We start from the raw sequence: 56,522 nt of genomic DNA, 5'->3' as shown, positions 1-56,522 counted from the left end.
TCGCGCCCAGCCGGGCCAGCATCTTGCCGTCCATGTCGCGCCCCTCTTGTCCGGTCAGTTGTTGCCGTTGCCGAACATCCGGGCATTGCCGGGCTGATAGCCCGATCCCGGCGTCAGAAAGCGCTCGCGCTGGATGCGGCCTTGTTCGGCGGCGGTGGCACGCTCGGCTTCGATCAGGGCTTCGGAGCGACCATTGGCGGACATCAGCGCGATCAGGTCGGAAAGCTGCTGCGACTGGAGCGCGAGAAGCTGATTGCCCGCCTGTGTCGCCTGTAACGCGCCGGTGGCGTTCTGGCTCTGCCCGACAAGGGCGGACATTTCAGCGCGGTTGGTGTCGATATTTCCGACGACACCAGCCTGCACGCGCATGGCGTCCTGCAAACCGCCGACCGTATTCTGCCAGCGGGACCGCGCATCGGCGACGAGCTGGGCGTCGGTCGCGGACAGCGAAACCTTGCCGTATTTCTGTTGGAACATTTGATCGACGTTCTGCACGTCGAAGGCAATGTTCTGCGCCTGGGCCAGAAGCTGCTGCGTGCGCTGGACATTCTGCTGCAAAGTCTGGAGCGAGGAATATGGCAGACTGGCGAGATTCTTCGCCTGATTGATGAGCATCTGCGCTTCATTCTGAAGCGAGGTGATCTGGTGGTTGATCTGCTCCAGCGTACGTGCGGCAGTCAGAAGGTTCTGCGCATAGTTGGTCGGATCATAGACGATGCGGCCGAAGCCAAAAGCGTGAGCGGGGCTTGCCAGCATGGGCGACAGTGCAACAGGCATGGCGAGCGTCAGCGCCAGCACGGATGCACTGACATATCGGGAAACGGGGATACGGATCATGGCAGGGTCTCCTTTTCTTGGCTGTCATCTGGATGGATTTGGTCTGGCGCGACCGGCCGAGCGGGCTCTGTCCGTTCGACAAGATTTGTGAGGTTCGGGATCAGATCGACGGCCCATTCGACGCCGCGATGGCGCAGCCAGGCCGCGAGAAAACCGTCCTGCCCATGCTCGGCGACGAGTTCGGCGATACGGGTCTGATCGGATTTGGATGATGCGGCGCAGAGCGCGAGGCCGACTTCGCTGAGGCCAAGCTCGAACAGGCGATTGCCGCGCCGCGATTGGCAGTAATAGTCCCGCTTTGGCGTGGCCCGCGCGAGTATCTCGATTTGCCGGTCATTGAGGCCGAAGCGGCGGTAGATTGCCGTGATCTGCGGCTCGATGGCGCGTTCATTCGGGAGAAGCAGCCGCGTCGGGCAGCTTTCGATGATGGCGGGCGCGATATTGCTGCCGTCAATGTCCGAGAGCGATTGCGTGGCGAAGATGACGGAAGCGTTCTTCTTCCTGAGTGTCTTCAGCCATTCGCGCAGCTGGTTGGCGAACCCCTCGTCATCGAGCGCCAGCCAGCCTTCGTCGATGATGAGCAGGGTTGGCCGACCGTCGAGCCGGTCGCCGATCCGATGAAACAGATAGGACAGGACGGCAGGCGCAGCCCCAGTGCCGACCAGCCCCTCGATCTCGAAGGCCTGTACATCGGCTGATCCGAGATGTTCGGCCTCGGCGTCGAGCAACCGGCCATAGGCGCCGCCAATGCAGTAAGGGCGCAACGCCTGTTTCAGATCGTTGGATTGCAGCAGCACGGCAAGGCCGGTGATGGTCCGTTCCCCCGCCGGGGCGGATGCCAGCGATGTCAGCGCCGTCCAGATGTGCTCCTTCACCTCCGGCGTGATGATCATGCCTTCACGCATCAGGATCGCGGCGATCCAGTCAGCGGCCCATGACCGTTCATAGGCATCATCGATCCGCGCCAGCGGTTGCAGGGAAACGGAAACCTCCGATCCCTCGGTCAATCCACCGCCGAGATCATGCCAGTCGCCACCCATGGCGAGCGCGGATGCCCGGATCGATCCCCCGAAATCGAAAGCGAAAATCTGGCTGCGATCATAGCGGCGAAATTGCAGCGCCATCAGCGCCAGCAGCACGGACTTGCCCGCGCCGGTCGGGCCGACGACGAGGGTATGGCCCACGTCGCCGACATGAAGGGAAAGCCGGAACGGAGTCGAACCTTCGGTCTTGCCGTACAGCAAGGGGGGCGCTCCGAGATGTTCGTTCCGTTCCGGCCCCGCCCACACGGCCGATAGAGGGATCATGTGGGCGAGGTTGAGCGTCGAGATCGGCGGCTGCCGGACATTGGCGTAGGCATGTCCGGGGATCGAGCCTAGCCAGGCATCGACGGCATTGACAGTTTCCGGCATGGCCGTGAAGTCACGGCCCTGAATGATCTTCTCGACCAGACGCAGCTTCTCGTCGGCGATACGGGGGTCGGCGTCCCAGACGGTGACGGTTGCTGTGACATAGGCCATGCCGGCGACGTCAGCGCCCAGTTCCTGCAAGGCCATGTCGGCATCGAGCGCCTTGTTGGACGCATCGGTGTCCACCAGCGCCGATTGCTCGTTGGTCATCACCTCCTTGAGGATCGCGGCGATGGATTTTCTCTTGGCGAACCATTGACGGCGGATTTTGGTGAGGAGTTTCGTCGCGTCCGTCTTGTCCATCAGGATGGCGCGGGTGGACCAGCGATACGGGAACGCGAGCCGGTTCATCTCGTCGAGCAGGCCGGGCGTGGTCGCTGTCGGAAAGCCGATAATGGTCAGGACGCGCAGATGCTTGTCACCAAGGCGCGGTTCCAACCCGCCAGTCAGCGGCTGATCGGCCAGCAGCGCATCGAGGTGCATGGGCACTTCGGGCACGCGAACACGATGGCGGTTCGTGGAAATCGTGGAATGGAGATAGGTCAGCGTGCCCGCGTCATCGATCCAGTGGCATTCGGGCATGAAGCCGTCGAGCAGCGCCAGCACGCGGTCGGTGCGGTCGATGAAGCCGCGCATCAGCTCCCATGGATTGACGCCGGATTGCTCACGGCCCTCGTAGAGCCAGGTCTCGGCGCGAGCCGCATCTTCGGCGGGTGGCAGCCAGAGGAAGGTCAGGAAGTAGCCTGACACGAAATGCGTGCCCGCTTCCTCGAAGGCAGCTTTGCGCTCGGCATCGAGAAGAGCGGAGGCCGGATCAGGAAATTGGCTGCCGGGATAGGTCGCGGCTTCGCTTCGTTGTGCCTCAACAAAGATCGACCAGCCGGAGCCGAGGCGGCGCACGGCGTTGTTGATACGCCCGGCGACCGCGACCAGTTCGGCGGCAACAGCGGAATCCAGATCCGGCCCGCGAAACTTCGCAGTCCTCTGGAAACTGCCGTCCTTGTTCAGCACGACGCCCGAGCCAACCAGCGCGGCCCAGGGCAGGAAATCCGCGAGGCGGGTAGCGGTACGGCGATATTCGGTGAGGTTCATCATGGCCGCGCCCTCACACTGACAGATGACCGGGTATGCGCAGGTGCCTGCGGCCCACCTCGACAAAAAGCGGATCGCGTTTGGCAGCCCATACCGCGAGGAAATGACCGACCGCCCAGATGGCGATGCCAACCAGCCAGAGACGAAGGCCGAGGCCGACGGCGCCGGCCAGCGTGCCGTTGACGATGGCAATCGAACGCGGTGCGCCGCCGAGCAGGATATGCTCGGTCAGCGCCCGGTGAACCGGGATGGAGAAGCCCGGCACCGCGTCGAGCTGTTCGAGGCCACCCGCCATCAGATGAGCGCCCCGCCGCCGAACGAGAAGAACGACAGGAAGAAGCTCGACGCGGCGAAGGCGATGGACAGGCCGAAGACGATCTGGATCAGGCGGCGGAAGCCGCCGGAGGTATCACCGAAGGCCAGCGCCAGGCCGGTGGCGATGATGACGATGACGGCGATGATCTTGGCGACAGGACCCTCGATCGACTGGAGGATCGACTGAAGCGGGGCCTCCCAGGGCATGGAGGAGCCGGAGGCGTGTGCGGCAGGCGCCAGCATCAGACTGATGGAAACAGTGGCAGCGGCGGTTGCCATGATGCGGCAGCCGCGTGAAATCGTGCGGATCATGAAGGGTTTCCTTTCGGGGTGGTTGCCAAAGTGATGGGATGCGTGATGGCGTAATCGCCGTCCGGCCCCAGCCCATCGACGCGGGCGAGTTCGACCAGCCGGCGGGAAGAGCCGCGTCCGGCAAGAACGGCGACGAGGTCGATTGTCTCGGCAATCAGGGCGCGCGGGACGGTGATGACGGCTTCCTGGATGAGCTGTTCGAGGCGTCGCAGCGCGCCAATGCCGGAACCGGCATGGATGGTGCCGATCCCGCCCGGATGGCCGGTGCCCCAGGCTTTAAGGAGGTCGAGAGCTTCGGACCCGCGCACCTCGCCGACCGGGATGCGATCCGGGCGCAGGCGTAGCGACGAACGCACCAGATCGGAGAGCGTCGCCACGCCATCTTTGGTGCGCATCGCGACCAGATTGGGCGCGGCGCATTGCAGTTCGCGCGTGTCTTCAATGATCACGACGCGGTCCGAAGTCTTGGCGACTTCTGCCAGCAGCGCGTTGGTCAGCGTGGTTTTTCCGGTCGAGGTGCCGCCCGCGACAAGGATATTGGCGCGCGTGGCGACGTTCAGGCGCAGCACCTCGGCCTGAGCACTGGTCATGATCCCGGCGTTTACATAGTCGTCGAGCGTGAACACCGCGACGGCAGGCTTGCGGATGGCAAAGGTCGGCGCCGTGACGACAGGCGGCAGCAACCCTTCGAAGCGCTCTCCGGTCTCGGGCAGTTCAGCCGACACACGCGGATTGCGGGCATGAACCTCGGCGCCGACATGATGGGCGACCAGCCTGACGATCCGCTCGCCATCGGCAGCCGACAGCCTCTCCCCCGTATCGGCCAGCCCTTCGGAGAGCCGATCCACCCAGATGCGGCCATCGGGATTCAGCATCACCTCGACCACAGCTGGATCTTCCAGAAACCGGGCAATCGATGTACCGAGCGCGGTGCGCAGCATCCGCGCACCACGCGCAATCGTCTCGGGTTTCTGATGTGATGCGGTCATGGCGGCCCCGTTCATGGCGGGACGCGCAAAAGACGGACCCCGGATTGGGGTCGATTAAAAGAACCTGATTTAGGGCCGTTTCAACAGATGTTTACGCGTGTGCGGGCATCGGCGGCGCAGGGCGGTAAATAGGATGGATCGAAAGTTCAGAGCTGGTTTCCATCCGCTTCGGACTGGCCTTGTGACGAAAGATCGTGAAGCGAATCGATATCCCGCGACAACTCTTTCAGGAATCTGTCGCCGGAAGCCAGGCGCTTGCCCAGCGTCTGCATGAAGCCTTCGAAGCGCTCGTTGCCCTTGATGCGTGCCGACTGTTTCGCGCTATCTGACAGCGGCGGCGTCATGGTGAGCCAGAATTGTACGAACAGCGAAAGCGTCTCGCCGAGGATGGCGACATCTTCGTCCAGCATATCGAACTGGCGGCCAAGCTTATCCAGGCGTCGCGACATTGCGGCTTCCAGCCGTTGGGTCGTGTCACCGGACAGGAAGGATGCTACCGCAGCCTCGATCACTGCGGATTTTGAAACATTGCGACGCAGCGCCAGACCCTCGACCTGCTTCAGCAGATCCGGGGAGAAGTAGACATTCATGCGGGTGCGACTCGTCATGCCTGTCTTCCTTCTCAAAGCTCGATGCCGTCATTTGGGTCGAGTGACGCCTGCCGCGCGACCATGCGCATCCGCTGACGCATGGCACGGGCTTTGGCGGCATCGACGTCGGGCTCATCATCGAGAAAATCGAACTCCTGCGATGGCGGCGGTGGTGGCGGGATGATTTCCTCATGTTCGGGAAGCTCCGGCTCAAGACGGATACCGGCATTGGCAGGATCGTCGTCGGACCTGTTCGACGCGGGTCCGTGGCCGGCCGCGGCCGCAACAACACGGCTCGTCCAGTCGTCTGGTGCCGATGTTTCCATCTTCACCGACTGCTTGTGCAGATCGGGCGGCGGCAGCACCCGTTCCTGAAGCCGCGCATCGGCATAGTAGCGCGCCTTGGCGGCGCGGATGGGCGGCACACCCGCTACCATGACGATCTCGTCGGTTGGCGGAAGCTGCATGATCTCGCCCGGTGTCAGGAGCGGCCGCGCTGTTTCCTGCCGCGAAACCATGAGATGCCCGAGCCAGGGCGCGAGGCGATGGCCCGCATAGTTGGTGGAATCGCGCATTTCCGTGGCCGTGCCGAGCGCATCACTGATCCGCTTGGCGGTGCGTTCATCGTTTGCGGCAAAGGCGACACGCACATGGCAGTTGTCGAGAATGGCGTTGTTCTGTCCATAGGCCCGCTCGATCTGGTTGAGCGACTGCGCGATCAGGAACGCTTTGAGGCCGTAGCCGGCCATGAAGGCGAGCGCCGATTCAAAGAAATCAAGCCGCCCGAGCGCGGGGAACTCGTCCAGCATCAACAGGAGACGATGGCGTTTTCCGGTGGTTTCCAGTTCCTCGGTCAGCCGCCGCCCGACCTGATTGAGGATCAGACGGATCAGCGGCTTGGTCCGGTTGATGTCCGAGGGCGGTACGACGAGGTAGAGGTTGACCGGTTCTTTTGCTCCGACCAGATCAGCAATGCGCCAGTCGCAGCGGGCCGTCACGCGGGCCACGACCGGATCTCGGTAGAGACCGAGAAAGGACATCGCCGTGGACAGCACGCCGGAGCGTTCGTTCTCGGATTTGTTCAACAGCTCGCGTGCCGATGAGGCGATGACGGGATGCACACCGGCTTCGCCCAGATGCGGCGTGTCCATCATGGCGCGCAAGGTCGCCTCGACCGGACGGCGCGGATCGGACAGAAAGCTCGCGACCCCCGCCAGCGTCTTGTCCTTCTCGGCATAGAGAACATGCAGGATGGCGCCGACCAGTAGCGAATGGCTGGTCTTTTCCCAATGGTTGCGCTTGTCGAGACTGCCCTCGGGATCGACCAGAATATCCGCGATGTTCTGGACATCGCGGACTTCCCACTCCCCCTGACGGACTTCCAGCAGCGGGTTGTAAGCTGCGGAATGCACATTGGTCGGATCGAACAGCAGGACGCGGCCGTGATGGGACCGGAAGCCGGCCGTCAGATTCCAGTTCTCACCCTTGATGTCGTGCACGATGCAACTTCCCGGCCAGGTCAGCAGCGTCGGCACAACGAGACCGACGCCTTTGCCTGATCGGGTGGGCGCGAAACAAAGGACATGCTCGGGGCCGTCGTGCCGGAGATAGTCCTTGCTGTGCCTGCCAAGGACCACGCCATCGGGACCGAGCAGTCCGGCAGCATGGATTTCCTTGTCCTCGGCCCATCTGGCCGATCCGTAGGTGGCGACGTTGCGCGCCTCGCGCGCCCGGATGATCGACATGAAAAAAGCGGCGGCGATAGCGAACAACGCCCCGGACGTGGCGATGAACGCGCCTTCGGTGAAAATACCGGGCGCATAGGCGTCATAGGAAAACCACCACCAGAAGAAGGCCGGAGGATAATAGACCGGCCATCCCGCAACATCGAACCACGGATTGCCGAGCTGGGGCTGAAAGCCAAGGCGGAAGGCCACCCATTGCGTCGAAGTCCAGACCATCACCAGGACAATGGTGAATACAACAATGATCTGGCCCCAGAGTATTCGGCCACCACGCATACAGGCTCCAATCGGCAAGAGAGTCGGAGCCGATCAAAGAATAGACGTTTTCGAAAGCGGCAACAGGAAAAGCAGGGGTGCCGTGTTGCCGGATACTATCGGCGGCACATCGGACAGGCCCTTTCAGATGCCGATGTCGACAGAACAATTTGCGAGGTGCCAGATCGGCAAAGGCTCAAATCCCGAGCCCTCGTGTTCGCCCCATTTGCCACGATACCGATCCACCCTGCACGATGCCCGCAACCTCGCGGCCGAGCTGGCGGTCGATCACTGGCCGCCATGGGACAAGAGTGAACTCGTGGCTCTTTTCGACAATGGCGAACTTGCCGCTCGATAGATGTGCGATCCCGGTGAACTTGCCGCTGATATTTTCGCCATCGGCAGCCGCCCGGAACGGCAAGCCTTTGCTGCTGGCCATTTCCGCACCGACGCGGGCCACTTCCCTTTCTCGCAGATTGGCGAGCAGGTTGCGCCGATAGAGGATGCGTCCATTCTGCTGCCGCGTGGCATCGCCCTGTGCGATATGGTGTTCACGCCGCTGGTCCATAGCCTCGCGCACCTGCTGGCCGAACCCTGCCGGGGTAAGGTCCGAGGCGTCCGGTGTGACCAATCGCCGGTCCAGCCAGGTCGCGCCATCGGCGCCGATCTGTTTTTCCAGATCGAAGGTCGAGACGACACGGATGCTGGCCTGCCGGTTGCGACCGGCATCATAGGCGGTGGCGCGGCTCTCGAAGTCTTCGGGGATGCGCCACTGGTCGGCGTCGATCCGCTCGGCAATCCCGGCCCGGCGTAGCGACTCCAATCGCCGGACATGGGCATCGACATAGCCCTCATAATCGCCACCCGGCACACGTCCCTCGAACTTCGCCTGTTCGAGGTGGCGGCTCGGTCGGTAGATACCATTTTCCGAGATCGCAGCGATGGTGCGATCAGAGGGACGTTGCGCTGTATCGGCGGGACCGACTTCCACGATGCTGCCGATCCGGGCATCTTCAACGCGGGCCGGATCAATGCCGGGAAGATGGTGTGTTCGCCCGTCGATGCCGTCCACCACGAGCGTCAGGTTCTCGCCCATCTCGTCGGTGAGATATTTGTCCACGACGCGGCCGGTGATGGGCGCCGCGGGTGCGGCATCGTGAAGCTGGAAGGTCATCGGATCACGTTCCTGCCCATCGGCCTTCAGCGCCTTGTGCATGTTGCGGATGATGTCACCGCGCTCACCGAGTTCACGCAGCGCCGGTTCCATCTTCGCGCCAAGCTCCCAGACGCCGGGTGCATGTTCCCTAGCCAGCCCCATCTTTTCCAGCTTGGCGAGACGGCGCAGGCGAAGTGTGCGGTTGAACTGGCGGCGTGCATCTGCCGGTTCGTGGCGCAGATCGAGGAACCTTTCGTCGGCTTCCTCGGTCATGGCGCGGTCGATGCGCGTGAAGCGGTCCTGATCGATTTCGGCAGACAGCTTGCGGCTCTGCTCGATCTCGGTCACGGGGCCGAGTTCCAGCGTGGTCAGTTCGCTCGCCCGCTCACGAATACCATTGGCGAGATAGTCACCATTGATAACCAGGTTCTCGCCCAGATCGTCCTTCCCCCGAACAATGACATGGACATGGGGATGGCCGGTATTGTGGTGATTGACAGCCACCCAATCGAGTTTCGTGCCAAGGTCGGCCTCGATGCGGCTCATCAGATCGCGGGTGTGGTCGGTGAGATCGGAAAGATCGGCGGCATCCTCGGGCGAGACGATGAAGCGGAACTGGTGGCGATCATCCTTGCCGCGATCAAGGAAGGCATCTCCATCAGCGCGGTCCTCGGTCGCCGAATAGAGCTGGCCACGTTGGCCATCACGCGATGTTCCGTCGCGCTGGATGTAGCGCAGATGGGCAGCACCTTTGCCATTCCTCCCCGCGCTCTGAACGTATCGGGTTTTGACGACGACGCGACGCACTCCGGCTGCGCTGTGACGCCACCCGCCCGACAGGGTTCGGGCGCGGACATAGGCCGCGCCACGGCCACGCTTGACGCCCGGACCTTTGCCAGCGCGCGATGCCTTCCCGCTCTTTCCGGCCGAACCCGATGAGGACGACGAGGACGTCCGTGATGCGAATGACGATGATCTACTAGGGCTGTTGCTAAGCTGACGCGCCAGCTTCTTCGCCTGCGTCAGAAAGCTCTTGGCTTTGCCCGCTTTCGGCACGTCGAATTTGATCCGGCCCGGCCTGGGGCGAAAGCGATTCTCGTCGTCGGCGCTCATGAGCCCATTCCCTGCCGTTTAGACACGGAAACGGCAGATATTAGGCTATAGTGCCGGTCAAAACCCAACAAAGCCAAGGCTTTGCGCCATATCGCGGCACGCGAGACCCAAAAGCAGGGTGCCGTGCGCCGCGCCCCAAAACAGTGTGCAGACAAGGGCTTGCCCAGAAACTGCCCCGACAGGGTGCCGGTTTCCTTTATCTTGCCCTCCGCCTTTCCTTCCCTTTTTGCCCTTCCTGCCGGGAATGCTGCCAGGCGCACCCAAGCCTGACTGCACACCGGAAATGGACCGAACGAGCGCGTAAACGCCATGCTCATGGCTTGTCGCCATCGCTCGCAAGGGCCACGAATATGCCGCTGTCCTGCGGCTCCTGAACGGCGGGATCGCGCAGAGAAGCGGTTGCGTGGATGTCGCTCGATGGCTGATTAACCGCCGCTGAAATGCCGCCGGATTGCGCAACGAAGAGCGGGGCTTCGCGCCAATCCGGTGGCGGCGGCGGCACGATCGTCGGCACATCAGGCGCAGTCGCCCTGCCGAGAACAGGTGCGAGCGTGGCGACATAGGCGCGTGTTTCTGCGGGCAAAGTGCGACCTGTCGCCAGATGCTCGTCATAGCGACCGGGACCGGCATTGTAGGCGGCAAGCATGGCCGCGACATTGCCATAGCGGTCCCACATCTCCCGCAGATACGCCGTACCTGCGAGGATGTTGTCACGCGGATCGTAAGGATCGCGCCCGAGGCCATGGCGGCTGCGCAGGCCCGCCCAGGTATCGGGCATGACCTGCATCAGTCCCATCGCGCCCGCCGATGAAATGGCGCGCACATCGCCCGCGCTTTCCACACCCAGCACGGCCCGAATCCAGTGCTCTGGAATGCTGAAACGCTGTGACGCCTCTGCAATGAAAGCAGCATGGGGATGCGCGGTAACAGGCGCGGGTTGCGGCGTGACCTGCGCCATGGCCGGCATCGAGCCGCTGCCAGCCGACAGAAGGGCCGTGAAGATAAGAAGGGCGCGGGATCGCATGATCTCAGTCCCGATCTTCGCGGGGCCGCGGGCGGCTCCAGTGCAGCGACCATGACGAGCCTGCATCGTCGTCGCGAAACAGATTGGCGCGGATCGGCTGCGGTAAGGCGGGATCGTCGAGCAGCACCGAGAGATATTCGCCAGCCTTTTCGCCGGTGCGTTTCCATGCAGCACCGACCTCCGGCCCGTCATGTTCAATGAAATGGACGCGATAGTCCGGCGCATTCTCCGCATCGGAATGTTCGGCGGGCACGATAACGAGATCGCGCTTCATGGTGAGCGTGACGAGCTGACCGGCGAAGCCGGATGCGTCACGCGCAAATTGACCGATCTGTGGCATGGTATGTCTCCTGTGTTTGTGGATTTGGCGTGGGTTCAATGCGTGGCCGCCCGCCATTCGTAGCGGCCATCGCCTTCCTCATCGGTCCAGAGCGGGAGCGCCCGGCCGATGACGGAACTGGCGGGAACAGGTCCGAAGTAACGGCCGTCGAGGCTGTCCCGGACGTCCCAATTCATGAGGAAGAGTTCACCGTCGCCGATGATGCGGCAGCTCTGCCAGACCGGCAGATCGCGGCCCATGCGGTCGCGCTCCAGCGCGTCCCCCATTTCGACATGATCGACGGTAATGGTCGCACCGTTGCGGCAGACGCGCTGTCCCGGCAGGCCGAGGACACGCTTCAGCAGCGGCACGCCGCGTCCGATATAGCCGCGCTCGACCATGAACCGCTCCAGCGGTTCGGGCGGCATGATGACGACGAGTTCTGGAATTTCGAGCGTATCGGCGGGAGCAACCGTGTAGAAGCCGATGGGCGCGCTGGCAGTCGCGTTCCAGATCAGCCGGGTTGGCAGATCGGCAACCGCCGTGGCGACAAGCGTGCCGACGGCCAGCATGGACACGGCGAGGATATGACGGCGGCTCATGTCCAGATCCTCCGGCGGTTGAGCCACGCGGCATGGCGTTCCGGGGTGTAGGGGTTGGGTTCCTGACCGGCACTCAAGCGGTTGTGGACGTGCCGCCAATGGTCCGGCGCAACATCCGCCGGATCGATGCCAAGCGCGTCCACGGCATCAATCAGGGCCAGCACCCGCTGGACTTGTCGCCAGCCATCAATACGCAGCAGGATCTCGCAGCCAGGACGAACGAAGGGCACGGTCTGGTACGGTTCGCCGCGACCAACGGCGCGCAGGATGTCGAGCCGCGAGACGATGGTGCCGTAATCGTTGGAGGCCCAGCGGACGAAGGCAAAGATGCTTTCGGGCGCAAAACCGATCAGACTGCAGCGGCGGTCGATGATCTGCTCAAAGCTCTTGTGACCGAACCTGATCCAGCGCTCGACCTTCTTCTTCTGGAAGGTCAGTTCGACCAATGTGGTGAACGGAGCTGGTCCGCCCGGCCGCGGATGTTCATGCACTGCACACGCGGTCTTGCCGGTCATGGCTGATCTCCTTCGGTGGGTGGAAACTCGCGGACCAGCAGCTCGCGCAACATCACGGCGACCGTGACGCCGCGCCGGAAGGCAGCGACCTTGATGCGCCCGCGTAGCTCGGGCGTGATGTCGATGGTCAGGCGGGCGGTAAACGCCTCGGCAGCCATCTTTCCTGTTACCGGCGCATCGGCGGCCCTGACCCAGCTATCGGGATTGCCCGGACGCGATGCGAAGCCGGATTTGGCGGGTGGACGTGTCATCGCACAATCCTCCCGAGCCCGAGGCTATCGATCTCGGCCACCAGCGCTGTGACCTCCAGTGCAGCCCGTTCGCCGCCATCGGTCTCTGAGACCAGTCGCCCGGTTTGTGCGGCTTCAGCGAAGGCGACGCGCTGGCCAATGGTCGTGGCCAGCAAGGGTGGATCGTGGTCCGCTAGTGTTTGGGCCGTTTCGCGGGCGATGATGGTGCGCGCACCGCATCGGTTCAGCAGAAAACGGGCGGCAAGCTCGGGACGATAGATGCGTGCTTCGCTCAGAAGCGCCAGCATCTCGGCCGAGGCCCAGCCGTCGAAGGGCGATGGCTGCACCGGGATCAGCGCCAGATCGGCTGCAAGCAACGCAGAGCGCATCAGACCAGCGACACGGGGCGGACCATCAATGACGACATGATCCGCGTCACGCGCCAGTTCCGGCGCCTCCCTGTGCAGGGTATCGCGGGTAAGTCCGATGACGGTGAACAGCCTTGGCAGCCCTTCATCGCTGCGCCGCTCCGACCAGTCGAGTGCGGAGCCTTGCGGGTCGGCATCGATCAGGATGACGCGCTTGCCTTCCGCGGCCCAGGCTCCGGCGAGATGCAGCGCCAGCGTCGTCTTGCCCACGCCGCCTTTCTGATTGAGGAGCGCGACAATCATCGCCGTCCTCCCGGTTTGCCGAGAGGAAGTTCAGGCGTGCTTGTTGACGCGGGCGCTCCTTGCTTTGGGGGCGTCAGCTTGCCTTTATGGGCACCCGATCTGAGGGCCGCACCAGCCTTCGCGATGAGCTTTTCCACATCGCGCTGCCGCTCTTCAAAGTTAGATTCTGTGTTAGACTCTAAGTTAAGGGCGCGATTTTCGCTTTTGTTACCGAAGGATAGGAGGTGTTTGGGTTCCCGATAGCACGAGCCTCCGGTTCCTGATGGCACGATAGTCCGGGTTCCCGATAGCACGAGACTATCCACAGGTTTTCCACAGGCCGGGACAGGCTCGAAAGCGAGCAGCATCCGGCCGCCGGTTTCGACCTCGGCGAACAGGGTGTAGCCGGGCAGTGGCTGGCGGCGGATAATGTCGCGCAGCTCGAAGGCGAAGCGCTTGAACGGCGACAGACTGCCCGATTTCTGGTGCAGGTGACGGAAGTCGAACCGCCAACCGTTTTTCTGTCGCCCACCATGCTTGCGCACCAGGCGATAGAGCCAGCGATCCAACCCGCCGGTCAGATTGAAATAGGCCCGGTCGATGGTGAGGATCAGGGCGTCATCCAGAACCGCACTGTAGAACCAGTCGGGCACGATCATCTCGATGCCGTCCGGACGGCCATTGGCATCGGTCCGCTCGTGCCATTCGTTGATCCACGAAAAGCGATGTCGCCGTCCATTCGCGCGCTGGCGGATCGAGGTTGCAACCGTGGTCGATTGCAGCCGGTCCAGCGCCGCCTTCAGGCGCTGATAGTCCCTCAGGGAGGTTCCGCGCCCTGTGAATGTCAGGATTTCATAGGGCGTTGCCGCCATCAGGCGCGACGTGCGCAGACCGGCGTCCCGCGCTTCCACGATCTGGCTGGCCGCCCAGATCAGTATATCGGCGTCCCAGATCGTCGCCATACCGTGATCGGGAACAGCTTCGACACGGATCGAGACGTTGCCCAAGGCAAAGTCAATCGGGCGGATACGGTGCGATTTGGAAAGGGAAAAGAAAGGATAGGCCATGAGATCCTGCGCGTCTCGTGGTGCGAATTCCCCGGGAAGCGCCCGAAACAGATCGAGTTGCCCGCGTTCCGAGGCGGATGGGTGCTGCGCTGCCATCAGGGGCTGACCGCCGTGTTCAGCGCGTGATGCGCTTGGGCGAGGTGAATGCGGTCGGCGGCATAGGTTTCGCCGGGAGAACTTGTCCGCGTGGGTCCGACGTGGAGGTAACCGATCCGCGCGCAACCCAGGCTGCGAGATCCTCGACCGAATAGACAACGCGGCCGCCGAGCTTGTGATAGGCAGGTCCCGTTCCGTAGGTTCTGTGCTTTTCCAGCGTGCGCGCGGACAGACTGAGGAAATCGGCGGCTTCCTTGGTGCGCAGATAGCGTGGCGGCAAGGCGGCGAGATCAGGTCGCATGGGGTGGCCTCCGTGGTTGTGCAGGATGCCGCTGACGATCAACGGCATGACATGCGCACGGTGGCGAAGGCGCGGCGGCATGGGGGATGAGGAAGATCGAAGGGGTAGAATCCTCACCCTCGATCAGACGTCAGTGTCAGGGTTTGCGACGATGGCGCAAAAGGTCCTGATAACCGCCGTCGATCAGCGCGGCGGCAGATCGGACAAGGGCGATGACAGAGGCGCGCAAAGCCGATGTCTTCCACGGCTCAGCGCGAACGCGCGCCTCTCCGTAGATGGCGATGGCAATCTCACGATAGGTCGCGTGGTTGGCGTTTCCGTCGGCAGCTTGCATCATCAGGCGAAACCGCCGGCGCTGATACGGCGTCATCCTGGGGTCGCGGCGCGCGGGTTTCCCGGCCAGCATGTGCCAGAGCCTGAGAATGGCTTCGAGCCGATCCGGCAGATTTTCGTCAAGTGGCAGAATGATCGCCGGCTGCGAATTGGCATCGGTGTCGGCGAGGATCAGATATTGAACGCCGTCTCTGGCGTCGCAGACACCATATGTCCCCTCTGGTCCGCAGATGGCATCAGCAAGATCTACCGATAAGGCGGACGGAGAAGGCGGAAGAAAATCGGGCGCTGCCCCGAGCATCAGCATGTCCGGATTGGCAACAGGCGACCAGATGACCGGTTGGTCGAGCGCGGAAAAGCCGGGGTCTGCCGGGAAATCGCAACCCCCAGCGATGTTGGACATCATCCGCAAAGGGAAGATGCCCGGCGCCTTGCGCTACAAGATCATCGAAACTGGCCTGGTAGGAGGCGTTACGCCGCAGGCATTCCCAGGCGACACCCTCAACGGGCAGCGCATCGTAGAATTCATACTGGTTCTGGTCTCGCCAGCGGGATGTATCCGGCTTCATTGCTCCGCTCCTGGTTGAAACTGCACAGGTGGAGCGTGAAAGAATTGCGGCGCCTCTACCGAGATGGAAGCCGGGACAAAGACATGGGGTGATGCTCTGAAGGCATCACTGGTGCGACGGCGGCGAGGTCAGGTCCGATCTATCGGATTACGCAGCAGCTGACGATAGCCGCTCTGTGTCATCCAGCGCGCCCGTGCCAGATGGCTGTCATGGACCTGCCGGGCGCGTTCAGGTTCCCGAACAGGGTCAATTCCGAACAGCACATTGACGGCTTCGGTCCATTCCGCCCCATTACCGGCGGCATCGAGCAGCCGCATATAGAGCTTGATATGCGCGCGATCATATTTGGTCAGCTCGTCGCTAACAGGTGCAATATCGTCGAAGGGAGGAACCGGAGATGTCATGTCGCGGGTCGCCACAGAGCATAGGCCGCCGCAGCGGATTGATGATGTCGCCGGCGCCGGTCAGGCGTCACGGATCTGTCGGTATCTCTTCTCGTCTTGGTCATGAACCAGCAATACTCCTTGCCCGCGATCCGTGGACAGGAGAACAATCCCTGCTGCTTCAAGCGCCCGGCGCACCTGATCCCGCGTTGTCTCATACACCTCGAGCCGGTTCTCGGACTCAAGGCGTTTCAGGGCAGTCAGCGATATTCGGGCCTTGTCAGCGAGCGTCTCCTGCGTCCAACCCAGCAACGCGCGTGCGGCCCGCGACTGTCGAGCGGTGATCATGCATGATCACCTCCCATCGCGACCGGCGCGCATTCCAGAACTACGGCTATTTTAGTCGCCTTCGCCCGATACGCCATACGAAATCGTCGAATCTGGCCAGGGCGTTATCTGCACGGCTGAGCATGCAGCCCGACTGATTCGCCTGTATGCCGCAATTGCAGCACTTGTGCTGGCCGTAGCGCCGACCAGCACAAGATGATCCCCAAACGCTCCAAGAGGAATGATCGTGATATGTTTGGAGATCATTTTCTTTGCGTTCTGCGCTGGATATGATACCCATCCAGATCAGTGCAGCAAAAATGATCTGTAAAGGCGTCACATGAAGGCGGAAGAAGAAACACTGAGGCTGATCGGCGACCATTTTCGCCGCGCGCGTCTTGCAGCGGGGTTGACCCAGGAGCAAGTCGCTGATCTCGCCGGTATATCGCGGCCGCGCTACCGCGACATCGAGACGGGGGCGGCGGCTGCGCGCACCACGACATTGATCAACATTGCCAGGGCGCTTGGGCTGGAAATGATGCTGGTCCCGCAGGCGATGGTGCCCGCCATCGAGGCGCTTCTGCGCCCCGAGGCCGAGGATGATCATCCGGCCTTCAGCCCGCAACCGGAGAGCGACGATGACAGCCGTCCGTACCGCTGAGACCATCACCGCGCTGGACGTGTTCCTGAACAGTGCGAAGGTTGGCACGATCGTCAGGACGCCGGGTGATTTCAACGCCTTCAGCCTTGATCCAGCCTATCGCGCGACCGGCGGCATTCCGGTTCTGAGCCTGTCGCTGCGCGCGGCATCAGGGGGCCTGCGCAAGGATCCGCGACCTGTCGCAGGCAGCCTGCCGCCCTTCTTTGCCAACCTGCTGCCCGAAGACCGGCTGCGCGAGGCGATGGAAAAACACCATGCGGGCAATGTGCGGCCGGGGAATGATTTCGATCTCCTGGCCACCCTTGGTGCGGATTTGCCGGGGGCCGTTCGGGTGCTGCCCAGTGACGGCCAACCCGGCATCGGGGTGGCGCCACCCCAAGGACGGCCCAAGGCTCGCTTCTCGCTGGCAGGCGTGCAGATGAAGCTCTCGGTGATGAAGAACACCGGCAAAGGCGGCGGGCTGACCTTGCCGCTCGGGGATGACGAGGGCCAATATATTGCGAAATTCCCCTCGACCGCCTTTCCGGGCGTGTCCGAGAACGAGTTCGCGAACCTCGCGCTTGCCGAAGCCATCGGTATGAATGTGCCTGAGCGGGAACTGGTCAGCCGAGACCAGTTCGAGGGCATTCCCGAAGAGTTTGAAACACTTGCCGAGGGGCTGGTCCTGCTCGTGCGGCGTTTTGATCGCGGGGCAGACGGGGAGCGCATCCATATCGAGGATTTCGCGCAGGTTTTCGGCCTGTACCCGGCGCGCAAATATGATGGCGCCGCCTCCCACGACATCGCCTCTGTGCTGAATGTGGCAATCTCGCCGTTCGCCGCGCTGGAGTTTGTCCGGCGGCTGACCTTCTCGGTGGTCATGGGCAATGGCGACATGCACCTCAAGAACTGGTCACTGATCTATTCGGGCGACGGCGACACGCCCGCTCTTGCACCGATCTACGACATGCTTTCGACCATTCCCTATATTCCGGCAGATGGGCTGGCGCTGTCTCTGGGCGGCGAGCGGGCCTTCAAGGGCCTGGCCCCGGCCCGCTGGAAGACGTTTGCCAATCGGGCAAGGCTTCCCGAGCCTGCCGTGCTCAAGGCCGTTGTCGAGACGGTGAAACGCATCGATGCGAAATGGTGGACACTGCCGGAACGCGAGGTGGTCCCCCCGCCCGTGCTGGAACGGATCGACGCCCATGTGAAAACCATGATCCCGATCCTGACCGGCTGAGCAGTTCCAGCCCGGTCAGGTCACCGGGCCTGGCGGCTTTCCCGCGGGCACGGGAAAGGCCCCGACCTTGCGGTCGGAGCCTTTGTTCCGCGCCTCAGTCGCCGCGGCGACCGTTGGGGCGGGACCAGATGAGGGAGAAGGTTTCGCCGTCTTCTTCGTCGAAGAGGTTGGCGTAGATCGGAGCGTTGAAGCTTGGATCGTCCAGCTTGAGGCCCAGATAGTCGCGGCCCTCGTTGGAGCGCTTGGACCAGGCGGCGCCGATTTCAGCGCGACCGACCAGAACGCGGTGGCTGGGGGCATTCTCGCCGGTGGCGCGCAGGTCGGGGATGATGCGCACGCCCTTGGCCTGGACGCTGAGGGTGACGATTTCGCCGGTGAATTCGTTCGAGCCGGTCTTCTTGAAGGTGCCGATGGTTGCCATTTTAAGTCTCCGCTTTCCGTTTCCGAGCCCGCACCATTGCGGCCTCTATGGCGATCGACCGGCCGGAGACGAACGCTGGCGCACCCCAAAGGGGCTGGACAGCACAGGAGGAACTTTCTTGTTCCGCGCGGAATGGCGGCTTTGCCGGCAGGGGAAGAAAGTTGTGACGACGCTGTTGCGCTAAAGCGGTCGAAGCGCATCGCGCTGTTCTTCGGCCAGATCAGGCCATTGAAGAGGCCGTTTGGAGCGGTCGAGACACGGGGGTGAACGGGGACGGTGGCAACCTCGAGGCTCCATCAGGATGACCAGACCGGCGCACCGGCTTGTCTGGTCCCCCGCGTTTCAGGTCGTGCACATCCTTTTCTCCGGCCTGTGCTATCGGCATTGCCCCAACCGGTTTTCGGTCAGTCCTCGAATGCTGGCACTGACCGTCCTGCGCTCCTATGGACCGTGCCTGTGCCTCACGCTGCCCTGGGATCCACACGCTATCTACCCACCCGCCTCCTGACGAAGACGGCAGATGATCCGTATCCGCTTCTGGTCCTGCCTCTACGGGTCACTCCAGTTCAGGTGCGTGCAAGGTTCCCGTCCGCAGGGCCGGTTGCCGCCATGCCTGCAACGCGCAGGAACGCCGTCACGCCCACCGCGACCGCACCGACTACCGAAAAGATGATCTGCCACGTCTCGGACGGCATCATGTGTTTGACGATCCCGAGCGTAGCGTAAAACCCTGCCACGCCCGCCGGGGCAACGAAGGTCAAAGCGATCAGCAGCCGTGCCCAGATCGGACGAACCAGCATGAGCAGGCCCTGACCGACCGCCACTGTCAGACCCGCAGCGATAAGACCGATGAGGATGCCGCCAAGCCAGTCAGCGCCCGTGCCATAGGCCCATATGCCTGCGTTCAGGCCGATAAAGAACGGCAGGGCAAAAACGGCGAGATTGAACAGCAGCCAGCACATGGTCCCGATGGCTGCAATGGAAACAATAATTCCGAGAACGATCATGGTGGTGACTCCGTGCAAAAGGTCGGACGGCTGCGCCTTCCACCACCACCACCACCATGGCGCAATCACAGCATAGCAGCATTCCTCTCACCGCGCGAGAAGCGATGGCTTTCGAGGCCAGGCCTGTCCGAAAACTAGCAGGTTGAATGAGAAACCTTATGCGTCTGGTAGACCAGTATCGGCTCTACCTCTACGGTGGTTATATTGTTGGGTGGAAGGCTGCGGGTTAAAGTCTATGGCAGAAATCGATTGGTCAGATCGAGCATTTTACGACGATGGCGAATGGGTAAGCTGGTCAGACATCGATGAGCAGCTTCGTCACAAGGAGTGGGGAGCGAAGTATCCAAACGCCATCCGATCAATGATCCCGTATTTTGAGGACCTGATCTCACTCGCTGAGAGCTACCATCTGGAGACTGGCCTGCATTTGTCCGTGTATGGCGATATCGGCGAATTGTTCGGGGCCATCACCTACGGCATTAAGTTGAACAAGACCTACGCGCAGGGTTCGGACGGCAGGCTCGAAAACGATCATGTCGAAATCAAAACCATCACACCTTTCAAGACCAAGGACGTAGTGATGGTGGATACATCGAGGCATTTCAACAAGTTGCTCGTGGTCAAAATAAATGCAGAGTTCCAGGTCTCCGGGCGAATGGTCAGCCGCAAGCAATTGCCAAAGCGCTCAGGCCGTTACCTCCGGATTCGCTGGGAGGACCTGGCGCTCTTGCAGTAGTGCGCAATGGCGTTATGCCGAACCGGCAGCGCTCACGCGCTGCCGGTTCCGAAGCGATAGACCGGGATGCCCATCTTCCGAGCCTTATCGGCCAGGTTGTCCTGAATGCCAGTGCCGGGGAAGATGATGACCCCGATCGGCATCGTGGAGAGCATCTGGTCGTTGCGCTTGAACGGTGCTGCCTTGGCATGTTTCGCCCAGTCGGGTTTGAACGCGACCTGTGCGACCTTGCGGCTATTGGCCCAGGTTGCCGCGATACGTTCCGCGCCCTTGGGCGATCCACCGTGCATCAGCACCATGTCCGGGTGCTTGGCGTGAATCTGATCGAGCTTGGCCCAGATCGTCCGGTGATCGGTGGTGTCACCGCCCGAGAAGGCGATCTTCGGTCCGGCGGGCAGCAGCACCTCGTTGTCGGCCCGGCGTTTTGCGGCGATGAAGTCGCGGCTGTCGATCATGGCCGAGGTCATCTGGCGATGGTTGACCCGTGAGCCGGAGCGTTGCGACCAGGGCGTACCGGTGGTGCGCAGATAGATGTCGGCGGCGGCATCGCGGAAGGTTTCCATGCTGTCGCGGCGCTCGATCAGACTTTGGCCCGCGCCGATCAGGGTTTCGAGCTGGACGGATTTGACCTCGCTGCCATCCTGTTCGCGCTGAAGGCGCTTCTGTGCCTGCTCGTTATCGTCGAGTTTGGTCTCGATCCGCTCGACGGCGCGGTGGAAGGTGTTGACGGTGGACCAGAGGATCTCGTCGAGGTCGAAATCGAGGCTGGTGTCGGCCATGGTGGAAATTAGGGCGTCGAAGATCTCGGAGACTGCGCCTTGGATAACGTGATCTTCGGGTGTGATCCGGGGATCGGCCTCATCTTCGGAGGGACGGTAGCCGTAGAGTTCGAGTTCTTCGATGGCATGGCCGGTCGGGGACGTGCTGTGATCGGGTTCGAAATCGTCGTGCGCGTACATGGGATGCTTCCGTCAGTTGGACCGCGGCCGTCGCGGCCTTCATGGCGACGAAAGCCCACGGGCGCTCCGGCCTGGCAGTCCGAGCCTCTGGCGAGGGCCTTGATGGCAAAGCCCGGCTGATTTGTTTCGCGCTGTAAAGGCGGGGGAGACGGGGTCCCCACGCGACCTGTCGCGTGGGGTGGCGGGCCGCCGACGGAAATCAGTCGGGCGCCGCCATTGCCTGACCGGAGCGTTTGTGGGCCGATCGCCCTCTCGGAAGGCCAAGGCGCGGTCCTCTGCTGATGACAGGATGCAGCCTATGCGCATGACAGGATCGGTACGCCCCGATCACGGTCTCGTGCCGGCTATTCTATTGAAGCCATGAAGCGGCTGACGTCCTCGGGAGCGATTTGCACCCGGATCTCTGCCCGAACGGCATCCAGCCCGTGAGTTGTGAGATCTTCGTTGAAGTCCCCCATCATGGGCGAGAGCGTGATGGTCTCGATCCCGACCTCGTGCGCCCGGTCCACCAGGCTATCGCGGGCGCTGTCACCTGCCGGATCGTTGTCGCGGACGATATAGAGCCTGCGCAGTTGCTGCGGGAACAGGATGGCAGCGAGATGCCCGGCCGAGAGTGCGGAAACCATTGGCATGGTGGGCAGAGCCTGACGCAACGACAGGATGGTTTCGATACCTTCCCCCGCTGCCATGACATCCTGCGCATCCCCGTAACGAACTGCATGTCCGAGCAGGTCGCCCATTGCCTTCCTCGGTGGATCGACGGGTGCCTTGCCGGAACCGTCAGGGGCCAGCCATGTGCGGTGTGCGCCGGTAATCCTGCCATCGAGGTCGGTGACGGCGGCGATCATGGCGGGCCAGGCTTGCGTCGGGCCATCGTCCTCGGGCCGCCAGTAGCAGTTGGGATGAAAGCGCAGATTTGCGGTCTGGCGTAAATCCGTAATGCCGCGTCCGCGTAAATACGCTTCTGCGGTGCTGCCGATCAGCGGCTGTGTCATGCGCCAGAGTCGGCGTGCGGCCTCCGATGATCCCGATGGTGCTGGCGGACGGGACTGACGGGGTGGCGGCTGTGGTTCAGGATGCGGCAGGCTGAGGAAGCGCCGGGCCTCTTCGGCAACGTCGGCGAAGTCGATCAGACCGAGCGAATCCCGGATGACATCGAGCAGATCGCCATATTCACCCGTGGCCGAGTCCTGCCATTTACCGGCAATGCCTTTCACGCTGTCGTGCAGCCGGACGAACATGGAGCGGCCAGCCGTGTTTCGGACATCGCCAACCTGCCAGTAATTGCCCTGTTTGCGACCATTCGACAGATAGTGACGGCACACCGCCTCGGCCTGTCGGCCGAGGCGGTGTGCCAGTTCGGAAGCGTTGAGACGCGCCATTATGCGGCCTCCCGCTCACCGATGCGCTCAACCGGGAAGCGGTCAAGCAGTTTACCGGTGATCTCCGGTCCCGTTGCATCGACAGGCACGAAGAAGCGCAGTTTCCACGAGATGATCTCGCTGAAGAGGCCATAGGCCCGCAACCGGTCGCGCATCGCGTCAGTAAAGCCGGTCAGTTCGATCCGGTTGGCGCCCATGACCCGGACGCGGCGCAGTTGCAGCCCCTCGGCGAGATCAAGGATCGTGCGACCTTCGATCAGCGCGGCATAGGCGGCATCGGGTGTCAGGCTGCTGGTAACGCCACTGGTCGAGGCATTGGCAGCCCATGCCGGCGATACCCGGCGACCGATGATGCGTTCGCCCTCGTCGGTCTGCAGCCGATAGACGCGGGAGGAGTCCTGCGGCAGCCGTTTCCAGATCGGCAGAAGCAGCCCAGTCACCATATGCAGAATGCTGTCGGTAAACTCCGGCACCTCGGCCAGTTCTGCCTTCCAGGCCACGGTGAAGTCGGCACGGTCGGCCTCGATCCAGTGGGTCTCGCCCATCGCCCGAACCGGAATGTTCATCGCCTCCATGGGCCGGATCAGCCGCACGCGCCGTTCGATCTCGCCATCATCCAGCATGACGCTGGTGGTCGGGATCTGCACGGCGGCACGACCGGATCGCTCGTTGATGAGCAGTTTGGCACGCGGATCATCCAGTTCAGCGACGGCCGCATCGAGCGTGACCGGCTGATTGCGTTTGCGCTCGGTGAGCGTCAGGAGCCGGGTTTCCGCGCCGGTGCCCGGATGGGTGTGGATCACTTGCCGGTCGGTGACGATGAAACTTTCGGCCTTCAGCGTTTCCAGCCCCATATCATAGGTGCCGGATGCAATCGCCCCGTCGATACGCGCCTGCAGAAGCTGCTCGAAGGCGGCGAACAGGATGCCCTGCAATTCGATGGTCAATGCTAGCAGGCGGTTGAGGAAGGTGGTGATCGGCGGCAGTTCGTCCTTCACACCATTGCTGTCCATCAGCTTCAGGCCGGTTGCGGATTCAAACCGTTCGAGCGAGCATCCCTCGACCTTGCCGCGCACAATCAGCAGATAGAGCTGGCGCAACGCATCGCGAGCATAGGCGGATTCCAGATTATCTTCGGGACGGAACAGCCCCTGACCGCCGGTCTGGCGCTGGCCGCGTGTGATCGCGCCCAGCGTGTCGAGGCGGCGGGCGATGGTCGAGAGAAAGCGCTTCTCGGCTTTGACATCCGTGGCGATGGGTCTGAACAGCGGCGGCTGCGCCTGATTGGTGCGATTGGTGCGGCCCAGCCCCTGAATGGCGGCATCGGCCTTCCAGCCAGGTTCCAGCAGGTAATGCACGCGCAGCCGCTGGTTTTTCGCAGAGAGTTCGGCGTGATAGCTGCGCCCCGTGCCACCGGCATCAGAGAAGACCAGAACGCGCTTCTGGTCATCCATGAAGGCCGAGGTCTCGGCAAGGTTGGCAGAAGGCGCACGGTTCTCGACCGCAAGACGTGCCGATACCCCGTCACCCTTGCGCACGATCCGGCGTGAGCGGCCTGTGACCTCGGCCACCATATCCGTGCCGAAGCGCTGCACGATCTGGTCGAGCGCTCCGGGGACAGGCGGAAGCGAACCCAGCTGCTCCAGCATCTCGTCGCGCCGCGCCACGGCTTCGCGGCATTCCACCGGCTGACCATCGCGGAAGACGGGGCGTGACGACAGGTTGCCCTCGCCATCGGTGAAGGGTTCATAGAGCTGCACCGGGAAGGAATGCTGCAAATACGAGCCGACATACTCCCTCGGCGTGACATCGACGGAAATATCGTTCCATTCCTCGGTCGGGATCTCGGACAGCCGCCGTTCCATCAGGGCTTCGCCAGTCGAGACGATCTGGATGACGGCGGCATGGCCCGCTTCCAGATCGGCCTCGATGGACCGGATCAGGGTCGGGGTTTTCATGGAGGTCAGCAGATGGCCAAAGAAGCGCTGCTTGGTGCTTTCAAAGGCCGAACGGGCGGCGGATTTGGCCTGCCGGTTCAGCGTCCCATCGCTGCCGGTGATGTTGGCGGCTTCCATCGCCGCGTCCAGGTTTCCATGAATGACAGCTTATCGCGAGGTCGCGATAATGCGCAGGAGCGCGGCGCGGCCCCGCAAAGCGGCGGCACACTTCGCCACGTCCTTCGCATTATTTCACAGGGTGTCGAGCCATTCCATCAGGCTGGCATCGCGTTTCCACGATGGTGGGACGTTGCTCGCCGCCGGCGCGCCTACCTGTTCAAGCGCCTTTCGTTTGGTCTCCAGATTGGCCTGTGCGTAGTGGTTGGTCGTATCGAGGCTGACGTGTCCAAGCCAACTGCGGATGACGGTGATGTCGACCCCGGCAGCGACAAGGTGAACGGCGGTGGCATGCCGGAAGCTGTGCGGCGTCACATGTTTGGACCGAAGCGTCGGCATGGATTTGGCGGCTTCCTCAACATAGGCGGCCAACTTGAACCGCACCCCGGAGGCGCCCAGGGGCTCACCGTATCGATTCACGAAGATTCGCTCTTCTGCCCCACGTGGTTGGCGTTCCAACAACTTCCGGAGCAACGTCACTGTTTCTGGCCAGAGCGGACAGATGCGTTCCTTGCGCCCCTTGCCGTAAAGACGCACGAAGTTCGGTGCGTCGAACCGGATCGCGTCGGTACAGAGGTCGAGAGCTTCCTGGATGCGCGCGCCGCTGTTGTAGAGGAACGAGAGCAACACATGGTCGCGCATCCCCTCGATTGTCGATCGGTCGGGCTGAGCAAGGATCGCCTCGACCTCCCCCGTCTCGAGATAGCAGGGTGCAGCGGTGGGCTCCCGCTTCAGCGGGACGGTCAGGACCTCGGCGCATTGCGCAATGTATTCGGGATCCTTGTCCGCCACGTAGCTGAAGAAGCTGCGGATCGCTGCGAGCCGGCAGTTTCGCGTGCCGATTGTGCTTTTGCGCCCATGCTCGGTATGATGGAGGAACGCGCGCACCTCGCCGGCCGAGACATCGGCCAGCGTGATCCGCGCAACCCCGCCGCCTTTTCGCTCCGCGATAAACCGAAGCAACAATCGCCAGGTGTCGCGGTAAGACCGGATCGTATGAACCGAAGCACTGCGTTGCTCGGCCAACCATTCCTGGAAGAACGCCCGCAACAACGCGGGGAACGGATTGCTCTTCGTCATGGCCGCGCCTCCATTGTGAGGCATCGGACGCCAACGGTACGGAACCGCTCGCTTGCCTCATGCAGCAGGTCCTGCGTGACAGTGATGTAGACCAGCGTGGAGTTGATGTCCCGGTGCCCCATATAGGTGGAGAGAAAGCGCAGTTTGTCCTGCGGATTGACGCCGGATCGATACCATTGAAGGATTCGGTTCACGACCATCGAGTGGCGCAGGTCATGAACGCGTGGTCCCGCCCGCCCCGTCGGGGGCTTGAACCCGGCGCGGCGCATGACGTTGGTAATCATCGTTGAGACCGTCACGGGGGTATAGCGATCATTGAAGTGCTCGTGCCAGAAGAGCCCGGACCGCGGATCCTGCGGGGCGCCGGCGCGCCGCCTTGCATCGATATAGGCCCGTAATTCGGCCATGACGCTGCCGGTTAGCGGCAAGATCCTGGTCTTGTAGAACTTCGTTTCCCGGATCGTGATCGTGTCCGATTGAAGGTCCACGTCACCCAGATCAAGCCCGGCGAGTTCACTACGGCGCAGTCCGGCACAATAGGCCAGAACCACCATCGTGTAGAGGACCATAGGCCGCAGCGGAGCATCCGGCGACGGATACGAGCGGGCAACATCGAGCAACCGCCGGACGTCGGCCGGACTGAAGATATGCGGCCGTCGATGCTCGCGCGCCACTTCCCGCTCTGGCCGGGCGTTGAAGCGTTTTGGCGGGATTCTGGGATCAAGGCGATACCGCGCCTTGGTCAGGATGCGCCCCAGCTTCTGACATTCAGCCGCGTGATTGCGGGTCGGCTTGGCAGTTGCCCAGCGCGCCAGCATTGTCTCAAGCGATGCCCCGGCAAGTTCGGGGTTCGCCTGGAGGAACCGATCGAACCGCAATAGCCAGTGAGCCTGGGTCTCATACTGATAGCCCCGGCTGCGCATCAACGCGACATGCTCGCGCATGAAGTCCCCCAGCACGCTGCCGTAGGGCGCGGGCCGTCGCAATGCGGCCAGGGCTTCGTCGGGATTGGGGGAAGCGAGAGCCCGCCAGATCGGCTTGTTTTGTTTGGCGTTGTACTGACGACGAAGCACAGCAACGGGATTCTCGGCGATCAGCCCGATTTCGACGAGGTGTTCGAGGAAGCGATCGACAATGCAGACCTGGTTGAGCAGCGTCGGCATTCGCCAACGTTTTTCCATTTCCTTCAGCCAGACGTCGAGCATCTGCCGGTCAACCGCGGGATGACGTCGGGCTACATCCTCGAAGCTGCGAAGGAACCAGCGATAAGTCGGTCTGCTTCCCGGCCGGAACTGCGATTTTTCCAGGAAGGCGTCAACAACGGTGCAATCGGGATCGTGCCAGGCGCTCATGACAGCATCTCCGAGCCGGGTACCTCGAGCGCCACGGCTCGGAGATCATCTGTCGCCAGCTTGAGATAGGCATTGGTGGATTCGATTGATCGATGCCCGAGCACGTCGCCGATGATCTTTTGCGGGACCGACGCCCGCAGTAGTTCGACCGCTCGCGCGTGGCGGAAGACATGCGCTCCTCGCTTTCCCGGCGGCTCGACGCCTGCGGCTGCTAACCGCCCGCGGATCATGCCGTACAGGTTTGTCATTGCGATGTAGGGCGCGCAGGATCGGATGAAGATTTCCCGCCCCTCGACCTGGGGGCGCCCATGACGCAGATAGTCGAGCAGCGCCTCACCAACCGGCGCCAATAGCGGCATGTAGGAGTACGCATTGGTCTTGGTGTGACGGATACGCAGGGATTCTCCGCGCCAGTTCACGTCTTCAAGCCGAAGGCGGCATATCTCACCTTCGCGCAACCCATATGTGGCAAGCAGTTGAAGTACCGCAAAATCGCGCATTCCTCGCGGCGATCCGTCCTTCTTCGTCGTCGCCAACACCGCGGCGATTTGGCTCTTGTCCAACGTCGAGGGCACATCTTCATAGGCGTAAAGCATGGGGCCGATGATGTGCGGCGTGAGATCAGTCGGGATGCGTCCCGTCCGATGCAGATAGCGCACCACCGACCGGAGCCGCTCAGCGACATCGGCCAATGATTTGCGCCTTAATCCAGGCGCGCGCATGTCCATGTAGAGATCGACTTCCACGATGCTCAACGTGTCGAGGCTGGCAGCACCGCTCCGTTCGAACTGCCATCGCAGGAAGTTCCGTGCCTCCCACATAAGCGCCGCGATGGTAGCGCTTGCCAGACCGCGCTCGTCGCGCAGCCATGCCTCGTATTCGCAGCAGATCGCCTGCCGGTACACAGTTTCCGGTTCGATTATCTCCGGCTCGGGCGGCCATTTGCCTTGAGCAAGCCGGAGGAGCTTGTTGATTGACGTGCGGGGCAACATGTGCCACCGCGGACAGGGAACTCGGCCATACTGGGCCTGAAAATCCTGGATTGCATAGCAAAAATACTGGTCGACCTGCTGAGGCGTCACAGTCTCGACCTGCATGTCGCACTCGGCCAGATAATCGAGAAATGCGCGCGCGTAGAGTCGATGGTTCGCCACAACCACCGGGTTATAATTCTGCGCCGTGAGCAAATTCGAGAGTTCGGCGATCAATTCGTCGTGCGTCTGCAACATGATTGTTTCCTCAGCTGGTCCAGAGACCACCGAGGTTCGCAATCAAAATAATGTGCAGCAAGATCGCACGACAGTGCAGGAATTCAGCGACTATGCCGCGCTCCTGCGCATTATCGCTACCTCGCGATAAGCGATCTTATGCGCAGCTGCGCATAAGATCGCGAAGGCGGCAGCATATGAGTCGTAAATGTGCCGCTGTTCGTCCGTGAGCTGATGCTCGATCAGTTCATATTCGACGCCATCATAGGAGAGTGAGCGGGCGGTATAGAGGCCGAGAGATCGCAGGTCGCGGGCCAGGACCTCCATGGCCGCAACGCCACCGGATTCGATCGCCTCGACGAACTCGGCGCGGGTCTGGAACGGAAAGTCCTCACCGCCCCAGAGGCCGAGGCGCTGAGCATAGGCGAGATTATGGACGGTGGTGGCGCCAGTCGCCGAGACATAGACGACGCGGGCGTCGGGCAGCGCGTGCTGAAGCCGCAGGCCCGCACGTCCCTGCTGCGAGGCGGCGACATCACCGCGTTCACCTTTTCCGCCACCGGCATTCTGCATGGAATGGCTCTCGTCGAAGATAATGGCTCCATCGAAATCGGACCCCAACCATTCGACGATCTGCTTGACGCGGGAAACCTTCTCGCCCCGGTCGTCGGAGCGTAGCGTGGCATAGGTGGTAAAAAGGATGCCTTCCGACAGCGTGATCGGCTTGCCCTGCGGGAAGCGTGACAGAGGCGTGACCAGCAGCCGTTCCATGCCGAGCGCCGACCAGTCGCGTTGCGCGTCCTCGATCAGCTTGTCGGATTTGGAGATCCAGATCGCCTTGCGCCGACCGCGAAGCCAGTTGTCGAGAATGATGGCGGCGGACTGGCGACCCTTGCCAGCGCCGGTTCCATCCCCGAGCATGAAGCCCCGGCGAAAGCGGATCGATCCGGCAGCATCCTCGGGCGCGGCACTCACATTGTCGAAATGCTCGTCCACGGTCCAGGCGCCGGCGAGATGATCGGCGTGGGCTTCACCTGCATAGATCACCGTTTCAAGCTGGGCGTCCGACAGACGCGCGCAGATGTCGGGCGGCAGCATGGGCCGGTAGGACGGCTTGGGCGGTGCGACCGAGGCCATGGCGGCGGATTGCACCAGCTTGGTCGGATGCGGCTGTGCACCAGCGATACGCAGCGATTGCAGCGCATATTCCTCATAGATCGCGTCGGACAGGCGAGCGCCTTCCGGTGGCGTCCAGTCCACGGTCTCATAGGCGAGTTCGACGCCATCAGGATCATTGGCCGAAGCAGCGACAGATCGCGTAACCGCCGAGCGTGCGAGATAGCCCCGCACGGTCTTCGGCGCGGTGGCCGAAGCGGAAACCACGATCTTCGGCAATGACACTGGCAGGCGCGGCGGAACCTGTTCCTCGATCCATCTGATCAGCGTGGCAACATCAGGCGCGATCCCCGGCGAAGCCGGCAAACTGGCGGGATCGTCGGCGGGCAGTTTGTCGATCACGGTCAGCCGCGTGTCGATCGTGGTGCCGTGCTTTGCATAGACCGCGCCATCGACGGCAGCGCTGAACACCACGCGGCCACGGGCCTGCAAGCGGATGAAGGCGTCCCGCCATGCCGGAGCTTCGGGGCCAAAGCCAGCGCCGGTGATCGTCACCAACCGCCCGCCGGGAGCAAGACGGGCCAGTGCCGCGGCAACATGGCGATAGGCCGCATCCGCGACACGCCCGCTGACATTGGCCATGACCGAGAATGGCGGGTTCATCAGCACCACGGACGGGACAGCATCCGGAGCCAGATGATCATCGATCTGGGCGGCGTCGAAGCGGGTGACGGCAAAAGCCGGAAAGATCTGGGCAAGCAGATCGGCGCGGGTCTCGGCCAGTTCGTTGAGGATCAGCGAGCCACCGATGGTCTGCGCCAGGATCGCCAGAAGGCCGGTGCCCGCCGATGGTTCCAGCACCCTGTCATCGGGCGTAATCGCGGCAGCCGTCAGAGCGGTAAGGCCGAGCGGGATCGGCGTCGAAAATTGCTGGAGGTTTTGGCTTTCCTCGGAACGCCGGGTCTGCGTGGGCAACAGCGCCGCGATCTTTGCCAGCACGGAAATGCGTGCCGCCGGAGACGCGGCTTTACGGAAAAGCGCCTTTCCGTATTTGCGTAAGAAAAGGACGGTAGCGACTTCGCACGCCTCATAGGCCAGCTTCCAGTCCCAGACGCCAGTAGCGTCGGACGCGCCGAAGGCCGTTTCCATAGCACGGCGCAAGGTGGCGGCATCGATGCGTTCACCGCGTTCGAGAGACGGAAGCAAAAGATTAGCCGCAGCCAGAATCGCGGGCGCAGCCGCCAGTGGTGTGACCGGATCGGCCACGGGAAACACCATGTTCATGTCGGAAACCTCAGGAGAGCAGAAATGGAAGAGTCCGAACAGCGCTCTCTCTCGACCGCCCGGACTTAACCCCTTCCGGCCCGCCTCTGACTCTCAAAGCGCAGCATAAAAAAAGCGCCCCGACCGGACGGTGGGGCGCTTGTCAGTGTCTTCTCGGGATCATCCGAAGCGGCGACCAGCTGCGGTGAAGGTGTATTCATTGGCGGCAATGGTTTCATCGACAGCCTCGTCCGAGGACAGATAATCATACTCGCGCTCAAGCTGGCGGTAGAGCCAGCGGGCCAGATCGCGCAGCGCCTCGATGACCGCCTCCTCGGCATCAGCGGTCATGTCCTGCCAGGTCGGGCTGTCGCGCTCGACCGTGATCGACATGCAGTATTCGTGATAATAATGGCCGCGATGGCTGGCATCGGCGCGAAGCTGATAGAAGTTGCGGCGCTGGACCGCCTGAAGGGCATCGGCGATACGATGCAATTCGGTGTCCTGCGGTGCGTGCTCCCGGATAAGGCGCGGAGCATGTTTCCGGTAGGAATACCACGATTCAAAGCACGCACCGTCACCTTGTGAACAGAAGCCGCGGAACCAGATGCAGGGTTCCTGCCGGGTGCCGCCGCCCATCAATCGGACGGTGCGGGTCTTGAGGTTCAACCCGAGGATTTCCGCGATGCGCTGGAAATCCTCATAGACGGCATCGTACCAGTCATAGTCGAAGCCGCCCTCACGATACCAAGCACGGGCCTTGTCCTTTGCCGCATCAGACAATTCGTTGAGGCGATAGACGGTGGTTTCGATGACCTCAGGCATAGGGGGCTCTCCCTTCCAGAACCGAGGAAAGCCAGCCATCGGTATAGATCCAGTCCACTGTCTCGCCGGTGGCGAGATCAAGGACATGCGCCCCACCACCAAATCCGTCGATGCGCGGTTTCGAGCAGCTATTTGCGTACTGGAAACCCCACAATCCGCTCAGGCCAAATTCGGCAGCGCAGCGTTTGACGAATTGGATGACATGCTCAGGGTCACCCGTGACATCATCGCGCATCCAGAGTTGCGTACCGCCATGCTCTGGCTGGATGGAGAGCAGGAAGCCATCCGAGGGCGGATCCTCAGCGGCATTGTCATCTGCCAGAGCGTTGTAGAGATCGAGCGCGCGGGCGGCGTTTGCGGGGGTGCCTACGTCGAGCAGGCAGGAAAAGTGCATGTAATAGTCGGCCATGACGGTCTCCGGACATGACATGGCTCGGCGTATGGCCGAGCCGAATGGGATGAAATGGGTGAAGCTCAGGCGGCCTGTGGCAGGCGGAGTAGATCGGCCGAGGTTTCGCGCCAGAAGGGATCGACCAATCGGGCCTCCAGCGCAGCGGCGCGGTAACGCAGCCGTCTCGCATCACCGGGGTCCGAGGCCCGGAATGCCATACTGCGCAGGCGGCTGGCCTCGGTCACGATCCTGCGTGCCTCGGCATCGGATGCGACTGGCTGTTGCCAGAGGATAATGCCGGCGCGGATTTCACCGGCGAGGACCAGGCGCTGATCTCGGTCCTGAATGAGCATGATGCGCGGCTGAAAATACGGAAAGCTGTCCGGCCCCGTGCGAATATCACCGCGCGACAGGCGCAAGGCTGCGGCCTGGATGGCCTCTTCCGGTGACGGGCATTCGCCAAGCGGGATCACGCGGTCAAAACCGTTCGCCGCGTCACTGGCGTCATAACTGGCCACGCCAAGGCATGAGATACGCAGCGGCAGCTTTTGCGACCGATAAAGCGCGGGCAGAACATCGGCAGCCAGAATCTGGCCGATGGAACGGAAGGTTTCGGAACGGGCAAAGGTCATCGGGATCACTCCATGACGGGCGCCGGTGAGCCTCTCTCTCCGACCCTCAACCCGTCACGGCCGAACGGCCCGCACTCTTCCTCTCTGACCGGGCTCGTTCCCGGTTCCGCTGCCGGCGATGGGAACCATCGCGAGGCGCTGAAGGCCCGAAGCGCGGGCTGCCGCGCTCGGGCCGTCGGGGATGAGGCGCTTTCGCGCCTTATTCCCACGGGTCCAGCTCCAGCTTCACCATGTCGTCGTCGCCGTCGAACTCGGCGGCAGGGCACGCGGCGTGGGTGCCGTCTCCGGCCTGGAACACAACGATCGAAACCATCAGCGTGGCGGCAAGGCTGGCGGCGAAGGCGGTGGCATCTGCATAGGACATGGGTTCCGGCTCCTGTCTTTGGGAGGCGGGGGACCATCCCCCGCGCGACAGGCGCCCGAAGTGTCTGACCGGATCTGCAATCACCCGAGGGCGTTCGGACTTTTCCCGAATCCCCGAGGGCGGCACGCGCGCGTAAGCCGACCCCTTTGGGGTTGAATGTCAAAGAGACGGATCGGACCAAGGTTTGCGAATGGAAGCGGGGGTGGTTTTTCGCATCTGACAGGATGCCGGATACCCGTCGCAGATGCTCTGCCGCGTCAGCCTTGCCACCATGCTGGCATCAGGATCGTGTTCCTTCAGGCCAGAGATGGCTGCCGCTTGTCCTGATCGGGATGGCGGATTGCATGGTGAAGCCGGATTGGGCCCGTCCGGTGCAGACATCCCATCCTCACGGCCAGAGACCCTGCGATCGGGTCTTCAGCTCCAAAGCCCATCGGCAATTTCGCGGGCAACCATCGCGCGGGCTTTCATCATCAGATCGTCGCCCGATGTATCGATGTGACCATAGAAGCGCGCACGGCCGCCATGGGCAGTCCATTCGGCATAGCGGCAGTATTCACGGGCATCGAGCCGGAAAACGCGCATATCTTCGGCCCAATGGGGCTTTGGCTCCACAACAACGGTCATGCCGTCGCGGCTTTCCTCCCAGGGCAGTGTACGCTCCAGCGGACGGTTTTCCCGATCCTGAGCAAATATTTCATCAACGTCGATGCTGGCAGCCATGGCGGCTCTCCAAAGAAAAAGCCCGATCACGAGGATCGGGCGAGTTACGGAAACGGAGCGGTTAGAACGGGGCGACCGAAGCCGCCCCGCATGAGTGCTATTCAGCAGCGACCATATGCTGTTCTTCCTCATCGTCAGCGGGGTCGTCCTCGCCATCGCCGGAGAGGAAATCGGGCAGATTGTCGGCTTCCGCCGCAATGCCCGATGCCGGGTCGACTTCGATACCCTCGTCCGCCATGCGCAGCGGCTCAGGCAGCCAGCCGGTTTCCGCCAGCAGGCGTTCGGCTTCCTTGGCCATGTCGCCCTTCTTGAGATGTCCGATCAACTCGGCGGCCCGGTCTCCGGCCCCTTCACGTACAGCTTCAAGGATACGCGGCTTGGTCACGCGGCCGAGATAATTGCCGACCGTCGGCCGCCAGCCCACGGCCACCATGTCGAGGCCGGTCGAACGGGCCAGCCGGTCAGCCTGCGACAGGCGGATGTCCAGCCCGTGCTGGCTGACGCCCGTGCCACTGTAAGGGTTCGGCTTCTCATAGAGCGCATTGACACCGAAGCTGACGCAATGGGCGAGTAACTCCATGCGCGACCCATCGTCCAGATCGGTCAGCCAATCCCAGAGGGCGGCATCGTCTGCCGGGACATGATCGCACCAGCGTTCGTGGCGGTCAGCGATAGCCTTGGCCGACGCGCTGTCGCGCAGATCCTCGGCCTGTGCGGGCAGATGAACCTCCCGGACCTGGGCTTCGAGGCATCCCTTGCTGGAATGCGGCATGAAGCAATCCATGGCCAGCCTGTGCAGCAGTGCCGTCATAGCGACATGCGGGTTTACTGCCACCGCATCCCGCAGCGCCAGCGTGCGATGCGCGGTCAGCTCGCTGACCAGGCGATCGGGCAGCGGCTTGATGATGTCGGCCTCGTCTTCCTCCTCAGTTTCGACCGCCTGGCCGCCCAGCGTGATAACTGCACCCATGCGGCTTACCTCCGGTTCTGACCGCTGGATCACCTCGCCGGTTTCCGGGTCAACGATTTCAGCTTCCGGTTCCGCAGGCGTTTCATCTTCGGCGCGAACATAGCCGCGCTCGATCAGCAATGCGCCATCGGCGTCGATGCTGATGAAGACACCCGCCATGCTGATCTGGTCCGGCTCGAAGGTCATCGGACGGCGCTCGAAGGTTTCCAGAGCCAGTTCGATCTCACCCAAGCGGGCGTCGATCTCGTCAGGCAGCTCGTCCGCCTCGCCATATTCGACTTCAAGCCGGTCATACTCGTCGCGCAATGCTTCGCGGGTGGCGCGTTCCTCTTCGCTCAGATCGACCGTGGTGCCGACAATCTGGCGTAGGCCATGGTCGTGACCATAGGGGAAGGTGATGGCGACCTCGATCCATTTCCAGCCCTCGGCGGCGATGGCTTCGCCCTCGGCCTTCAGTTTTTCGCCCACCAACCGGTCGAGCAGCACCGGATCTTGCAGCCAGCCACCATCGTCCTGCTGAAAGAGATCACGCAGCACGCAGCCGCCAGCCTCTTCATAGGCATCGATACCAACGAACACCGCCCGTTTGTCGGCGGCGCGGACTGTGGTTTCGGTCAGCAGGCGTCGGATGTGGTAGGGTTCCTTCTGCCAGCCATCCCTGATCGCTTCCCAGACCTGCTCCTGACGGGCATGGTCAGAACTGACGCTGAAGGCCATGAGTTGTTCCAGCGTCATGCCGTCCTCGGCATAGACGTCGAGCAATGCCGGTGAGACGGAAACCAGACGCAGGCGCTGCTTCACCACCTTGGCATCCACAAAGAAGGCGGCGGCGATGGCTTCCTCGGTCATGCCCTTTTCGCGCATGGCCTGGAAAGCGCGGAACTGATCGAGCGGATGCAGCGGAGCGCGCTCGATATTCTCGGCGAGCGATACCTCGTCGATCAGCACATCGGCGCTGGCCTCCGACACCACGCACGGGACCGGCGCACTTTTGGCGAGGCGCTTCTGCTTGACCAGCAGTTCCAGCGCCCGGAACCGGCGACCGCCGGCGGGCACCTCGAACATGCCGGTTTCCTTGCCCCCGGCATCCACCACCGGACGGACATGCAGGGACTGGATCAGGCCGCGGCGGGCGATGGACTCGGCCAGTTCCTCGACCGAGATGCCGGCCTTGACGCGCCGGACGTTGGACTGGCTGAGCACCAGCTTGTTGAAGGGAATGTCGCGCGAGGACGACAGGGTGATCTTCTGAACGGCAGTGGCCATGTCAGTTACTCCATGACGGACGCCGGTGAGCCTCTCTCTCCGGCTATCAGCCCGTCACGAAGCGAAGCGCCGCCCTCTTCCTCTGAAGAGAGCGACGCCAGCCGCAGAACCTGAAACCCGGAAATCAGGCACTCCGGTTTTCTGTATCGGCGGATGTGCGGGAAAAGCTCGCGCCGACGCCGTAGAGCAAACGCTCGGCGGCGCGGATGCTGCCGGTCTCACGGGCGGCCTCGGCCCAGACCGAGATCGGGAAATCGCCGGTGAACAGCAGATCGCACTCGATGCCCATGCCGAATGGCAGCCGGACTGACTGCATCTCGCCAAGGCTCCACGAACCCAGTTCGGGATGGCCGAGATCCGCCAGGCCGAACATGATGTCGCCATCCTCATCCAGCTCGGTAGCGAGCCAGACGCCTTCACCGATGGGATTGAAGAACTTCACGACCGGGGATGTGATCTTGATCGCGCTGGCGACCATTGGCCAGCAGGCGGTCGTGCTGTGCGCCTGTCAGGAGGATCATGCCGCCGCCCTCCGGTCGGTTTCGCTCGCATCCGACTCCCCGGTGTCTTCGGCAAGCAGATGCGACAGCAGCCAGTCCGCCGCCTTGCTGGCCTGCGAGGCCGCGCGGACAATGGCGCGGGAATCCTCGCGCATGACCTCCAGCCACGATCCGATGTAATCGGCATGGCGGACGGTCGGCAGGATCCCGAGCGCGGCGCAACTGAAAGCTGCGGTCTGTTCAGCCACATATCCTGACAGTCCAGCCCTAATGTGACTTCCACCGCAAATTTTCGGGGCGCGGATCATGCGGCCATCTCCTCAGGCTGGGGCTGCTGGGCGTGCATCCAGTCGGCGGCCGCCTGCGCCTTGCTGGCGGCGGTGAAGATGGCACGAGGGTCGTCTTTGAGTGCGCGCAACCACGATGCTACGTAGGCGGCATGATCGGCCCGCGGATGGTGAGCGATCCCGAGGTCGGCGAGCACGAACGATGCGGTCAGTTCAGCGCAAATTTCCTCGATCGCCAAGCTGTCGCGCTTGAAACGTTCGGCAAAGTTGCGGTCGAGCCGGTGCTTTGCCCCTGTGGCGTGGGCCGCCTCATGCAAAAGCGTGCCCATCTGTGCTGATGCATCCCGAAACGAGGCAAAGGTCGGCATGAAGATGTGATCGAGGTCGATCCGGTAGTGCGCATCGTAGGCGCCCTCGGTGACCGGGATCTTGAGGGCCGCGACGAAAGCTTCGGCGTGCCCGAACCGCTCGCCCTCGGGTAGAACTGCGACAGGTGAGGGTTCATAGCCCTCGACCTGGGCGAGGTTGAACACGGTGAAGGCCCGCGCGAACATGCGGCCGGGTCCGGCTTCGCCATCGTCATGATCATCATCGGTGCGCGATGCGGCCTGTTTCCAGAACACAACCGTCGTTCCGCGTTCACCTTTGCGGACCTGTGCGCCAAGCGATGCCCACTGGCGATAGGTCCCCCAAAGACCGCTGGAATAGGCAGCCGCTTCGGCTGCGATCCAGAGCGCGAGCACGTTGACGCCGCGATAGCGGCGGCGGGAGGTGACGTTCTGCGGCCTGGTGGTGGCAGCGCCATCATGGTGCCAGGGCATACGCCAATCGCCGGCACCGGCTTCGATGGCACATACAATCTCGGTAGTAATGCGCGAATAGACGTCGGCTCGCGGCGTAGCAGGGTAGGATCGGGACATGGCAGGTCTCCACGACGGGCGGAGGGAAACTGTCTTCCGCTCCTTCAATCCGTCACCCGCAAACCCGCCTCCTCTTCCTCTCCCGCCATACCGTTATGCGGTGTGGCGGTACCCGGTGCGATCTGTTCAAGAACACGCTGGATTCTGGCCACCTCGGCCTGAAGCGTCACCCGCTGCGGCTCTGGAAGCCGCTTCTCGCGCAACAACAACCGTGCCTCATCAGCACCGCGCTGCCATGCCGGGCGATGCCGTTCGGCGATGCAGGCATTGGGGCAGCGGACCGGTTCGCACATGGAGATCATTGGCCCGCTTGCGCCTGGCTCCGAACTCCGGTTCAGGCACAGGGCAGTTGCCGGATCAAAGAAGCAATCGGCCAGCGGGCCGACATGCAATGTCCGCGCGAGACTGCCCAGCATGGTGCGCAGACGTGGACGGTCGGCAATCATGGCAGGTAGCGGCGCCAACTCGTGGGCGGCAGTATCAAGCACAACTCCGACCCTGTTCGCGGCAGGTCCGCCAAGGCGTGCGCCACTTTGCCGCTCGTCGAAGTAGACAAGGATATCGTCGATCTGCCCGAGCGCACGCTGGGCTTCGATCTCTCCCCGAAATCCGGACCGGCTGCTGCCAGCATAGCCTTCGAAAGCCGCAACGCTGGCATGCTTGTACTGGATCATGCCGGCAATTGTTCCGAAGGGCCGGTTGGCGATGTGCCAGGCGATTGTGCGGCGAAACTGACGCGTTGTCAGACGCCATGGTCGGCCGTCGGGTCCGGCAGGAATGACGGGTGCCTGCGCGGATCCGAATTGGTCATTGAGGTGATCGCGGAACCGGTTGAGTTGCCGGACTATCTCTGCAGAGACGTGCGTCTTGGTATTGGCCCGGAGCGTGAGGACTGGCCACAGGGTCGTTGTTCCGCGCGCTTGCCCTGCACGCGCGGAAAGGCGTTCGAGGACATCGATGGCTTCAGCGACTGGCGCGATGGTAACCCACTCGGTCTCCTCGCCGCCGCCGCGCTTGCCCTTGTAAGCAGTGGACTTGATACGATGCCGCAAGATCGTACCGTCTTCGGCTTTGGTAATAGACAGGCATCCCTGCCTCATGGCTTGGATCTCGCTGTCCCGCATGCCTGAGAGAAAGGCACATACGATATAGGCTGCGGACTGCAGCATGACTTCCTCGAGGGGCAAAACCTTGGCATCGAAGCGGGTGCGCCAAGGCAGGCCAGTATCGGGATCGGCAGAAATGGGCGTATCCATGCCGCCGATCTCGGTGCCGAGTTCTGCGATGGCAGCGGCGATGAGGTCTGGTGCACCGGTGGCGAGGCCAAGGTGCATGGCAGGTTCGGCCTGCGCGTTGATACCGGCATGGAGGTGGATCAGGTGGTAGTTGATCGGCGGCGTGACGGCGCCGGTTTGCGGGTCTGTTCGCGTTGCGCCGTTATGTGCCGTGGTCCAGATCGGAATGCCGCGCCCATGCTGCCGCAAGGATGCAACATAGTCGAGAAGGCGTTCGCGTTGCCGTAACCGACGAACAGCGGGATCCAGACCTTCCCCAGCGGCAATCAGACGGTTGCGCGTTGCTTCAAGGCGATCGAGTTCCGCCCGTGCGGCAAGGATATCGCCTGCGTGGCAGGTCACGTAGCGCAACGACCAGGAGAGCAGCGGCGTCATGATCGATTCGGGAATGCGCGGCGTCCGGTTCTCCCCTGCAATATGCTTTGCGCCCGCCACGGAAAACGGACTTCGTCCCGGCCACGGTTCGAAGGACAGGTGCGCAGTCGGCAGATGATGCTGCAACTCGTGCAGGTCAAAGACGATCCGCAGCAGCGCTGCCGCTACAACTGGGCGCAGCCCGGCAAGGCGCAAAGATCCGGCGTAGCGATCGACCAGAGCCTGATCGACCCGGCCGAGATCGAAACGCCCCAGCTGAGCCTTCACGAAGTCGAAAAAGCGCAAGGTCCGGTTGGCCTCGCCGCGCACCCCGGCCGGCTCAAGCCGCGAACGGTGACCGGGGAGATCGACATTGAGCCGCGCATGGAGAATCTGGCGCAGGGCATCAGCAATAGATGGGTCTTCAATACCGCCGAAATGTACCGTGACATGGCAGCGCCGCGCGTTGTCGCGAAATACGCCGGGAGCCAGATCCCACACCGGATCGCCGTATCGTGAAATATGCGCGCGATCGCAGCCGGGGCGCAAAGGCGCGGACATAAGCACAGGGAGGGCATCGCGCTCATCGTCGCTCTCCGCCAGAAGCTGGACAACGGTCATACCCGTGCCTCTGGCGGCAGATAGACCGTGGGAGGGTCGTTCGCGACTTGCGCACGGGCCCTTGCCACGACGCCTTCGGCGAAGGCAGGCAGGATCTGCTGAACGATGCGATCATGGGCATGACCAAACTTGGCGGTCCAATCAGCGGCACTCAGGCCGATCCGCTGAGCGTCGACGAAGGAGAGAAAGGCGAGAATGGCAGGCAGCTTGCGCGCGGTAATGACCGCGTTGCGGCAATCGAGGCAGGCCCAGAACGGTGTTGGGCATGGCGTGCCGACGGATGCGAAGGGACTGGAATAGAAGTTGCCACAGCTTGCAAGCCAGACGTCTTGTTCGCCATCGAGCAGTGCGGTTGAAATGCCCCCATCATCGGGATCAGGGCTTGCCAACTTGCCGCGCAGCCGGTCCTCGTCTTGAGGAGGCAGGATCATTGGACCAGCGAGCGCCTCTTCGAGGGCATCTGCCACGGTTTGCTCGTGCAGCGGTCTGAGGGAGGGAATATCGGCGTAGTGCCGTGCCGCGATATCGACGGTATGACCTACGGCGAAGCGGGCCATGTGGCCTTCGGTCTTCAGATACCACAAGGCCTTGTGCGTCTTGCGCAGATACGAAAGACACAGATGGAGCGGTTTACCCTGATCATCGGTAATACAATGGCGCTGCGTCCAGGCACTGACCTTCAAGCGCAGTTGACGAATACCTGCGGTGATCTCGCCCGGCTGAAAATAGACCCAAAGGTTATCGCTAAAGTTATGGACCCTGGCCTTGGACGATAGGGCGATGATGCGTCGGATCAGACCGCCAGGGGTGGATGAGCCGCGATCACGCACCCGGATTGTCTTGTGCTCGGCACCGTGTGCCCGCAGCTTGGTGTAGGCGATATCGACGGTACCACCTGCGGCATTGCGCAGACAATCGAGGGTGAGCGACTTGCAGCACTCCAGCTCAAGCCCTGTCTCGAGTAAGAGCAGAACAAGAAGCGGGACGATATCGTCGGCAGTAAGATAGTGGGCTGCGTGGAGGCTCAGGTTAAGCCTGTCACTGGTGAGATCGCGCTTTTTGCGCAGCTTGTACAGGCTCTGAAACGTGGGATCACGGTAGCCCAGAACACCGTATGTCTCGATGGCAGCATGGGCTTTGCAATATGCGCCATCGATCTGCGCCACCTCATCGATCTGTGGCCCCGATCGCAAGCGGGCCTCGATCGCAGCAATATCCGCGCGTGCCGCATCGCGCAGCTGGCGGGCTACATACGGACTGTAGGCATCGCGTGGACGGGAACGAACGTGTGCGTGTGAGCTGACGTAGCGCAGTCGTTCCCGCAAGCCGCAATCGACAAGCTCAGGGCTGTCGTCCGCGATGCGACGTAGGACGGAAACGACCTTGGCGACATAGGTTTGTCCATGCACGCGAGACTTGCCCTGCGCGCTGAGCCATGTCTCAAATCCATCGATGTGATGGGCGCGAAGGTCAGCAGGGCCGTTGATCCGGTCGCCTGTCCCGGCCAGGTAGGCAAAGAAGCTTGGCAGCTGGTTGGCGTATGTCTTGAGGGAGGAACGTACCATGATGGGGCCGCGCGGTGCGGCCAGCTTGAACAGGCTCCGGGCAAAAGCGAGCGCCAGGCCGCGCGGCCGCAAGCCCGTGAAATCGACGAGCAGCTCGCCGCCATATAAGGGATGAATCATGAAGCGCAGCGTGCTGATCTGCGACCATGGATCGGCTTGGGGCGCAGCCGCCTCGGTCTCGAAGCTGACCTTGCGTCCTTTGCGTGGAGCAGCGCTCATGATCGAAGATAGCCTGGTACGAGTGCCAACAGCTCTTCGACTGCCGCATCGACGGTATCGGCACGCGTGGCGAGGTGATCCAGATAAATAGAGGTCGTCGCGAGGCTCGAATGGCCAAGCAATCGCTGGACCTGTTGAAGCGGATCGCCGACCAGCTGGCGATAACCTTCCATGGCGCCCACTGGTGCCGCTGCGTCGGCGAGGCGGCGCTGGATCAGCATGGCCAGCATGTGGACTGCAAAGGAATGCCGGAGTTGATGGGGGCTAAGCCGGACCGGGATGCCTGCGTCCGTGCAACGGCGGCTTGCCCGTGCGAAGATCGCTTCCCACGAGTTGGGCAACACAGGATGGCCCACCTCGGTCAGCCAGAGGACCGCGGCTTCGCGCGGCGTTCCATCGTCAGCGCAAATAACAAGCCTTGCGCGTTCATCCGGTGTGACGACCTCCATGTCCATCGTGCCACCGCCAACGAGAGGCAATGCGCGCTGCCCGAATGAGGGGCTGTGGATGAAGATCGGGCGGTCGATGGCTTCCCAGCCACGGCGCTGTGCGAACTTGGCGACGGCCGCCGCTCGCTCAACGGCGATGTAGGCGTCAAACACCGGCAACAAACGGCGCGGTAGCAGCATGCTTCGCCCCCTGTCACCCTTGGTAAGTGCCGCCGGAAGCTCGACCCGCCGCTGACGTTCCGAGCGGGCGTCGCAAACCGGAATCTCAGCTGCGAGCAAGTGGGATGCCTCTTCCAGGCGCAGGCCGGTGGTGACCAGCAGATCGGCGAACAGCGCGTTGCGCGCGCCATTGCGGTCACGCGCTCCAGGACGCTCGGTCCCTTCAACGGTCAGGCCGCGCAAACCAACTTCCCGGAAGGCGCGGTAATCGGTGAGATCGATGAAACGGACGTCGGAACGACGGGCTGCGCGCTCATAGGCGTCATTGCGGCCCGTGACTGCCGCCCGGCGCCCATCGTGCGATCGTCGCCAGACCTGACGATGCGTAAAAGGTGTACGCTCGATCAGACCCTCCCGTTCGGCCCATCGATAAAGCTTGTCGAGCGAGGCAATCGCCCGGTTCCACGTCGATGCCGAAATCCGGAACTCAGCATCGCTGCGCCGCCGGGCACGATGATAGGCACCGACATCATTGGCATCGGCTTGCCAAACAGACTTGCCACGGGCCGAAGCGAGAAAGCGAACCCAGACCAGAACATCATAGCCATGGGCGCGCAACGAGTGTCGCGAACGCGAACCGTTCAGCGGCAAATCGAGGAAGTAGCGCTCAAGGTGGAGATCATAGATCGCACCATCACGCAGGATTACCGGGATGTAGGAGTCCAGGCCATCCGCCGTCCGGCGCTCCTGAATGACGATCGACGCACCTGAAGTATCCACAGCTTGTCAGTCCCTCCCCCAGACCCCCTCCCAACTCCAGATCGCACACGTTGCGCGCCTGCGGGACGGTGGTCATCAGGCCGGATTACGCCAGCTTATGGATAGCGCTTCATCCGGCCTGATGCCCCCCTGCGTTGCGCCAAAACATACCGTTCAAGTGTGCGTGAGGCACGGTGCAGACTGTCCAGATAAGGCAATCATCTCCTCGAAGGCGTATTTCTTCGAACCGAACGAGCCGGTCAGATCGCGGTTGAGGCGGCTGTGATGGCCGCTGGCGTGCCCCAGTTCATGCAGGGCCGTCCTGTGCCAGTTGATCGGCTCGAAATAGGCTTGCGGAGGCGGCACCTGCACATAGTCGAGCGACGGCATATAGAAGGCGCGATTGCCGCCAATACGGAAGTCGATGCCGGTGGCCCGGATCAACGCCTCGACCTGAGGTTCGATAAGGCCCGGCGGCGGTGGCGGCGCGACTGCCGTGATCTCATCGGGTAGGCCATCGCATTGCGCGGCGTTAAAGACCGTGAACCGCTTCAGGAACGGAATGGCATGCGCATCCTCACCCGTTTCGCGGGCACGGCGCTTCTCGTCCTCGGGGGTGAAACGGTCGGCATAAACGACAGTCGTGCCACGTTCGCCCTTCCTGACATTGCCGCCAAGCGAAAGCGCCTGGCGGAACGTCAGCCACGCCTGAGCGGGGAAACCATGCTGGATGACAGCCCCCCAGAGGATGAGAATATTGATGCCGGAATAGGACCGGCCGGTTGAAGCATTTCTCGGCAGGCCCAGCGGGGCGGTATCAGGCGACGCACCCCAGGGCTGGACCCATGGCAACCGCCCTTGCTCCAGCTCGGCGATGATCTTGTTGGTGATGTCGTCGTAAAGGTTGCTGCGCGCGCCACCTTCCGCGAGGTTACGACCCTGTCTGGCCATCGGGATGATCTCCGCGACGGGTGCCGGAAGCCTCTCCTCCAGCTCTTAACCCGTCACGGAAAATCCGTCCGCACTCTCACTCTGAAGGGGGCGTTGCGGGGATCTCCCCGCAGAAGGGGTAGGTAGAGACCAAGGCTCGGCCGCAGGGGAAGGCTTTCCCCCTATTCGGTATGTTCCCCTGCGCTTCCTTGAAAACTGTCAGAAACCCGCGTATATTTCCAACAGGAGAAAGACGATGACACGGCTGACCGAACAGATTCTGGCACATGCGACGGGACTTCCCGAAGGGATGCCCGTGTCCGCCAAGGGCCTGCTCCACCTCGGAAACCGGGCGGCCGTGGATCAGGCATTGTCGCGTCTGTCCGAGCGCGGGCAGCTCATCCGCGCCGGTCGTGGCGTCTATCTGCGCCCCATCGCCAGTCGGTTTGGCACGCGCGCACCTTCGGTCAAGCAGGCTGTCGAGGCCCTCGCGACCCAAAAAGGGGAGATCATCGTCTCGAACGGAGCCGCCGCGGCGAACGCGCTTGGCTTGACGACGCAGGTGCCCGTCCGCTCGGTCTATCTGACCTCCGGACGCAGCCGAAAGATACACCTCGGCAAGCAGGTCGTCGAATTGCGGCACGCGCCGCGCTGGCAACTGGCCCTGGCCAACCGCCCCGCAGGCGAGGCCGTGCGGGCGCTGGCCTGGCTCGGCCCCGAAAAGGCGGAGGCCGCGCTCACGACCTTGAAGCGGAAGATGCCGCCCGGCGTGTTCGGCGAACTGGTCGCCGCCGCGCCGCAGCTTCCGACATGGCTCGCGCAGAGCGTCGGAAAGGCGGCCTATGGCTGACGTTTTCCTCCAGCTTTCGGCCGAGGATCGGCGTGACGCGTTGAGCGTCGTCGCCGACCGTTCGGGTCGTCCCACCCATCTTCTCGAAAAGGATGTGTGGGTGGTGTGGGCGCTGGCGACGCTCTACGCGGCACCGCTCGGCGAGCATCTGGTGTTCAAGGGTGGCACGTCGTTGTCGAAAGCCTATCAGGTCATTCGCCGGTTTTCGGAGGACGTGGATCTGACCTACGACATTCGGGCGATTGCGCCCGATCTGGTTGGGGACAATGGCGAGGGTCTGCCGAAGACACGAAGCGAGGAAAAGCGCTGGTCCAGCGAGGTCCGTCGGCGGTTACCGGCATGGGTCGCGGAAACCGTGCAGCCTGTGATCGAGACCGCACTGGCCGTCGAAGGTCTGGCGGCGGCCGTCCGCGTCGAGGATGAGAAGCTCTTCATCGACTATGAGGCGACCGCAGCCGGGTCCGGCTATGTGGCTCCAAGCGTCATGCTGGAGTTCGGCGCGCGCTCGACGGGCGAACCCGCGAGCTTGCGCGACGTCGTCTGCGACGCGGCCGGCCTGATCGAGGGGCTGCTCTTCCCGACGGCGCGGCCGCGCGTCATGCACGCGGAGCGGACGTTCTGGGAGAAGGCGACCGCCATCCACGTCTTCTGCCTCCAGGAGCGGCTGCGCGGCGACCGCTTCGCGCGACATTGGCACGATGTTGTCCGACTGGACGAAGCCGGCTTCGCGGAAGCCGCTTTTGCCGATCGCGACCTGGCCAACGCTGTCGCTCGGCACAAGTCGATGTTCTTCGCAGAGAAGGCCGCCGACCACACGCCGATCGACTATGCAGCGGCTGTCAGCGGCGGCTTGCAACTCGTGCCGGTCGGCGATGGCGCGAAGGCGTTGGAGGATGACTATGCCCGCATGGTTGAGGATGGACTGCTCTTCGACGACGAGGAGCCGTTCGAAGCGCTCATGGCGCAGTGCGCTGATATAGCCGCGCGCGCGAACAGAGCAGCCAAGTAAGAAACTGGGAGGACCGGGGGTATATGAGCGAAGTCGAAGAAGAGCGAAAATTCCAGTTTCTGCGGGACGGCGATGCCGAGCCATCTGAACTGGACTGGAACAAGGGGATCGAGAGCGCCCGCAAGGCGATTTCCGAGGCCGTGAACGCCAAGAACATCGCATTTCTGCTCGGCGCCGGATGTTCTTCCCTGATGAAGGACAAAAAGGAACTCGGCATTGCGACCATGGCGCCGCTGGCCAAGGAGTTTTGCGGCGAAACCATCGAGGCACGCGCGGCGGGATTCTACAGCGATCCGCCAACAGCCGGCGCTGTACCGGCACCGTGGCGGCTGACCAAAGACGAACTCGACTATCTCGACGCGCTCGGAGTCGACCTGGCGAAGGATTACAGCCGTAACCTGGAACGCTTGATGGAGGTGCTGTTCGCGCAACGGTTCGTGCTGCGCCAGAGCGAGAATCCCGATCTTCACCCCTATCGCGCTGTTCTCGACGGCATCATCAAGAAGGTCCAGGACTTCCTATGGACCCGTGTCACCCAAGGGGCCTTCGCCACGGAGGGCGACACGACCGTGCGCGACCTCTACGAGCGTTTCTACAAGAAACTGGTCCTACGCGATCGGTCCTTGCCCCGGCCCTGGGTGTTCACGACCAACTACGATCATTTCAGCGAATTGGCGATGGATCGCCTGGGCATTCCCTATGCCAACGGTTTTTCCGGCGTCGTGGAACGCCGCTTCAACCCGGCGATCTTCCGCTATGCTCTGGCCGAGCAGCTCGACGTCGCCAGCCGCAAGTGGACCGCCGTGGACGCCTTCGTCTATCTCTGCAAATTGCATGGTTCGGTCACTTGGACCGAGGACGATCATGGTCTCTTCCCGATCAAGGAAGTCTGGCCACCGGAATCCACGAACCAGATGCTGATCTATCCGACGCCGGCGAAGCAGAACTCTTCGCTCGGCTCGCCCTACGCAGACCTGTTCCGGGAATTTCAGTCCCGGATCGTGCGCGAGCAGAGCGTTCTCATCACGGCCGGCTACGCCTTCGGCGACGAGCACCTGAACAACATCATCTATCAGGCTCTGACGATCCCGACCTTCCGCTTGGTGATCTTTGCGGCGCCTGACACGGAGGGAGAGATCGCCAAGCTGCGGGCGCTGCGCGATCCGCGCATTTGGATCATTGGAGGCAATGGCCCTTCCGACGGGACGAGGGCGCACTACTTCGACATGATCGTCGAGCATTTCATGCCCCAGCGCCCCAGCGACAGGATTGATGACGCCGTCCGCAAGGTGTTGTCGGAGCTGGCGCCGAAAAGGGGCGACGAGACAAAGGATGGCGAGGCATGAGCCACGACGATCGCAAGCGGGCGATCGGCAAGGTGGTCTCGGTTGCGGCCGACCGCTTTGTTGTCGAGATGCATGTCGGCACCGACAACTTCACGGTCGTCGGCTTCGACGACGTGCATTATGTGGCGCGACTGGGATCATTCCTGATGATTCCGTCGCAGTCGGAATATGTCGTGGTCGAGGTTGTCGGCCTGCGTGAGCGCGACGCGAGCACGCCTTCCGAGCGGGGCGATTTCGACCGGGCCGGCTCCTCGAAATATCTGGACGTGGTGCCCGTCGGCATGTTGCCGATGCGCGGCGGCGCGTTCCGCTTCGGTGTGTCGGTTTTCCCGTCTCTGTATGCGGACGCACTGTATGCGCTGGATGGCGAGCTCGATCGCATCTTTGAGACCGAGGCCGCCGTCGAGCCGTCAGTCGGCCCGGATGGCGGCGCCTGCCAACCCGAAGGGGCCACGCGCTATCGGGTTCTACCGATCGGCAAGTCGGTGGTGTTCGAGGACTACGACGTCAAAGTTCGTCTGAACGAGTTCTTCGGCGGTCATGTCGCGGTCCTGGGCAATACCGGCAGCGGTAAATCCTGCACGGTCGCCTCGGTCTTGCAGTCCCTTTTCAGCAAACCGGACGAACATCACGCTCGCGGAGCGACGTTTATCGTCTTCGACGTGAATGGCGAGTATCACGAGGCGCTTTCTCCTTTGGCAAAAGACGGCGGCATCGGCGTCCATCGCGTAATCCTTGATGGGACGACCGCTGGCTTTCGGATGCCGCATTGGTTCCTGGAAATGGCAGAGTGGGAACTGCTTTTGCAGGCGAGCGAGCGAACGCAACTGCCGGTCCTTCGGACGGCGTTAGGTCTGACAAGTCTCTTTCATGCCAACACGCCAGACGCTCTGGCTCTGCGCGAGCACTTTGTCGCCACTTGCATCATCGAGTGCTTTCGAGGTGCGGATGGCGACTCCCCAGTGTCGAAGTTTCAGCGCGTCGTTTCTCTTCTTCAGAAGTATCCGACGAACGATCTGAATATGGCGTTGTTGAACCGCTTCAATCCGAATTTTCAATACGGAAATTTTTCTGGCAACAACCAATCGGCATTTCTGGATGAAGTAAGGAAGAAGCTCCGGGAAGATGCTCCCTTACCAGCCTACGATCGGACGCCGTTCTCTTTCGATGAGCTGCACGAATGTCTGGATTTCGCGATCCTTTATGAGGAGGCTCACGGCAACCGCCAAATCCGAGATTACTGCTCTTCCATGGTCACGCGGCTCAGATCTCTCCAGGAGAGGACCGAATATGCCTTTTTACGTCACGAAGGAGCTGACGTTGGTGCGGCTGTAAGCGATCTGGAATTCTTGACCAACATCGTCGGTCTGGGAAGGGTTGTTGGCGAAGCGTTCACCAAACGCAATCAAGTCATTATCATTGATCTGAACTCCGTCGAAGATGAAATCGTTGAGTTGGTCAGTGCGGTCATCGCACGCATGCTTTTTCGGTTCCTTCGCCATGCGGAACCAAGAAACCGTTTCCCGATACATCTGCTCCTCGAAGAGGCTCACAGGTACGTTGCCTCAACGCCCTCCCGGTTTTCCATCGACGCAACCAAGATATTCGAGCGCATCGCCAAGGAAGGGCGCAAGTACGGCATGTTCGTGCTCTTGGCATCGCAACGCCCGAGTGAACTGTCCAAGACGGTTCTCAGCCAGTGCTCCAATTTCCTGGTTCACCGCATCCAGAACCCCGACGATCTTTCTCAGATTCGGCAGATGACGCCGTTCATCTCGGATTCGGTCTTGAAGCGTTTGCCGTCATTGCCTCGGCAGCACGCGCTGGTGTTCGGAACATCGGTCAATCTCCCGACGACATTCAGGGTGCGGGAGGCATCACCGCGGCCGCGCAGCGACGATACCGCCGTGGTCGATTTGTGGTTCCACGAAGAAGGTCGAGCCGCCGACATTCGACTCGCTCCGGCCGATACCGCTGGAGGGGAGCCGATGGCAGTAAACGAAGCTTCAGACGATGACATCTTCTGACCATCTGGAGACCCTGGCGCAGGCGCTGGAGGCCACGGGAGACTACCGGGTCATCCGGCGTCTCAAACCGCGCCCTCGCATCGTTCCTCCGCCAGGCACGCCGCTGCGCCTCGGCCTGGTGGTCGATGTGGAGACCACGGGGCTCGACCCTCAGCGCGACGAGATCATCGAACTCGCCATGACACCATTCAACTACGGCTTGGATGGCACCATTTTCAGCGTGGGCGACAGCTTCCAAGGGCTGCGTCAGCCGAGCAAGCCTATCGCCCCGGAAATCATCGGGATCACGGGCATCACCAACGAGATGGTGGCCGGCCAGATTGTTGATCCCGCAGCGGTAGCCTCATTCGCAGCGCCGGCTTCGCTCGTCATCGCGCACAATGCGGCGTTCGACCGCCGCTTCCTCGAACGATTCAACGACGTGTTCTCGACGAAGCCGTGGGCATGCTCGCTCAGCCAGATCGATTGGGCAGCAGAGGGGTTCGAGGGCACGAAACTCGCCTATCTCGCTCAGGCCGCCGGCTTCTTCTACGACCGCCACCGCGCGATGCACGACTGTCTTGCTACGGTCGAGTTGTTGGCGATGTGGCTGCCCCGATCTGGCGCTACAGGTCTCAGCCGTCTCCTGGACGGCGCTCGTACCGTTTCTTGGCGAATCTGGGCGGAGAACGCGCCCTTTGACCTCAAGGATGTCCTTAAAGCGCGGGGGTACCGCTGGAACGGCGATCCCGGCCCGCAGCCGCGCGCCTGGTATATTGACGTTCCCGAGGCTCAGTGCGAGGCCGAACTACGGTTCTTGAGAACGGAAATCTATCGGTATGAGGTCGATCCCCCGGTTCGGCGGATCGATGCTTATGATCGGTTTTCAGACAGGATCTGAGTGCCGTCGAACGCCGGGCTATTGCATGCCCTTCCGGCACTTCTTGGCAAGCGTGGCGGAGACGAACTTTTCCCTTTTCGTCATGTCGGCGCGCTTTTCCACCATGTAGTGCCTAGCAGTCATGCTTCTCGCAGCTGGCATCCTGCAACGCGTGGTTCTGGAGGCGGTCGCGGATTTCCTTCGAGATCCTCGCCTTGCCGGTCACCGTCTTGAATGTCCGGCGCAGGTCCTTGCCTCAATTTAGCCCGTCCTATTCATGAGCACGGCTTTGCGGATGACGCAGATCGATGGTGCGCGGGCAGTCGAGGCGTCTCTTTCACCGCGGGCGAGGCTGGACTTGTTGAACGCGCTGGAGGTTGACGGGCTTGGTTGCGGGGGCATTCCGCCCTGGTCGTCTCAAGGTCCTGCCGGCTGCAGCTTGGCGGCAATGGAACGGAACAGACTTGCCTCGGGACAGGCGGCGGCGAATGCCAATCGGATGCGCGAGACGGTTTCGGTTACACGGGCGCCGAGTTTGAGAAGCCTGAGCCGCAGCGTGGCGAACTCGGCTTTGCCAAGATGATGGGTAGCGGGCACCGCCTCGCGCAGCGTGAGCATGAGCCAGTAGGCGGCGGTGTGGAGAACGAGGCGCATCTGGTTGGCGACGGCCCGGCGACAGGAGGTTCGATCGGAGGCGAGTTGGCTCTTGTGCATCTTGATCAGGTTCTCGGCCTGGCCGCGCGCACAGTAGACGACGTCGTAGATGTGCTCAGCGGAGCCTTTGGCGAGGTTGGTGACGACGAAGCGGATGTCGAGGCCCATCGTGGTCGCCTCGATGCGGGCCGCGACGCGGCGCTCGGCCTTCCAGGATTTGGCCTCGTAGCGGGTCTCGACATAGCCCCGCAGCACCGGCTTCTGCTCGAGCGCGCGGCGGGTGCGGATGTCGTCGGCGCTCGCGTCAACGAGACGCTTCAGGACCTTGTTGCCAGCAAGGCCGAAGACGTAGTCGATCGCGTTTTCCTCGCACCAGGCCATGACTTCGACCCGGCCATAATGGCTGTCACCGCGCACGAGGATGCGGGTGTCCGGCCAGCGGGCACGGATGCACCGCGCGAGCCGGCGCAGATGACCACGGATCTCCTTGCCCGACGGGGTCTTGCCCGGACGCAGGATCATGGCGACCGGGCGTCCAGTGGCGGCGTCGTAGATGTGGATCGGCAGGAAGCAGCGTTCGTCGTGGTGGCCGTTGAAGAGCGAGAGTTGCTGATGGCCGTGAACGACGTCGAGCGTGTCGTCGATGTCGAGGGTGACGCTTTTCGGCGGCGCAGGGTAGCTCGACAGCCACAGGTCGACCAGAACCCGGCCGAGGCGGATGACGGTCCTGAGGTCGGGCAGGTTCTCCAGACGCGAGCAGGTCGGCTGCGAGCACAGATCCTGACCGCTGTCGGGCAGCCGACCGCAGGCGAGCTTGAAGGCCGGATCGTTGCGAAGGCGGTCGAGGTCGTTGGCATCCTCGTAGCCGCAGGCAATGGCGAAGATGCGGGCGCGCAGGATGTCGGTCAAGCTGTGCCTGACACGCGCCGGATCGCGCGGGTCGCGGATGGCGGCAGCGAGCTTCTCGGCCAGCTTCAGGCGCCGCTCGGCGGCGGCCAAAAGCATGATCCCGGCATCCGAGGTGATGCGACCGCCGTCGAAGGCAGCCGTGATCTTCTTGGCGCGAACGGCTGGAAAAGAGAACGGCAGCAGCGTATCGTCGATCATGGCGGGTGTGGCTCGCGAGATGTTGTCTGCAGGACTGGCCTAAGCAACCGAATCCTACGCCACATCAATGGCTTATGCTACACCCGCCAGCCTCGCAAACGCGCCGTCATGAATAAGACGGGTTAGCAAGGAAGACGTCCACCAAACATGGGGCTATTCACCTTCCAGCCTCACGGAGCGACGCAGCAATATCGCTGATCGAGCGAAACAGGACCAGTTCATCATCTCTGGTAGGCTCAAATCCTCGGCGCTGCCAGAATTCGGCAGCCTCCCCGTCGACGGCGTTGACCATCAATGCCCGCCCACCGATCAGCGATGCGGCCTGAACGCACCGTTGGAGGGCGTGCTTCACAAGGCCAGTCCCGATACCCAACCCGGCCGAGCCGATATCGGTCGCGAGCTGACCAAGCAGCATGCAGGGAATTGGATTAGGCGGCTGTCCCGTCCGGATGGAGCGCGGTAGCACCGATGGCACAACGGCTGTTGGTGCAAGGCCGTAATATCCCACCACACGCCCTGCCTCATGCACGACGAGAACGGCGGTAAAGCCCTTCTGCTGATTGGAGAGCGCGCGGGTCTTCAGCCAGTGGTCGAGCGTCGGCTTGCCACAGGAAAACTGGGAAACATCGTGGGCGGCGGAAAGCAGCTCGGGTCCTGAAAGCAGCAAGGGATTACTGTTTCGCTGCGTAGCCGGGCTCCCACGGCGCAGGCCGCTTAAGCACTTCAACCATCTCCGGAACAGGAGCAACCGGACGCGACAGCACATCCATGAACTGGGCAAAGCCTTCCGGGCTCATCCGGATCAGGCCCTGCTCCATGACGACCTCCTCGGCCGCGCGCACAGCGGCGTCGCGCACGAAATCGGTGCGCGAGCGGCCGCGCAGGCTGGCAGCACGATCGATCATGGCAACATCGGCCTCGGGCAGACGCATTGAGATCGGATATTCCTTGCGTTCGGCAGTGTTGGCCATGGCGATTCTCCTTGGTCGGAAGATGGCATCTTGTATCTCTAAATACAATACGATAAAGTCGCATCCACAAGCAACAGCTTCCGATGGGGTAGTATCGAGGCGAAAGATGACGGCGACAGCGATCGATTCCGACAGGTCATTTCACTATGCCACGGCTCGCCAGACTACGCCCCCGCACGCCATGACACGCGTCGGCATACTGATCGCCGCCGAATGTTCGCCTGTAAATTCCATTGCTTATGCCGAGCATGGGACGAATGCTGTCAGTTATGACCTTGCGAGCCCCACAAAACACAGCAAAGATTACAGGAGCCGAGCGCGAAGCGCTGCTCGAATCTTTGCTGCTGGACGAGCCGGAGTTGACGTTTACGCCGCGCGGCATTCCCGACCCTCGCCTTCTGCGTCTGGTCGGCATTCTGGCAAAGCAGGCGGCACGGGAATGCTTTGCAGAGGAAGTGACGTTATCCAGGCAAAGGAGGAAGCGCACCTCCTGATGCGGATAGGAGCCATGTTTTGAAAGTCGCGATCTACGCCCGTTATTCTTCCGACAATCAACGCGACGCTTCCATCGCCGACCAACTTCGCATGTGCCGCCTCCACGCCGAAAAGCAAGGCTGGCACGTCGTCGAAGAATATACCGACCACGCAATCTCTGGCGCTTCGCTGATCCGTCCGGGTATCCAGGCTCTGATGACCGACGCCATGGCCGGTCGTTTCGACGTGATCCTCTCAGAGGCAATGGATCGCCTCTCGCGTGATCAGGAAGACATCGCCGGAATCTTCAAACGCATGTCCTATGCGGATGTGAAGATGTTCACCCTGTCGGAGGGCGAGGTCAGCCATCTGCATGTCGGCCTCAAGGGCACAATGAATGCCCTCTTTCTCAAGGATCTTGCCGACAAGACCCGCCGCGGCCAGCGCGGCCGTGTCGAGGCTGGCAAATCGGGTGGCGGCAATTCCTATGGTTACGATGTGGTCAAGAAGCTGGACGCCAATGGCGAACCCATTCGCGGCGACCGCACCATCAACGAAAACCAGGCCGCCGTCGTTCGCCGCATCTTCCACGACTACGCCGCCGGCAAGTCGGCCAAGACCATCGCCTTTGCACTGAACAAGGACGGCATTCCGTCCCCTTCGGGCGGCGACTGGGGTTTCAGCACGATCAACGGTAACCCGAAGCGTGGCAACGGCATCCTCAATAATGAGATGTATGTCGGCAAGATCGTCTGGAACCGGCAGCGCTTCGTAAAGGACCCGAACACCGGAAAGCGGCAGGCGCGCCCCAACCCGGAATCGGAATGGGTCATCCAGGAGACGCCAGAGCTCCGGATACTCGACGACGATCTCTGGAATGCCGTGAAGGCACGGCAGGAGAAGAACAAGCTCACCCGCGACGACAACGGAAGCACAGATGTCCGCACCGTCAATCATCGGCGGCGCCCCAAATACCTCTTCTCGGGCCTCACCAAATGTTCATGCTGTGGTGGCGGGTACTCCGCGATCTCGGCAACGCTGATCGGATGCTCTACAGCTCGAAACAAGGGCACCTGCGACAACCGCGTCAATATCCGTCGCGACGAGTTGGAATCGCGCGTGCTGAATGCGCTGCGCACCAGACTCGTTGACCCCGAGCTGTTTGCCCATTTCTGCGAGGTGTTCACGCAAGAGATGAACCGCCTACGAATGGAAGGCCGCGTCGGTATTGCCTCAGCGGAAGCCGAGATCGCGAAGATTGATCGGGAACTCGAAACCCTTCTCAACCTGATCCTTAAAGGCGGCGCTGCAGACGCTCTCAATGCGAAGATGGTGAGCTTGGAAAAGCGGAAGAAGGAACTGGAACTGTTCCTGGCCGAAGCTGACGAGCCGCCGCCCCTGCTGCACCCGAGCATGGCGCTGCAATACCGCAAGCGCATCCAGCAGCTCTACGAGTCGCTTCAGGATGAAGAAGAGGGCAAGCGGGTAGAGGCAGCGGACACCATTCGCTCGTTGGTAGATCAGATCGTGCTGACGCCTGTTGAGGGCAAGGTGGAGATCGACGTTCAAGGCGATCTTGCTGGAATCCTTACGATTTCTACGCAAACGAAAAACCCCGCCTCGGGGGCGGGGTCTTCGCAAGTAAAGATGGTTGCGGGGGCTGGATCTAATCTTCACTTGTTGCCCGAGCAAGTAAAGATGGTTGCGGGGACCGGCATCGATCACAACTTGCAATCGACGCCGGTAAAGATGGTTGCGGGAGCAGGATTTGAACCTGCGACCTTCAGGTTATGAGCCTGACGAGACGGCAGCATAAAGGACAGTCCGGGGGACTGTTCGACTGCTGCTGTGGGCTGCGGGGTATCGTAGGCGAGCGACCTTTTGGTTGCGGGAGCAGGATTTGAACCTGCGACCTTCAGGTTATGAGCCTGACGAGCTACCGGGCTGCTCCATCCCGCGCCAGAGGCGCGACCGGAGGTCGCTGAACAGAGTGAATGGGTTTTGCGTATTTTCAAAAAGCGCGAGCTTCAATGCCTGGCGACGCCCTACTCTTCCGGGGCTTGAGCCACAGTACCATCGGCGCAGTCAGGTTTCACGGCCGAGTTCGGGATGGGATCGGGTGGGTCACTGACGCTATGGTCACCAAGCAATGGAGCTGGCGCTTTTTGGGTTTAATCGATGTCCGTGCACAGGATGTGATTGATATCTGGCTTTGCTTGTGACCGCCATATGACGACAGATCAGAGCTGTCGTTGATGGTGGGACTCTTAAGCGCGATCAGAGCCATTAGGACCGGTTAGCTTCACATGTTACCACGCTTCCACATCCGGCCTATCAAGGTCGTGGTCTACGACCGCTCGAAGAAATCTTATCTTGAGGGAGGCTTCCCGCTTAGATGCTTTCAGCGGTTATCCCGTCCATACATAGCTACCCAGCTGCGCTCCTGGCGGAACGACTGGTACACCAGAGGTATGTTCAACCCGGTCCTCTCGTACTAGGGTCAACTCCTCTCAAATTTCGACGCCCACGGCAGATAGGGACCAAACTGTCTCGCGACGTTCTGAACCCAGCTCACGTACCACTTTAATTGGCGAACAGCCAAACCCTTGGGACCTGCTCCAGCCCCAGGATGTGATGAGCCGACATCGAGGTGCCAAACGATTCCGTCGATATGAGCTCTTGGGAATCATCAGCCTGTTATCCCCGGCGTACCTTTTATCCGTTGAGCGATGGCCCTTCCACGAGGGACCACCGGATCACTATGACCGACTTTCGTCTCTGCTCGACTTGTCAGTCTCGCAGTCAGGCGGGCTTATGCCATTGCACTCTAACAGACGGTTTCCAACCGTCCTGAGCCCACCATCGCGCGCCTCCGTTACTCTTTAGGAGGCGACCGCCCCAGTCAAACTACCCGCCACAGAGGGTCCCTGCACCGGATAACGGTGCGAGGTTAGACATCAGAAAACAACAGGGTGGTATTTCACCTATGGCTCCACGACAACTGGCGTCATCGCTTCAAAGCCTCCCACCTATGCTACACAGTTCTTTCCTAATGCCACTCTGAAGCTGCAGTAAAGGTGCACGGGGTCTTTCCGTCTAACCGCGGGTACTCCGCATCTTCACGGAGAATTCAATTTCGCTGAGCATATCCTGGAGACAGTGGGGAAGTCGTTACGCCATTCGTGCAGGTCGGAACTTACCCGACAAGGAATTTCGCTACCTTAGGACCGTTATAGTTACGGCCGCCGT

At 62.1% G+C, this 56,522-nt stretch carries 52 protein-coding genes, 1 tRNA gene, 2 rRNA genes and 4 pseudogenes (2 of these 59 cut by a window edge); 10 read left to right on the top strand and 49 right to left on the bottom strand.

The window, feature by feature from the left end:
• The 21 genes and pseudogenes from trbK-alt to SAMIE_RS17415 form a co-directional block, all read right to left on the bottom strand.
• Positions 1-34 carry the 5' end (the start) of a putative entry exclusion protein TrbK-alt gene (gene trbK-alt, locus SAMIE_RS17515; RefSeq protein WP_015740167.1) on the bottom strand. Its footprint begins 254 nt before the window's first position, so the window shows 34 of its 288 coding nt (coding positions 1-34); the start codon lies at positions 32-34; the stop codon falls past the left edge of the window.
• A 20-nt stretch (positions 35-54) separates the two neighbouring features.
• A complete protein-coding gene (trbJ, locus tag SAMIE_RS17510) occupies positions 55-837 on the bottom strand; it encodes a P-type conjugative transfer protein TrbJ (protein ID WP_009450535.1) in 783 nt (260 codons plus the stop codon).
• Positions 834-3,341, bottom strand: a complete 2,508-nt coding sequence (gene trbE / locus SAMIE_RS17505; RefSeq protein WP_015740166.1) for a conjugal transfer protein TrbE — start codon at positions 3,339-3,341, stop codon at positions 834-836. The genes trbJ and trbE overlap by 4 nt, the downstream gene beginning before the upstream one ends.
• Before the next feature lie 10 nt (positions 3,342-3,351).
• On the bottom strand, positions 3,352-3,633 hold the full coding sequence (locus SAMIE_RS17500) for a VirB3 family type IV secretion system protein (RefSeq protein WP_015740165.1): 282 nt from the start codon (positions 3,631-3,633) through the stop codon (positions 3,352-3,354).
• On the bottom strand, positions 3,633-3,932 hold the full coding sequence (locus SAMIE_RS17495) for a TrbC/VirB2 family protein (RefSeq protein WP_229825726.1): 300 nt from the start codon (positions 3,930-3,932) through the stop codon (positions 3,633-3,635). Before SAMIE_RS17495 ends, SAMIE_RS17500 begins: the two co-directional genes overlap by 1 nt.
• A 29-nt stretch (positions 3,933-3,961) precedes the next feature.
• A complete protein-coding gene (trbB, locus tag SAMIE_RS17490) occupies positions 3,962-4,954 on the bottom strand; it encodes a P-type conjugative transfer ATPase TrbB (RefSeq protein ID WP_035746328.1) in 993 nt (330 codons plus the stop codon).
• Positions 4,955-5,100: 146 nt separating this feature from the next.
• Positions 5,101-5,562: a ribbon-helix-helix domain-containing protein gene (locus tag SAMIE_RS17485; RefSeq protein ID WP_066700614.1), complete on the bottom strand. Its 462-nt coding sequence runs from the start codon at positions 5,560-5,562 to the stop codon at positions 5,101-5,103.
• 14 nt (positions 5,563-5,576) lie between these two features.
• Complete coding sequence (locus SAMIE_RS17480) at positions 5,577-7,565, bottom strand: conjugal transfer protein TraG (protein WP_015740162.1); 1,989 nt, start codon at positions 7,563-7,565, stop codon at positions 5,577-5,579.
• Positions 7,566-7,740: 175 nt separating this feature from the next.
• A complete protein-coding gene (locus tag SAMIE_RS23815) occupies positions 7,741-8,973 on the bottom strand; it encodes a DUF3363 domain-containing protein (protein ID WP_268245829.1) in 1,233 nt (410 codons plus the stop codon).
• A gap of 1,153 nt (positions 8,974-10,126) precedes the next feature.
• The gene (locus SAMIE_RS17470; protein WP_066700616.1) at positions 10,127-10,837 is read right to left on the bottom strand and encodes a lytic transglycosylase domain-containing protein; all 711 of its coding nucleotides are present in this window, start codon (positions 10,835-10,837) and stop codon (positions 10,127-10,129) included.
• Positions 10,838-10,841: 4 nt separating this feature from the next.
• Entirely contained in the window at positions 10,842-11,177 is a 336-nt protein-coding gene (locus tag SAMIE_RS17465) for a DUF736 domain-containing protein (RefSeq protein WP_010336155.1), read from the bottom strand.
• Positions 11,178-11,212: 35 nt separating this feature from the next.
• Positions 11,213-11,758, bottom strand: coding sequence for a S26 family signal peptidase (locus SAMIE_RS17460; RefSeq protein ID WP_066700617.1), 546 nt, complete (start codon positions 11,756-11,758; stop codon positions 11,213-11,215).
• The gene (locus SAMIE_RS17455; RefSeq protein WP_015740154.1) at positions 11,755-12,273 is read right to left on the bottom strand and encodes a DUF2840 domain-containing protein; all 519 of its coding nucleotides are present in this window, start codon (positions 12,271-12,273) and stop codon (positions 11,755-11,757) included. Before SAMIE_RS17455 ends, SAMIE_RS17460 begins: the two co-directional genes overlap by 4 nt.
• On the bottom strand, positions 12,270-12,524 hold the full coding sequence (locus tag SAMIE_RS17450) for a hypothetical protein (RefSeq protein ID WP_066700618.1): 255 nt from the start codon (positions 12,522-12,524) through the stop codon (positions 12,270-12,272). The genes SAMIE_RS17455 and SAMIE_RS17450 overlap by 4 nt, the downstream gene beginning before the upstream one ends.
• Positions 12,521-13,174 (bottom strand): ParA family partition ATPase, encoded by a 654-nt coding sequence (gene parA, locus SAMIE_RS17445; RefSeq protein WP_066700619.1) that lies wholly within the window; start codon positions 13,172-13,174, stop codon positions 12,521-12,523. The genes SAMIE_RS17450 and parA overlap by 4 nt, the downstream gene beginning before the upstream one ends.
• Positions 13,175-13,494: 320 nt before the next feature.
• Positions 13,495-14,316 (bottom strand): annotated as a pseudogene (locus SAMIE_RS17440) (replication initiator protein A); the annotation flags it as partial.
• Between the two features lie 19 nt (positions 14,317-14,335).
• On the bottom strand, positions 14,336-14,617 hold the full coding sequence (locus tag SAMIE_RS17435; RefSeq protein ID WP_035746363.1) for a helix-turn-helix transcriptional regulator: 282 nt from the start codon (positions 14,615-14,617) through the stop codon (positions 14,336-14,338).
• A 136-nt stretch (positions 14,618-14,753) separates the two neighbouring features.
• Positions 14,754-15,251, bottom strand: a complete 498-nt coding sequence (locus SAMIE_RS17430) for a DUF2285 domain-containing protein (RefSeq protein ID WP_198647107.1) — start codon at positions 15,249-15,251, stop codon at positions 14,754-14,756.
• On the bottom strand, positions 15,187-15,519 hold the full coding sequence (locus SAMIE_RS24165) for a transcriptional regulator domain-containing protein (RefSeq protein ID WP_219436409.1): 333 nt from the start codon (positions 15,517-15,519) through the stop codon (positions 15,187-15,189). The genes SAMIE_RS17430 and SAMIE_RS24165 overlap by 65 nt, the downstream gene beginning before the upstream one ends.
• A gap of 128 nt (positions 15,520-15,647) precedes the next feature.
• On the bottom strand, positions 15,648-15,923 hold the full coding sequence (locus SAMIE_RS17420; RefSeq protein WP_066700621.1) for a DNA -binding domain-containing protein: 276 nt from the start codon (positions 15,921-15,923) through the stop codon (positions 15,648-15,650).
• 60 nt (positions 15,924-15,983) lie between these two features.
• Positions 15,984-16,250 carry a helix-turn-helix domain-containing protein gene (locus SAMIE_RS17415; protein ID WP_035746341.1) on the bottom strand — a complete coding sequence of 89 codons (267 nt, stop codon included), beginning with the start codon at positions 16,248-16,250 and terminating at the stop codon, positions 15,984-15,986.
• Between the two features lie 319 nt (positions 16,251-16,569).
• Here SAMIE_RS17415 and SAMIE_RS17410 point away from each other — a divergent pair, with 319 nt between their 5' ends.
• Positions 16,570-16,890, top strand: coding sequence for a helix-turn-helix domain-containing protein (locus SAMIE_RS17410; protein WP_009450556.1), 321 nt, complete (start codon positions 16,570-16,572; stop codon positions 16,888-16,890).
• The gene (locus tag SAMIE_RS17405) at positions 16,829-18,109 is read left to right on the top strand and encodes a type II toxin-antitoxin system HipA family toxin (protein WP_232037291.1); all 1,281 of its coding nucleotides are present in this window, start codon (positions 16,829-16,831) and stop codon (positions 18,107-18,109) included. The genes SAMIE_RS17410 and SAMIE_RS17405 overlap by 62 nt, the downstream gene beginning before the upstream one ends.
• 94 nt (positions 18,110-18,203) lie before the next feature.
• Here SAMIE_RS17405 and SAMIE_RS17400 read toward each other — a convergent pair whose 3' ends face one another.
• Both SAMIE_RS17400 and SAMIE_RS17390 read right to left on the bottom strand, forming a co-directional pair.
• On the bottom strand, positions 18,204-18,530 hold the full coding sequence (locus tag SAMIE_RS17400; RefSeq protein WP_009450558.1) for a DUF736 domain-containing protein: 327 nt from the start codon (positions 18,528-18,530) through the stop codon (positions 18,204-18,206).
• A 566-nt stretch (positions 18,531-19,096) separates the two neighbouring features.
• Positions 19,097-19,537 (bottom strand): hypothetical protein, encoded by a 441-nt coding sequence (locus SAMIE_RS17390; protein WP_015740144.1) that lies wholly within the window; start codon positions 19,535-19,537, stop codon positions 19,097-19,099.
• 235 nt (positions 19,538-19,772) lie between these two features.
• Between SAMIE_RS17390 and SAMIE_RS17385 the strand changes: the two genes are divergently transcribed.
• Positions 19,773-20,273, top strand: a complete 501-nt coding sequence (locus tag SAMIE_RS17385) for a hypothetical protein (RefSeq protein WP_015740143.1) — start codon at positions 19,773-19,775, stop codon at positions 20,271-20,273.
• Positions 20,274-20,305: 32 nt separating this feature from the next.
• Here the strand turns inward: SAMIE_RS17385 and SAMIE_RS17380 are convergent, their stop codons facing one another.
• The 20 genes and pseudogenes from SAMIE_RS17380 to SAMIE_RS17290 form a co-directional block, all read right to left on the bottom strand.
• A complete protein-coding gene (locus tag SAMIE_RS17380) occupies positions 20,306-21,232 on the bottom strand; it encodes a DUF2493 domain-containing protein (protein ID WP_015740138.1) in 927 nt (308 codons plus the stop codon).
• Between the two features lie 344 nt (positions 21,233-21,576).
• A complete protein-coding gene (locus SAMIE_RS17375; protein WP_015740137.1) occupies positions 21,577-22,614 on the bottom strand; it encodes a DUF7146 domain-containing protein in 1,038 nt (345 codons plus the stop codon).
• Positions 22,614-24,479, bottom strand: a complete 1,866-nt coding sequence (locus SAMIE_RS17370) for a strawberry notch C-terminal domain-containing protein (RefSeq protein ID WP_197724684.1) — start codon at positions 24,477-24,479, stop codon at positions 22,614-22,616. The genes SAMIE_RS17375 and SAMIE_RS17370 overlap by 1 nt, the downstream gene beginning before the upstream one ends.
• A gap of 324 nt (positions 24,480-24,803) precedes the next feature.
• Positions 24,804-25,808 (bottom strand): tyrosine-type recombinase/integrase, encoded by a 1,005-nt coding sequence (locus tag SAMIE_RS17365; RefSeq protein WP_066704306.1) that lies wholly within the window; start codon positions 25,806-25,808, stop codon positions 24,804-24,806.
• Entirely contained in the window at positions 25,805-27,160 is a 1,356-nt protein-coding gene (locus SAMIE_RS17360) for a tyrosine-type recombinase/integrase (RefSeq protein WP_066704304.1), read from the bottom strand. The genes SAMIE_RS17365 and SAMIE_RS17360 overlap by 4 nt, the downstream gene beginning before the upstream one ends.
• Complete coding sequence (locus tag SAMIE_RS17355) at positions 27,157-28,389, bottom strand: site-specific integrase (protein WP_066704301.1); 1,233 nt, start codon at positions 28,387-28,389, stop codon at positions 27,157-27,159. The genes SAMIE_RS17360 and SAMIE_RS17355 overlap by 4 nt, the downstream gene beginning before the upstream one ends.
• A 90-nt stretch (positions 28,390-28,479) precedes the next feature.
• A complete protein-coding gene (locus SAMIE_RS17350) occupies positions 28,480-30,768 on the bottom strand; it encodes a strawberry notch-like NTP hydrolase domain-containing protein (RefSeq protein WP_408641247.1) in 2,289 nt (762 codons plus the stop codon).
• A 159-nt stretch (positions 30,769-30,927) separates the two neighbouring features.
• Complete coding sequence (locus tag SAMIE_RS17345; protein ID WP_066704137.1) at positions 30,928-31,572, bottom strand: antitoxin of toxin-antitoxin stability system; 645 nt, start codon at positions 31,570-31,572, stop codon at positions 30,928-30,930.
• Positions 31,565-31,981 carry a hypothetical protein gene (locus SAMIE_RS17340; protein ID WP_066704139.1) on the bottom strand — a complete coding sequence of 139 codons (417 nt, stop codon included), beginning with the start codon at positions 31,979-31,981 and terminating at the stop codon, positions 31,565-31,567. The genes SAMIE_RS17345 and SAMIE_RS17340 overlap by 8 nt, the downstream gene beginning before the upstream one ends.
• Before the next feature lie 65 nt (positions 31,982-32,046).
• Positions 32,047-32,595: a hypothetical protein gene (locus tag SAMIE_RS17335; protein ID WP_066704141.1), complete on the bottom strand. Its 549-nt coding sequence runs from the start codon at positions 32,593-32,595 to the stop codon at positions 32,047-32,049.
• A 199-nt stretch (positions 32,596-32,794) separates the two neighbouring features.
• The gene (locus SAMIE_RS23460; RefSeq protein WP_009450567.1) at positions 32,795-32,959 is read right to left on the bottom strand and encodes a hypothetical protein; all 165 of its coding nucleotides are present in this window, start codon (positions 32,957-32,959) and stop codon (positions 32,795-32,797) included.
• Between the two features lie 417 nt (positions 32,960-33,376).
• Positions 33,377-33,682 (bottom strand): hypothetical protein, encoded by a 306-nt coding sequence (locus tag SAMIE_RS17330; protein WP_009450568.1) that lies wholly within the window; start codon positions 33,680-33,682, stop codon positions 33,377-33,379.
• A 97-nt stretch (positions 33,683-33,779) separates the two neighbouring features.
• The gene (locus tag SAMIE_RS17325; protein WP_066704144.1) at positions 33,780-35,918 is read right to left on the bottom strand and encodes a ParB/RepB/Spo0J family partition protein; all 2,139 of its coding nucleotides are present in this window, start codon (positions 35,916-35,918) and stop codon (positions 33,780-33,782) included.
• A 124-nt stretch (positions 35,919-36,042) separates the two neighbouring features.
• A pseudogene (locus SAMIE_RS17320) lies at positions 36,043-36,439 on the bottom strand (DUF2958 domain-containing protein).
• Positions 36,436-36,666: pseudogene (locus SAMIE_RS17315) on the bottom strand (zincin-like metallopeptidase domain-containing protein); the annotation flags it as partial. The pseudogenes SAMIE_RS17320 and SAMIE_RS17315, both read right to left, overlap by 4 nt.
• Positions 36,667-36,722: 56 nt before the next feature.
• Complete coding sequence (locus tag SAMIE_RS17310) at positions 36,723-37,625, bottom strand: ArdC family protein (protein WP_030538914.1); 903 nt, start codon at positions 37,623-37,625, stop codon at positions 36,723-36,725.
• Positions 37,626-37,669: 44 nt separating this feature from the next.
• On the bottom strand, positions 37,670-39,895 hold the full coding sequence (locus SAMIE_RS17305) for a site-specific integrase (protein WP_030538913.1): 2,226 nt from the start codon (positions 39,893-39,895) through the stop codon (positions 37,670-37,672).
• Positions 39,892-41,679 (bottom strand): hypothetical protein, encoded by a 1,788-nt coding sequence (locus tag SAMIE_RS17300; protein ID WP_030538912.1) that lies wholly within the window; start codon positions 41,677-41,679, stop codon positions 39,892-39,894. The genes SAMIE_RS17305 and SAMIE_RS17300 overlap by 4 nt, the downstream gene beginning before the upstream one ends.
• The gene (locus tag SAMIE_RS17295; RefSeq protein WP_030538911.1) at positions 41,676-43,067 is read right to left on the bottom strand and encodes a tyrosine-type recombinase/integrase; all 1,392 of its coding nucleotides are present in this window, start codon (positions 43,065-43,067) and stop codon (positions 41,676-41,678) included. The genes SAMIE_RS17300 and SAMIE_RS17295 overlap by 4 nt, the downstream gene beginning before the upstream one ends.
• A 168-nt stretch (positions 43,068-43,235) precedes the next feature.
• Positions 43,236-43,997 (bottom strand): annotated as a pseudogene (locus tag SAMIE_RS17290) (ArdC family protein); the annotation flags it as partial.
• Positions 43,998-44,232: 235 nt separating this feature from the next.
• On the opposite strand from SAMIE_RS17290, the gene SAMIE_RS17285 reads away from it, so the two are divergent.
• Genes SAMIE_RS17285 through SAMIE_RS17265 form a run of 5 tightly spaced genes read left to right on the top strand, consistent with a single transcriptional unit; the run spans position 44,233 to position 50,088 of the window.
• Positions 44,233-44,826, top strand: coding sequence for a DUF6088 family protein (locus SAMIE_RS17285; RefSeq protein ID WP_066703993.1), 594 nt, complete (start codon positions 44,233-44,235; stop codon positions 44,824-44,826).
• Positions 44,819-45,835: a nucleotidyl transferase AbiEii/AbiGii toxin family protein gene (locus SAMIE_RS17280; RefSeq protein WP_066703996.1), complete on the top strand. Its 1,017-nt coding sequence runs from the start codon at positions 44,819-44,821 to the stop codon at positions 45,833-45,835. The genes SAMIE_RS17285 and SAMIE_RS17280 overlap by 8 nt, the downstream gene beginning before the upstream one ends.
• Before the next feature lie 23 nt (positions 45,836-45,858).
• Positions 45,859-47,181, top strand: coding sequence for an SIR2 family protein (locus tag SAMIE_RS17275; protein ID WP_066704000.1), 1,323 nt, complete (start codon positions 45,859-45,861; stop codon positions 47,179-47,181).
• Positions 47,178-49,208 (top strand): ATP-binding protein, encoded by a 2,031-nt coding sequence (locus SAMIE_RS17270; RefSeq protein ID WP_066704003.1) that lies wholly within the window; start codon positions 47,178-47,180, stop codon positions 49,206-49,208. Before SAMIE_RS17275 ends, SAMIE_RS17270 begins: the two co-directional genes overlap by 4 nt.
• Positions 49,195-50,088, top strand: coding sequence for a 3'-5' exonuclease (locus SAMIE_RS17265; protein WP_066704005.1), 894 nt, complete (start codon positions 49,195-49,197; stop codon positions 50,086-50,088). Before SAMIE_RS17270 ends, SAMIE_RS17265 begins: the two co-directional genes overlap by 14 nt.
• A gap of 396 nt (positions 50,089-50,484) precedes the next feature.
• Here SAMIE_RS17265 and SAMIE_RS17260 read toward each other — a convergent pair whose 3' ends face one another.
• The 3 genes from SAMIE_RS17260 to SAMIE_RS17250 form a co-directional block, all read right to left on the bottom strand.
• Complete coding sequence (locus SAMIE_RS17260; protein WP_011578756.1) at positions 50,485-51,828, bottom strand: IS1380-like element ISMesp2 family transposase; 1,344 nt, start codon at positions 51,826-51,828, stop codon at positions 50,485-50,487.
• Between the two features lie 157 nt (positions 51,829-51,985).
• Positions 51,986-52,495: a GNAT family N-acetyltransferase gene (locus tag SAMIE_RS17255; RefSeq protein ID WP_015740123.1), complete on the bottom strand. Its 510-nt coding sequence runs from the start codon at positions 52,493-52,495 to the stop codon at positions 51,986-51,988.
• A 4-nt stretch (positions 52,496-52,499) separates the two neighbouring features.
• On the bottom strand, positions 52,500-52,799 hold the full coding sequence (locus SAMIE_RS17250) for a type II toxin-antitoxin system TacA family antitoxin (protein WP_066478980.1): 300 nt from the start codon (positions 52,797-52,799) through the stop codon (positions 52,500-52,502).
• Positions 52,800-53,068: 269 nt separating this feature from the next.
• Between SAMIE_RS17250 and SAMIE_RS17245 the strand changes: the two genes are divergently transcribed.
• Both SAMIE_RS17245 and SAMIE_RS17240 read left to right on the top strand, forming a co-directional pair.
• Positions 53,069-53,293 carry a hypothetical protein gene (locus tag SAMIE_RS17245; RefSeq protein ID WP_066478981.1) on the top strand — a complete coding sequence of 75 codons (225 nt, stop codon included), beginning with the start codon at positions 53,069-53,071 and terminating at the stop codon, positions 53,291-53,293.
• A gap of 19 nt (positions 53,294-53,312) precedes the next feature.
• Complete coding sequence (locus tag SAMIE_RS17240; protein WP_126516885.1) at positions 53,313-55,067, top strand: recombinase family protein; 1,755 nt, start codon at positions 53,313-53,315, stop codon at positions 55,065-55,067.
• Positions 55,068-55,155: 88 nt separating this feature from the next.
• On the opposite strand, the gene SAMIE_RS17235 is transcribed toward SAMIE_RS17240, so the two are convergent.
• The 3 genes from SAMIE_RS17235 to SAMIE_RS17225 form a co-directional block, all read right to left on the bottom strand.
• Positions 55,156-55,232 (bottom strand) — tRNA-Met (locus tag SAMIE_RS17235).
• Positions 55,233-55,305: 73 nt separating this feature from the next.
• Positions 55,306-55,420 (bottom strand): 5S ribosomal RNA (gene rrf, locus SAMIE_RS17230).
• A 120-nt stretch (positions 55,421-55,540) separates the two neighbouring features.
• A 23S ribosomal RNA gene (locus SAMIE_RS17225) occupies positions 55,541-56,522 on the bottom strand (it continues 1,815 nt past the right edge of the window).

It is taken from the genome of Sphingobium amiense (assembly GCF_003967075.1).
Lineage (GTDB): Bacteria > Pseudomonadota > Alphaproteobacteria > Sphingomonadales > Sphingomonadaceae > Sphingobium > Sphingobium amiense.
Note: the sequence above shows the minus strand (reverse complement) of the source record. Positions and strands in the feature narration are given on the sequence as shown.

Coding starts and splice junctions, on each gene's coding strand:
- SAMIE_RS17450 (WP_066700618.1), bottom strand. CDS start 12,524: ATGACACGTCCACCCGCCAAATCCGGCTTCGCATCGCGTCCGGGCAAT.
- SAMIE_RS17360 (WP_066704304.1), bottom strand. CDS start 27,160: ATGAGCGCCTGGCACGATCCCGATTGCACCGTTGTTGACGCCTTCCTG.
- SAMIE_RS17350 (WP_408641247.1), bottom strand. CDS start 30,768: ATGAACATGGTGTTTCCCGTGGCCGATCCGGTCACACCACTGGCGGCT.
- SAMIE_RS23460 (WP_009450567.1), bottom strand. CDS start 32,959: ATGTCCTATGCAGATGCCACCGCCTTCGCCGCCAGCCTTGCCGCCACG.
- SAMIE_RS17495 (WP_229825726.1), bottom strand. CDS start 3,932: ATGGCAACCGCCGCTGCCACTGTTTCCATCAGTCTGATGCTGGCGCCT.
- SAMIE_RS17250 (WP_066478980.1), bottom strand. CDS start 52,799: ATGGCCAACACTGCCGAACGCAAGGAATATCCGATCTCAATGCGTCTG.
- SAMIE_RS17355 (WP_066704301.1), bottom strand. CDS start 28,389: ATGTTGCAGACGCACGACGAATTGATCGCCGAACTCTCGAATTTGCTC.
- SAMIE_RS17370 (WP_197724684.1), bottom strand. CDS start 24,479: ATGGAACGGCGGCTGTCCGAGATCCCGACCGAGGAATGGAACGATATT.
- SAMIE_RS17415 (WP_035746341.1), bottom strand. CDS start 16,250: ATGATCACCGCTCGACAGTCGCGGGCCGCACGCGCGTTGCTGGGTTGG.
- SAMIE_RS17310 (WP_030538914.1), bottom strand. CDS start 37,625: ATGTCCCGATCCTACCCTGCTACGCCGCGAGCCGACGTCTATTCGCGC.
- SAMIE_RS17330 (WP_009450568.1), bottom strand. CDS start 33,682: ATGGCTGCCAGCATCGACGTTGATGAAATATTTGCTCAGGATCGGGAA.
- SAMIE_RS17380 (WP_015740138.1), bottom strand. CDS start 21,232: ATGTACGCGCACGACGATTTCGAACCCGATCACAGCACGTCCCCGACC.
- SAMIE_RS17390 (WP_015740144.1), bottom strand. CDS start 19,537: ATGATCGTTCTCGGAATTATTGTTTCCATTGCAGCCATCGGGACCATG.
- SAMIE_RS17455 (WP_015740154.1), bottom strand. CDS start 12,273: ATGACCGGCAAGACCGCGTGTGCAGTGCATGAACATCCGCGGCCGGGC.
- trbB (WP_035746328.1), bottom strand. CDS start 4,954: ATGACCGCATCACATCAGAAACCCGAGACGATTGCGCGTGGTGCGCGG.
- SAMIE_RS17460 (WP_066700617.1), bottom strand. CDS start 11,758: ATGAGCCGCCGTCATATCCTCGCCGTGTCCATGCTGGCCGTCGGCACG.
- SAMIE_RS23815 (WP_268245829.1), bottom strand. CDS start 8,973: ATGACCGAGGAAGCCGACGAAAGGTTCCTCGATCTGCGCCACGAACCG.
- trbE (WP_015740166.1), bottom strand. CDS start 3,341: ATGATGAACCTCACCGAATATCGCCGTACCGCTACCCGCCTCGCGGAT.
- SAMIE_RS17470 (WP_066700616.1), bottom strand. CDS start 10,837: ATGCGATCCCGCGCCCTTCTTATCTTCACGGCCCTTCTGTCGGCTGGC.
- SAMIE_RS17365 (WP_066704306.1), bottom strand. CDS start 25,808: ATGACGAAGAGCAATCCGTTCCCCGCGTTGTTGCGGGCGTTCTTCCAG.
- trbJ (WP_009450535.1), bottom strand. CDS start 837: ATGATCCGTATCCCCGTTTCCCGATATGTCAGTGCATCCGTGCTGGCG.
- SAMIE_RS17485 (WP_066700614.1), bottom strand. CDS start 5,562: ATGACGAGTCGCACCCGCATGAATGTCTACTTCTCCCCGGATCTGCTG.
- SAMIE_RS17270 (WP_066704003.1), top strand. CDS start 47,178: ATGAGCCACGACGATCGCAAGCGGGCGATCGGCAAGGTGGTCTCGGTT.
- SAMIE_RS17405 (WP_232037291.1), top strand. CDS start 16,829: ATGATCATCCGGCCTTCAGCCCGCAACCGGAGAGCGACGATGACAGCC.
- SAMIE_RS17500 (WP_015740165.1), bottom strand. CDS start 3,633: ATGGCGGGTGGCCTCGAACAGCTCGACGCGGTGCCGGGCTTCTCCATC.
- SAMIE_RS17260 (WP_011578756.1), bottom strand. CDS start 51,828: ATGATCGACGATACGCTGCTGCCGTTCTCTTTTCCAGCCGTTCGCGCC.
- SAMIE_RS17280 (WP_066703996.1), top strand. CDS start 44,819: ATGGCTGACGTTTTCCTCCAGCTTTCGGCCGAGGATCGGCGTGACGCG.
- SAMIE_RS17335 (WP_066704141.1), bottom strand. CDS start 32,595: ATGACCTTTGCCCGTTCCGAAACCTTCCGTTCCATCGGCCAGATTCTG.
- SAMIE_RS17305 (WP_030538913.1), bottom strand. CDS start 39,895: ATGACCGTTGTCCAGCTTCTGGCGGAGAGCGACGATGAGCGCGATGCC.
- SAMIE_RS17275 (WP_066704000.1), top strand. CDS start 45,859: ATGAGCGAAGTCGAAGAAGAGCGAAAATTCCAGTTTCTGCGGGACGGC.
- SAMIE_RS17465 (WP_010336155.1), bottom strand. CDS start 11,177: ATGCCACAGATCGGTCAATTTGCGCGTGACGCATCCGGCTTCGCCGGT.
- SAMIE_RS17345 (WP_066704137.1), bottom strand. CDS start 31,572: ATGCCTGAGGTCATCGAAACCACCGTCTATCGCCTCAACGAATTGTCT.
- SAMIE_RS17400 (WP_009450558.1), bottom strand. CDS start 18,530: ATGGCAACCATCGGCACCTTCAAGAAGACCGGCTCGAACGAATTCACC.
- SAMIE_RS17340 (WP_066704139.1), bottom strand. CDS start 31,981: ATGGCCGACTATTACATGCACTTTTCCTGCCTGCTCGACGTAGGCACC.
- SAMIE_RS17300 (WP_030538912.1), bottom strand. CDS start 41,679: ATGAGCGCTGCTCCACGCAAAGGACGCAAGGTCAGCTTCGAGACCGAG.
- SAMIE_RS17375 (WP_015740137.1), bottom strand. CDS start 22,614: ATGGCGCGTCTCAACGCTTCCGAACTGGCACACCGCCTCGGCCGACAG.
- parA (WP_066700619.1), bottom strand. CDS start 13,174: ATGATTGTCGCGCTCCTCAATCAGAAAGGCGGCGTGGGCAAGACGACG.
- SAMIE_RS17430 (WP_198647107.1), bottom strand. CDS start 15,251: ATGCTCGGGGCAGCGCCCGATTTTCTTCCGCCTTCTCCGTCCGCCTTA.
- SAMIE_RS24165 (WP_219436409.1), bottom strand. CDS start 15,519: ATGAAGCCGGATACATCCCGCTGGCGAGACCAGAACCAGTATGAATTC.
- SAMIE_RS17245 (WP_066478981.1), top strand. CDS start 53,069: ATGACCTTGCGAGCCCCACAAAACACAGCAAAGATTACAGGAGCCGAG.
- SAMIE_RS17420 (WP_066700621.1), bottom strand. CDS start 15,923: ATGACATCTCCGGTTCCTCCCTTCGACGATATTGCACCTGTTAGCGAC.
- SAMIE_RS17325 (WP_066704144.1), bottom strand. CDS start 35,918: ATGGCCACTGCCGTTCAGAAGATCACCCTGTCGTCCTCGCGCGACATT.
- SAMIE_RS17265 (WP_066704005.1), top strand. CDS start 49,195: ATGACATCTTCTGACCATCTGGAGACCCTGGCGCAGGCGCTGGAGGCC.
- SAMIE_RS17285 (WP_066703993.1), top strand. CDS start 44,233: ATGACACGGCTGACCGAACAGATTCTGGCACATGCGACGGGACTTCCC.
- SAMIE_RS17435 (WP_035746363.1), bottom strand. CDS start 14,617: ATGCGACCTGATCTCGCCGCCTTGCCGCCACGCTATCTGCGCACCAAG.
- SAMIE_RS17480 (WP_015740162.1), bottom strand. CDS start 7,565: ATGCGTGGTGGCCGAATACTCTGGGGCCAGATCATTGTTGTATTCACC.
- SAMIE_RS17385 (WP_015740143.1), top strand. CDS start 19,773: ATGGCAGAAATCGATTGGTCAGATCGAGCATTTTACGACGATGGCGAA.
- SAMIE_RS17410 (WP_009450556.1), top strand. CDS start 16,570: ATGAAGGCGGAAGAAGAAACACTGAGGCTGATCGGCGACCATTTTCGC.